The organism is Streptomyces sp. NPDC001970, assembly GCF_053594115.1.
Genome location: NZ_JBSFDW010000032.1, coordinates 1 through 57,671, shown reverse-complemented (window position 1 = coordinate 57,671; position 57,671 = coordinate 1). Strand labels below are relative to the sequence as shown.

The window sequence follows — 57,671 nt, the reverse complement described above, 5'->3', positions numbered from 1 at the left end:
GCGCACCATCGCGGGTCTGGAGGCGTCCAGCGGCGGCACGATCCACATCGGCGACCGGGACGTGACCGTCCTCGCCCCCGGGCGGCGCGACGTCGCGATGGTCTTCCAGGACTACGCGCTGTTCCCGCACATGACGGTCACCGACAACATCGCCTACCCGCTGCGCATCAAGAAGGTGCCCACCGCCGAGCGCGCCGGGAAAGCCGCCGAGACGGCCGCCGAGCTGGGCCTGACGGACTATCTGCTGCGCCGGCCCGGACAGCTGTCCGGCGGCCAGCAGCAGCGCGTGGCGCTGGCCCGCGCGATGGCCTGCCACCCGCAGGTCTTCCTGTTCGACGAGCCGCTGTCCAATCTGGACGCACGGATGCGGCTGGAGGCCCGTACGTTCCTCAAGCGGCTGCAGCGCGAGCTCGGCGTGACGACGGTGTTCGTCACCCACGACCAGGCGGAGGCGCTCGCACTCGCCGACCGGATCGCGGTGATGGAGGGCGGCCGGATCCGCCAGCTCGGCACTCCCAAGGAGGTGTTCCACCGGCCGGCCAACACCTTCGTGGCCTCCTTCATCGGCTCCACCCCGATGAACCTGCTGGACGCGGTGGTGGCGGAGCAGGGCCTGGAGATCGGTGACGCGGTGCTGCCGGTCCCCGCCGGGTTCGCCGGCGCGCTGACCGTCGGGGAGAAGCTGGTCCTCGGCGTCCGGCCGGAGTATCTGGCGTACTCCTCGGAGCCCGCCGAGGGCGCGCTGTCCGGCGAAGTCACCGTGGTCGAGAACCTGGGCAGCGCGCAGCTGGTCACCCTGTCCGGCGAGGGGGGCTACATGCAGGTGGTCGTCGACGAGGACGCCGCGCTGGCCACGGGTGACCGGGGCTGGGCCCTGCCGCGCGCGGACCGCGTGCTGCTCTACCGGAACGGCGACCTGGTCACCGCGGGCGCCGGGGCGGCCGGGTGAGGAGCGCCACCACCGTCCACCGGGGCCGCTGGTCGCTGCAGGACCGGCTCGACGCGATGCTCCGGGAGCTGCCGTTCGAGGTGGCTCCCGGCACCGCGGGCATCACCGTCGAGTTGGAGTTCGACCGCACCCAGGGGGTACTGGACCTCGGCTGTCTGGGCGCGGCGGGCTTCCGCGGCTGGTCGGGCGGCGCGCGGGACACGTACACCGTCACCGCGGGCTGGGCGACGCCGGGTTACCTCCCCGGCGAGCTGGAGCCGGGGGAGTGGAACGTGCTGCTGCGGCTGCACCGCATCCCGCCGGGCGGACTCGACTACGAAGTGCGCGTGAGGCCGCTCGGTGCGCTCCCGGCAGCCCCGCCCGCCCCGGCGGGACCGGATCCGGCGCCGCGGCCCGCCGCGCACGCGCGCCGGGACATCCCGGAACTCGACGGGATGCGCTGGTACGCCGGTGACTTCCACAGCCACACCGTGCACAGCGACGGCGCGCTGAACGTCCCCGAGCTGGCGGCGCTCGCCTGCGGCCAGGGTCTGGACTTCCTCGCCGTCACCGACCACAACACCGTCAGCCACCACCCCGAACTGCCCGCCGCCGGGGCCCGCTACGGCATCAGCCTGCTGCCCGGCCAGGAGGTCACCCGCGACGACGGCCACGCCAATGTCTTCGGCGACACCGGCTGGGTGGACTTCCGGGGGCCCGCCGACTCGTGGTACGAGCACGCCCGCACGCACGGCGGCGTAATGTCCGTCAACCATCCGCTGGGCGGCGACTGCGCCTGGCGGCTGCCCCTCGCCGACCGTCCCCGGCATGCCGAGATCTGGCACTCCGGATGGTTCGACCGTCGCTGGGGCGCGCCGCTGTCCTGGGCACAGGCCTGGCGGCCCGACGTCATCGCCATCGGCGGCAGCGACTTCCACCGCGCGGGCAGCGACGGGGTGCCCGGCTCACCCACCACGTGGCTGCTCGCCGAGGACGACAGCCCCTCCGCTCTGCTGACCGCCCTGGCCGCCGGGCGCACCGCGGTGTCCGCCGGCCCCGACGCCCCGCTGCTGCTGCGGCTCGGGGACGAACTGATGCTGCTCGGCGCCGAGAACACCGTCCTGGTGCGTCCCGACGGGCGGCGCGAGGTCGTGCACGGCGACCGCACCATCCTGCCCGGCGGCGAGGGCTCGTACCGCCTGGAGAGCCACGAGAACGAGGTGATCGCACTGTGCCAGTGACCATCAAGGTGGCGAACGCGCCGGTCAACTTCGGTATCTACCGTGCCGACCGCGCGCCGCTTGCCGCCACCGAGCTGCTGACCGACGTGGCCAAGGCGGGATACGACGGCATCGACTCCGGGCCCATCGGGTATCTCGGCACCGCCGACACGCTGACCGGGCACCTTGCCGACGCCGGTCTCGCACTGGCCGGCGGCTGGATCGATCTCCGCTACGGCGACGAGGACGGCTTCACCATCGACCTGGCCGGCCTCGATGCCGCCCTGGACGTCTTCACCAGCCTCCCCGTCGCCGACCCCCGCTTCGCCCCGCGCCCTACCCTGGCCTGCCCCGACAACCCCGAGCGCTGCGCCCGCCCCGGGCGCGCGCACGGCACCGTCGCGGACTGGGCGGGCTTCGCCGCCCGGGTGCAGCGGGCCGCCGACCGGTGCCGCGAGCGCGGTCTGGAGCCGGTGTTCCACCACCATCTGGGCACCGACGTCGAGAGCGCAGAGGAGGTCGAGCGGCTGCTGGAGGCCACTGACGTCTCGCTGTGCCTGGACACGGGCCACCTCCACCTGGCGGGCGGCGACCCTCTCGCCGCGTTGCGCGACTGGGCGCCGCGGATCAAGCAGGTGCACATCAAGGACGCCTCGCGCGAGCGCCTGGAGAGCACCGTCGCGGCGGGTGGTGACTTCGCCCAGGCGGTGCGCGACGGCGCGTTCCCTTCGCTGGGCGAGGGCGAGATCGACCCCGCCGGCGTGGTGGCCGCCCTGCGCGAGACCGGCTACACCGGCTGGCTCGTCGTCGAGCAGGACGCCCCCGAGTCGGGCCGGGAGCCCGGCGACCTGCTCGCCGACCAGCGGGCCAACCGCGAGGCACTGCGAAGGGCAGGGATCTGAATGTCCACGGTCTCCGTGGCGGTGGCCGGCCTCGGCACCATCGCCCAGACCGTCCATCTGCCGCTGATCGAACGGCTCGCCGGCCGCTTCACCCTGTCCGCCGTCGCCGATGTCTCTCCCGCTCTCACCGCCCGGATCGGGCAACGCTACGGCGTCCCGCCGGAGCGCCGCTTCACCGGCGTCGAGGCCCTGCTGGAGTGGGGCGGGTTCGACGCGCTGCTCCTGCTCACCTCGGGCACCCATGTCCCCGCCGCCGCCGACGCGCTGCGCCGAGGGCACGCCGTACTCGCCGAGAAGCCCCTCGGCTACGCCCTGCGGGAGATCGACGAGCTGGCGGCCCTCGGTGAGGCCGTCACCGACCGGCTCATGGTCGGCTACATGAAGCAGTACGACCCAGCGGTGCAGCGCCTGGCCGCGCTCGTCGAACGGATCGGCGGGCCCGGCGCGATCCACGCGATCGATGTCACCGTGCTCCATCCGTCGTCCGAATCCCAGCTGGCCTTCGCCCACCTGCCGCCGCCCGCGGGCGACGTGCCCGCGGCCGAGCTGGCCGCGCTGCGGGCCGCAGCGGAGAAGCCGCTGCGCACGGCTCTCGGCGACGAGCCGGCCGGGCCGCTGCGGGAGCTGTACGGGATCATCATGAACAGCATCTGCCACGAGCTGTCCCTGATCCGCCTGCTCGCCGGAGCCGCGGCCACGGTCGACCACGCCGCCCTGTGGCCCGCGAAGGGCTCAGGCGAGGGCGACCCGCCGTCCGTCGACCTGTCCGGCGCCCTGCCGGCCGGCGGCCGCTACGGCATCCGGTGGCTCTACCAGCCCGACTACCCGGCGTACCGCGAGACGGTCGCCGTCCATCACGCGACCGGATCCGCCGAGCTGGTCTTCCCGGCCCCGTACCTGCTGGGCGCCCCGACCCTGCTGGCGGAGACCAGCGGCCGGTGCGAGGAGCTGGCCCGTACGGAGTTCCGCTCGCCCCTGGGGGGCTTCGAGGCCCAGCTGACGGCGTTTCACGCGCTCGTCACGCGGGGCAGGCCCCCGCTCTCCGGCCTCCGCGCCGCGGCTGCCGATCTCACCTTCGCCCAGCAGGCCGTGCGGCGACTCGCCGCACAGCACGGCCTCGAACCCGCCGGGGAGGCCGCACATGCCTGAACTCGTGATCGTCCCGCACACCCACTGGGACCGGGAGTGGTATCTGCCCTTCCAGCGCTTCCGGTTGCAGCTGGTGGCGCTCCTGGACGAGCTGCTGGACCGGATGGAGCGCGATCCGCGCCACCGCTTCACCCTCGACGGGCAGCTTGCCGCCGTGGACGACTACCTCGAGGTGCGCCCCGAGGCACGTGAGCGGGTGGTGGCGCTGGTGAAGTCCGGACGGCTGGCCATCGGCCCTTGGGACATCCTGATGGACGAGTTCCTGTGCTCCGGAGAGCAGATCGTCCGCAATCTCGAGCGCGGCATCCGCCGCTCCGGCGAGCTCGGCGGCACCATGCCCGTCGGCTACCTCCCCGACATGTTCGGCCACATCGCGCAGATGCCGCAGATCCTGCGGGGCGCCGGGCTGGACCACGCGTGCGTCTTCCGCGGCGTGCCGAGCGTCGTGACCACCGACACCTTCGCCTGGACGGCCCCCGACGGCACCGCCGTACGCACCCGCTACCTGCCGGCAGGCGGCTACGGCAACGCCGCCGGTCTGCTCGCCGACCGTGGCGCGGTGGCGGAGCGGATGCGGGAACTCGTCGAGCGGATGGGCACCTGGGCGCTGCCCGACGGCGGCCCGCTGCTCGGCATGTACGGCTCCGACCACACCGCGCCGGAAGCGGACGCCCCCGACCTTCTGGCCACGGCCGGTGAGGCGACAGGGACCAGCACGCGCCTGGCCACGCTCGCCGGGTTCTTCGCCGAGCTGCCCACCAGCACCGACGGGCTGCCTGCCGTCCACGGCGAGCTGCGTTCCCACGCCCGCGCGAACATCCTCCCCGGCGTCAACTCCGTGCGCCCGCATCTGAAGCAGGCGATGAGCCGCGCCGAGCGGGCGGTCGAGCGGTACGCGGAGCCGATGGCCGCGCTGTACGGCGACGGCGGCGAGCAGCGCTTCCTCGACATGGCGTGGCAGCGGCTGATCGCCGTCAGCGGCCACGACTCGGTCACCGGATGCGGCTGCGACGAGACCGCCCAGCAGGTCGGTGCCCGGATGGCGGAGGCCGAGCAGCTCGGCCAGGCCGTCTGCGACCTGATCGGCACCCGGCGCGCCGCGGACGTCCCGCAGGACGCGCTGCTCGTCTTCAACCCCTCGCCATGGCGGCGCACCGGCGTCGTCTTCGCCGAGACCGACCGGCCGGGCGTCGAAGTGCTGGCCGACGACGTCGGCGTTCCGGCGGAGGTCGCGCTGACCCGGGTGCACGGCACGGAGCTGTACGGGCGGCACATCACCGGCTGGACGCTGGGCGACGACGACGCGACCCCGACCGACGATGCGAGCCGGGCCGGTGACGTGACGCTGACCTTCGAGGTCGCCCGCCACTCCCGCGGCGCCTTCGACGTCGCCGAGGTGAAGAAGGCGCTGGGCGCGGACGGCACCGACTGGCGCCGGCGCACCCTGCGGGTGCGGATCCTCACCGCCCCCGGCGAGCGCGTCCCGGTCTGGGCGGACCTCCCGCCGCTGGGCTACGCCGCGGTGCGCCCGCCGGCCCCGGGCACCGCCCCGCTGCCGCCGCACGACGTACGGGCGGACGGCCGGGTGCTCGACAACGGCCTGGTCCGCGTCGAGGTCGCCGCAGGCGGCACGTTCAGCCTGACCGGCGCCGACGGCACCACCGTCGCGGGCCTCGGCGCGCTCGTCGACGGCGGCGACCTGGGCGACACGTACAACTACGCGCCGCCTGCCGCAGACGTGCTGGTCACCGACCCGGAGTCGGTGCGGGTGACCCGTACCGCGGCATCCTCGCTGTGCGCGGTGCTCGAGATCGAACGGCGCTATGCCTGGCCCGCCACCGGCGACTTCGCGGTGGACGGCCGCTCGCCGCGCAGCGAGACCGTCACGGTCACGATGCGCGTGGAGCTGCGTGCCGCCGAGCCGTACGCGCGGATCGCCGTCGAGTTCGACAACCGCTGCGACGACCACCGGCTGCGCCTGCATCTGCCGCTGCCGCAGCGGACCGGATCGTCCTTCGCCGAGGGTCAGTTCGCGGTGGTCGAGCGCGGCCTGACCGCCGAGGGCGGGGGCGGCGAGGAGCCGCTGCCGACCTTCCCGGCCGCGGGCTTCGTGGCTGCGGGCGGGCTCGCGGTGCTGCTGGAGGAGTACAGCGAGTACGAACTCGTCGACGGTGGCCGCGAGCTGGCCCTCACCCTGCTGCGTTCCGTCGGGCAGCTGTCCCGCAACCGGCACGTCCACCGTGACGAGCCGGCCGGGCCGCAGCTGCCCACGCCCGAGGCGCAGAGCCGCGGCCGTCGGAGCGTGACGCTGGCGCTGCTGCCGTACGGCGGCTCCTGGCGGTCGGGGTCGGACGCCGTGCTGCGTGCGGCGGAGGAGTACCGGCACGGCCTGTTCGCCGTACCGGGGCGGGCCGAGCCGTCCGCGCCGCTGCCGGACGAGGTGACGGGTCCGGCGGTCGGCGGCTCCGGTGTGGTGCTGACCAGCGTGCGCGAACGCGACGGCTGGACGGAGGTGCGGGTCGTCGCCGAAGGCGGCGAGGCCACCGAGGCCCTGGTTCAAGGCGAGTTCACCCGGGCGCGACGCGCCGACCTGCTGGGCCGGCCGGGCGAGGCGCTGTCCGTGACCGACGGGGCGGTGCGGCTGGCACTGCGGCCGTGGGAGATCGCGACCCTCCAGCTGGGCCGCTGACCGGCCTTGCACTCCCGCCCCGCCCGGGCCGCGCCCCGCGCCGCGGGCCGGGTGGCGCCGGGGTGCCAGCCCGCGCGTGTGCGTCCGTAGGGCCAGGAATGCTCAGATCGCACTCGTGATCAGGCTCCTGACCCGCAAAGGCCCTCAGACCGGCTGGCCGAAGGAGCCCGCCAACGGCAGCTGAAGGAGCCCTCATCGAATATTGCAGTCGGATTGTGAGGCGGGCGCTCCGATCGGGATCCGGGACAGGCGACGGCCTACGTGGGTTGCGGGGTCGCGGCAACTGGCGTGGGCCGGCTCGAGAGTCGGCGGACGGGGCATCCCGAAGGTTCGCCTTCCGACCCCGACTCCAGGCCCCTCGGCCCGGAAGCGGTGGACACCCCCAGTCGGCACCGAGCACGGCGGCCGTCCGGACGATGACCTCGGCGAGAACAGTTGCCGGGGTCAAGATGAGGTGCGGACCGGGCGGTAGCACGAACATCTGCACGGCAGCACCCTCCCGCACCGTCCGCGAACCCACCCCCTCCGCCCTTGGCGCCGGATGGTGGCCCCTATCGGGGGCGCCAACCCGTCGCCACGGTGGGGAGGCGCCATCTGGCGAAGGGGCTCTCGGCCAAGCGAACGCCAGATCTGCGAACCCGGGCACCTCCTGATCGCGCTCTCGGGAGCGTGCGATGCGCACCGCGAACGCAGGCACGGTGCGGGCGAGTGGCGTCTGGTTGCGCTCAGAGCCCGGTTCCGGCGTGGGAAGCGTGGAGCCAGTGGCTGGACGAGGCTCTGCGGAAGATCCGGGCGACCGTCCTGCACCACGATGGAAGCCGCCGCTGTTCGACTGTGATCGTCCTGCTCCCGACGTCGAATCCCAGCTTCCTCCTGCCCGTGCACAAGGGACACGACCTCGTCATCATTGCGGCGCCTTGTTTCCGGTCCGAGCAGCGTGTGATGCGCGTGATGTGCCCCTGCCTCCGTGATCAGCGCTGTCAGTGGTCGCAAGTATGTTCAGCCGTGTACCGCCGCTGTGGCGCGGTAGTCCACTTGACCCTGAGGAGATGGCGCGTTGTCAGATTGGGAGAGGTCGAGCACGGCACGGGTGACAGCACCCGCACGGCCGCGCAAGCTCGCCAAGGTTCCGTTCGTCGAACTGGCCGACGGGCGCTTGCAGGGCGTGGTGTCCAGCGGCTCGGACATCGAGCGGGTCTATGTCTCGTCGGTCGCGGCCGGTACGTATGCGTTCACTTGCAGCACGAACAACAACCGGCCCTGCGGCGGTGCGCGAGGCTCGTTCTGCAATCACATTCGGGCCCTGGTCGATGAGGCGGTGCTGCAGTACGGCGTCGAGCGTGTCGCCCGTTACCTGAGGGTTGAGATCGTGGACGGGGAGTCCGGCGCGCAGACCATCGCTGTCCACATGAGCAACACCCCTCCGCCGAAGGGGGACCCCAAGGCCGCCGCGCCCGTCTTCAGCCGTTTCCTGCGGCACCTGGCCTACCTGGAACTCGCTCCGACCACCGCGCCGTTGCCGGAGATGCAGTGGTTCCCGCCGACCCGGGCGGTGGCGTGATGCGCGCCGACCTGCTCGCCGGAACCATCGACGGGCTCGACGAGACCCTGGCGGCCGTCGAGGCCTTTGACCGGGCTCTCGTCGCCGGACTGCTCCGTCCCCAACCCGCCCAGGCCGCCGGCCTGACCGAGCTCGCTGACGCCGCAGCGGGGACGCCCCTGGCCGCCAGGGTCGCCGAGGCGGCAGAGAAGGCGGCGGCAGGAGCCGCGGGCGAGGACCACTTCGTCGCCCTCGCTGCCGCGCGTACGGCACTGGTCGGCTCCGTCCACGACGCACTCATGAGCCGCGTCGAGGAGGCGACCGGTCGGCCCCGCGGCGAGGAGACCGTACCGGCACCCGGAGGACAGACGGGGGCGAACCTGCTCGCAGCCGCCCGCTCCTGGCTGTCCGATCTCGCGCGCGTCGGGTGGCAGGGCATCGACCACGACGTCGTCTCCGGCTCGGCGCACGTCGTCTCCGCGATGCTTCCGGATCCGAACCTGCGTCGCCTGGCGACCCTCCTTGACGGGTTCTCCGCCGAGCTCGCCGCATGCTGCCCGGGCGCGGCCCTGGAACGCGTCCCGGCACGCCGCTGGGCCGACCTGTGGTCGCGCGCGATGCTGCTGACGCTGCCCGGTGCGGCCGACGTGCCGACGGCCGGTACCGCCACCGGCCGTCTTCTGCCCATCGGCGTCGACCTGCAGGAACACGCGACCGCCGTACAGGCCCAGGTCCACGCGGTGTTCGAGCCCGACGACGGCACCGCGCCCCGCCTGGTGCGCGCAAGTGTCTCGGTGCCGAAGCCCGACACGGTCGTAGGGGCGGGCCTGTGGCAGCTGCTCCGCCCGCACATGCTGCTCCTGACAGCCGTCAGCGAAGGCCGCTCGATGGACCTCTCCGACATGCCGGTCACCGTCGAGGGCGACCTGGTCTGGAGCGACGACCATGCACGCCTTGGTGAGCCCGCCGACGCCTTCGTCACCGCTCGCGTCGCCCTGCCCACCGCATCCGCCCCGGTGACCGCACCGCTGGACCGGCACCCGGCACGCATCGCCGTACCCGTGTTCCTGGAGGGCTACACCGCCCAGCAGGACGACGATGCACTGACGTTCACCGTCGCAGGACACCCTCTCGCCGTCGACACCGACCGCATTCCGATCGCCGGTCCGCTCACCCCCGAGGCCGTCGCGACGTCGGGCGCGTGCATCGGGCTGCTCCGCTGGGACGCCGGGAAATATCGCGTCCAGCCCCTGGCCGTCGAGACGACCGTACGAAAGAAGGCGGTCGCGATCCACGCCGGGGGCTGGGCCGGGGGCACGACCGACAAGGCCGGCGTCAAGGCCGAGAAGGCTGCCACCGACGCCGTGGCCGTGCTGCGGGAGCGTGCTGGGAGGCTGCTGCGGAAATGACGGAGCACACCACCGGGGAAACATCCGGAACCGGGCAATCGGCCCACCGTGAGACCCCGCAGAACCCCGGGGCGGGCCCCCACGACGGCCGCCGTCAGGTCCTGTACTGGCGGCTCCTCGCCCGCCTCTTCGACCACGAGGAGCAGGCCACGCTGGAATCGGCGAGCCTCGCCGTCGTCGAGGACATCGGTCTGCCGTCCGCGCTGCTGGATCCGCAGGCCTCCGTCGACTCGATCGTGCAGCGCCACCCGGAGCTCGCCGCCGAGTTCGACGGTCTGATGACGCCCGACCTCGACCCCGAACCCGACGCCTCCGACGGTGCACGCGACCGGGCCGCCGAAGTACGACGCGCGGCTCTGGTGTCGAAGGTGCTGCTCAACGTCTTCGCCTCCGGCTCCGGCACGGTCACCGCCGGGCAGCTGGCGCGCTGGCAGTCCGACGCGGGCTGGCTGGAGCGCGCGCTCGGCTGCAAGCCCGGCGAGCTGCGCGGCGGCCGCGCCGGGCCAGGCGCCGCGGGAACGGGCGTCAGCCGGACCGGCACCGGAGGCCTGAGCACGACGCCCGATCTCAGCCGGCTGATTCCGGCGATCCGCCCGGAACTCGGCGCGATCGAGGCCGACCTTGTCAAGCGGATGCACCTGCGCGAGGTGCTCGCCGATCCCAAGCTCGCCGCGCAGCTGACCCCGAGCATGTCGTTGATCGAGCAACTGCTACGGGACAAGAACAACCTCTCGGGCGTGGCCCTGGCCAACGCGAAGGCCCTGATCCGCCGCTTCGTCGACGAGGTCGCCGACGTGCTGCGCACGCAGGTGGAGAACGCCACGGCCGGTGCCCTGGACCGCTCCGTCCCGCCCAAGCGGGTGTTCCGCAACCTCGACCTCGACCGCACGATCTGGAAGAACCTCACCAACTGGAGCCCGGAGGAAGAGCGGCTGTACGTCGACCGCCTCTACTACCGGCACACCGCCCGCAAGACGACACCCCAGCGGCTGATCGTCGTCGTGGACCAATCGGGCTCGATGGTCGACTCGATGGTGAACTGCACCATCCTGGCGTCGATCTTCGCCGGACTGCCGAAGGTGGACGTCCACCTGATCGCGTACGACACGCGTGCCCTCGACCTGACCCCCTGGGTGAACGACCCGTTCGAGGCTCTGTTGCGCACCAACCTCGGTGGTGGAAACGACGGTCCCGTCGCGATGGCCATGGCCCGCCCGAAGATCACCGACCCCGCGGACACCGTGATGGTGTGGATCTCCGACTTCTACGAGTTCGACCGCTCCCAGCCGCTGTTCGAGGGCATCGAGGCCGTCCACCGCTCCGGAGTGAAGTTCATCCCGGTCGGATCGGTCACCAGCTCCGGCCGCCAGGAAGTCAACCCCTGGTTCCGTGAACGCTTCAAGGGCCTGGGTACGCCGGTGATCTCCGGCCACATCCGCAAGCTCGTCCACGAACTTACGTCATTTCTCGCTTAAGACCTGTTCAGAAAGGCCCTGGTATGTCCGACCTGTTGCGCGCCCCCGCCGAGCTCAAGTACGCCGAGGAACTGGACTGGCTGGAGTCCGTCGACGACAACCCCAAGCCCTTCTCCTGGCGTCTGTCCCCGAAGATGGTCCGCCTGTTCGTGCTGGGCTCCGAGCGCTCCGACGGCCTGGACCGGGAGATTCCGCAGAAGTGGTTCGGCGACCGCAGTTTCGTCGAGCGTTCCATCGTCACGCTGGCCTCCGACCGAGGCCTGCTGCTCATCGGCGACCCCGGCACCGGCAAGAGCTGGCTGGCCGAGCTCCTGTCCGCCGCAATCAGTCGCAACTCCACGATGGTCGTGCAGGGCACGGCCGGCACCACCGAGGACCACATCAAGTACTCCTGGAACGTGTCCATGGTCATCGCCAAGGGACAGTCGCGGGAGTCGATGATCCCCTCGCCGATCATGACCGCGATGGAGACCGGCGCGATCGGCCGTTTCGAGGAGCTCACCCGCTCCACCAGCGACGTCCAGGACGCTCTTATCTCGATCCTGTCCGAGAAGTACATCTCGGTTCCCGAGCTGGACAGCGACAACATCATCTTTGCCAGGCCCGGCTTCTCGGTCATTGCCACCGCCAACAGCCGTGACCGCGGCGTCAACGACCTGTCCTCGGCGCTCAAGCGCCGCTTCAACTTCGTACGCATTCCGGTGGTGACGAACAAGAAGAGCGAGGCGGAGATCGTCCGCTTCCGCACCGAGGAACTGCTGCGCCGTCACCAGATCGAGCTGGACGTGCCGCCGACGCTGCTCGACGTGCTGCTGCAGAGCTTCGCCGACCTCCGCGCGTCGGCGGCCGCGGCCGGTAGCGACGACGAGAAACTGGAGTCCGCCCTGTCCACCGCCGAACAGATCGGCGTGCTCGAGGACGCGATCCTGCACAGCAACTTCTTCGGTGAGCGTGCCCTGACCGCCCAGACGCTGGCCTCCTCGCTCGTCGGGTCACTGGCCCGGCGCGAGCCCGAAGACCTGGCCATCCTCAACAAGTACCTGCACGGTGTCGTCGAGCCGCGCAGCAAGGAAGAGGGCGGGTCCTGGCCCGAGTTCCTGGAGGGCGGCCGCGACGCGATCGCCACGCTTTCATGAGCAGCACGCATGAGGGGACCTTCGCAGCACTGCGCGGGCAACTACAGGAGGCAGCCGCGGCGTTCGCCGACGGGCCCGACGCCCTGGAGGGCATCCTCCTCGGCATCGTCGACGACGTCGACCGCGCGGTGCGCGAGCCACTGGAGATCTTCCCCGTCTGCCACCACTCGCCTGCCTCGGCGATCGCGATGGCACGCCGCCTGCGGGAGAAGCAACCGAAGGTCGTGTACCTGGAGCTGTGCGAGGACATGGCGCCGCTGGTGACCGAACTGCGCAACTGCAGACTCCCGGTGGCGGTCCAGGCGTTCGCGAGCCAGGTCGACGGCTTTCCGGCCGAGTGGTCTCCGCTGTCGGTGGTCGCACCGATCACCGAGGCCTCGGCCGAGTACCAGGCGATCGCCTACGCACTGGACACGCCGGGCGTCGAACTGGTCCTCGTCGACCGCTCCTCGGACCACGTCTTCCAGTGGGACGCACGCGACACGCACGCCGACGGGCAGGCCGATCCGGACGCACGGCCCGCCGAGGAGGAGGCCGCACTTCATGGCGACGCGGTCGGCGTGGAGATCGGCGACCTGCGGCCGCGGTTCGCCGAACTGGAGGAGCACCTCCTGCGCCACGGCAGGGTGCGGCACTGGTCGGAGTGGTGGCACCAGTACGTCGAACTGCCGCTCGGCGACAGCGACCACGACACCTACCGCCAGGTCATGCTCCTGATCGGGAGCCTCTTCCGGCGCCTCGCACCCGGCGACCCCCATCGGGTGCGCGTGGATGAGGACCGCGAGCGCTACATGTGGACCAGGATGCGCGAGCACCTGGCCGCCACCGGCACCGACCCCGCGGACTGCCTCTACATTTGCGGCGCCTACCACGCGGCCAGTCGCATCCCCGGGTTCGGCGTACACGGCACCGACACCTTCGAGATCAGCCCGCGCAGTGCCACCAAGTGGCAGCACGGCCTGATTCCGTCCAGCCACGCGGCGATCGAGGCCCAGTTCGGCCTCGCCAGCGGCTCGGTGTCGATCGCCGCGACGGTCTGGGCTAAGAACGTCAAGCGCACGCGCGTGAAACCGTACCGCCTGGCGGGACAGGCGGGCGTGAGGAACTCGAACCCCGGGAGGACCGCGGCCGCGACGGCTCCCGTACCGGCGCTCCCGGCTTCGGACAAGCTCACCGGCTTCCTGCGGCGACCGCCTGTCCTGGACCGGCTGGACGAGGCCGAACTGCTCGGCTGGTCGGTGGAGATCGTGCGCGCCGCGCGCCGCAACGGCTACCTCGCCTCCACCGCCGACGCCATCGCGGTGTTCGAGACATCGATCCTGCTGGCCGGGATGCGCGACCGGGCCAAGCCCACGCCGTACGACTTCCAGGACGCGGCCGTCACCTGCATCGAGAAGGACACCGTGCCGGGCCGGCGCGACGTGCGCCGCCTCGTGGAGATCATGATGGGAGGCGACCGGATCGGCCAGGTCGGCTACGACGCGATGCCACCCCTGGCGCGCGACGTGCACGACCGGCTCGCTCCCCTGAACCTGAACCTCCAGCAGCGCGGCGTGCAACGGGCGCTGCTGGACATCGCCTCCCAGCCGGAACTCGAGCGCTGTTCCGACGTGCTGTGGATGCTGCGGTACCTGATGCCACAGGGCGCCGCGCGGCCGATCATGGGCGAGCGCCGGCTGGGGGAGCGGCCGATCCAGGAGTCGTGGGACCTGGCGCTGGGCACCCACCAGCGTGCTCTCATCGAGCTCGGCTACGAGGGCGTCAGCATCGAGCAGGTCCTGGAGCAGCGCCTGCGCCGTACGACGTACGGCCCGCAGGCCACCGCTGCGACCGTCCTGGAAGCCGTCGAGGACGCGACTCTGTACCTGCGCAGCCGCCGTCTCGCCGACGAGCTGGGCACACACGCCCTGGAGGTGCTGTCCGCCGAGCGCAGCGTCGACGGCGCGCCGGAGGTGCTGCGCCGGGTGCGGCTGCTGCTGGCGTACTACCGCACCAGCGAGCCGGCGCTGCCGTCGTGGATCGAATCGTTCGTCAAGACCGGCTACGCGCACTACTGCACCCTGCTGCCGACGGCGTTCACCGACGACGACGCCACTGTCCGCCACGTGGCGGCGATGCTGGGCTTCCTGTTCAGCATGGAGAGCCTGGCCCTGTCCCTGGGCTGCGACCGGACCCAACTGGAGTTGGCCGTTGCCCAGTCGCATCCGCAGGACCCGTCGAAGACCGCGCTGCTGTGGGCGGCCCAGACACAGCTCGGACACCTCTCCCGCGCGGACCTTCGAACGAGGTGCGACGACCTGCTCGGCAACCCTTTGGTGGTGCCTGCCTATCCGCGCTACCTCAGCGGCTTCGTACACGCCCTGGAGCCCGTCCCGGGCCTCACCGACTTCGTCGTGGAGGCAGTGTCGAACGCGTTCGGACGGCTGCCGGATCCGGTGCTCCTGCCGTGGCTGCCGACCCTGATCAGCACCCTTCGATCGGGCGGCGCCGAGCTGGCCCCGGTGCTGATGCGTGAGGCCGGGCGGATCTTCCCCGGCCGGCTGACAGCGCTGGACGAGTGGGTGCCACCGTGGCTGGCGCATCCGGAGCCGGAAGCCGCGCGTCCGGTGCGGCGCGCGCGCGGCGGCCACGCCGGCGTGCTGCTCGCAGCCCATCCCGAGACGTGCGAGGCGGTGGCGAGTCTGCTGGGCTGCGAGGGAACCTGGGAGAAGGCGGATCCCGACGCGCAGGGCGCGGTGCTCGCCGGTCGCTATCCGGATACGGCGGTGGCGCTGGAGGTGCTGCTGGCCGGCCCATGACTTCGGAGGGGTGGAAGCCTGTGCAACGGAGCTCTCGTCGGCGGCCTCCCGTGGAAGCCTCGTGGCGAACGAGACCTTGGCCGCGGCCGGGTCGACTGCCGACGGCGGTCGACCCGGCCGGCTCGGGCTGCGGATCCCGCCGTCGCGGGCCGAGGCGCCAAGCACACCTCCGACCCGGTCCGGCCGGTGACACGGAGAGGCACGTCACGGTCATCATGAAGCGTTGACGGCTGATTGTTGAAGCAACGGTTACCTTCCGTTGCTCAGGAGGGGATGGCACGCGACGGTCCGGGTAGAGCAAGGTGATGCCACTGCTACCGCCACTGCGTGCGGCCATGATCAAGACGTGGACGGCTGCCGAGGAGTCAGCGTGAGTCGGAACGCCGGATGGACGGCCCCCTTGGCGGCTCTTGCACTGCTGACCGCGTGCGGGGGATCCGCGGGAGCCACCCATCTCTGCACCCTGATTGACGCCCCCGCAGGGATCCGGGTCGAGGTCCACCCGGACCTGGCGAACACGGTGGCCGACGCGATCCTCACGGCCTGCTGGGACGGCACCTGCCGGACCCGCACGCTGCAGCTGCGGGAGACCCGGCCGGAAGAACCGGCAAGCCCGGGCAACCCCGTGATGACCACACAGTCCGCCATCGCTACGGAAAGCCCGCCAACGCGGACTCCCCGCACACCCAACCCCTCTGTCTGGCCCGGTTTCGCGGTCATACGTGACCTGCCAGGAAGGCCGGTGGACGTCACGCTGGTGCTCAAGAGCCAGCGGGACGCCACCGTGCTCAACCGACAGATCAGTATCACCCCGAAGCCCACCTATCCCAACGGCCGCAACTGCTCACCCGGCGGGCATCAGGCGCGCCTGACGGTCACGGGCAAGGGCTCGCTGATCCCACGCTGATCCTCCGCTCCACAACCGGGCTCGGGCCGGCGATGCGCGGGTGGCCCCAGCGCTCCGGCGTCCAGCTTCTGTGCCGGCGACGTTTCCGTGTACCTGGCTGGGTAGTTGCACACGAACGCCGACACCACAACGCGACGGGTCGACCAGTACGGCGATCCGTCCGTTCGTCCGGCCGGCACGTCGAGGTCGGGGCCGCCGACGGCGATGGTGCCGTCAGAGTGTCGCTCGGCTGCGGATGCGGGACCCGCCGCTCGAGGGGCCGGGTTTGAGGTCGGCCGGTTCTCGGTTGGGTCAGACGGCAGTGGCGTTGATGGTGACGGGGATGTTGCCGCGCGTGGCCTTCGAGTAGGGGCAGAGCTGGTGGGCAGCGTTGGCGAGCTCGGTGGCCTTGTCCTGGTCGACGCCGCCGAGTTCGAGGCTGAGGACGGCCGCGAGGGAGTACTCGCCGTCGCTGTGGTTCAGGGTCATCTCAACGTTGATTTCGGTGCTGGTCAGCTTGACCTTGCGGTCGGCGGCGGCCCGCCGGACGGCGCCGAGGAAGCAGGAGCCCCAGCCCGCAGCGAAGAGCTGTTCGGGATTGGTGGCAGTGCCGGCCCCACCGAGCTCCTTGGGGAGGGACAGAGTGGTCTCCAGCAGGCGGTCGTCGGACTGGACGCGGCCACCGTTGCGGCCTTCGCCGGTGACGTTCACAACGGCGGTGTAGCTGTTCGGCATTACATGTCCTCATCGGAAAGTACGAACGTGGCGAGTCTCGTAGGTCGAGAAAGCTCCTTGGTGGGGACCTTCATCGTGCGTCACCGGTTCAGGAGGTGACTAGATGGTCGCAATACAGTCGTCACCTGTCAAGGCGGTGATGTCGGGATGGGAGTGGCCGGCAGGGGGCTGGGTGACGCACGGCCAGCCGCCCCGAGCTCCTCGCACTTCCCCACTTGTCGGCTCACCCGACGCGCCCTCCCCGGACGGGCGATTCCTGCGTGGCCCAGCATCCAGGTCTTCCGGACTCCGGCCTCGCGGTGGCGAAGCGATCGGGGTCGGGGTCATGGGTCAGGCGGGGGCTGCGGTGCGCCGCCGCATCAGGCGGGGGCGCAGGCCGAGCAGGAGGGCGGCGATGGCGGCCCAGAGGGTGAGTGTGATCACGGGGCCTGCTGCGTGTGCGCTGTTGAAGTAGCTCAGGTCGGTGATGGCGCGGACGGCTGCTCCGGGTGGCAGGAGTGCGGAGATGGCTCGGGCCGCGGTGGGCAGCAGGTCGGCGCCAATGGTGGCGCCGCTGGTGGCGTTGCCGACGGTGAGGAGTACCAGGGTGGCGACCGGGATGCCGATGGGGCCGAGATAGGTACCGAGGAGTTTGGTCGTGAATGCGGCCGCTGCTGCGAGGAGGGTGAGAGTCAGGGCGAGTGGGATGACCGGGGCCGGGACCGCCCCCATGGCGGGGCCGGCGATGATCGCTGCGACGGTGCCGATGGCCAGGGAGGCGCCGGCCAGTAGCCGGAATCGGTGGCGCAGGTGCAGGACGGTGGCCAGGCCGAGAGCGTTCGTGCCGAGGACGAATCCGGCCAGGGTCACGCCGAAGGCCATGTAGAAGCCGGCCAGTCCCCGGGCGTCGAAGTGAGTCAGGGGGACGACGTCTTCGGTGGTGACGTGCTTGCCTGCACCGTGGGCGTAGGCGTCGACGAGGCTTTTCACGACCGACGTGGTGGACGTGCCGGCTGCTCCTGCGATCTCCAGGCGCAGCCGGCCCTGGCTGTCGGTGCTGAGCGCGGCCACGACGTCGTGGTGTTCCAGTGCGTGGCGAGCTGCCTCGGCATCAGCGGCGGGGTGGACCTCGACGGCGTCGCCGAGAGCCTGGCGCATCTCGCCCGGCAGGTCCGGACCGGTGACGGCGATGGGCACCTGGTGGGGCTGGGGGTCGCGCTGCAGGCCGACGTAGCAGGCGATGAAGGCCGCCACGACGACCAGGGCGATCACTGTCGGCTGGAGCCAGGCCCTCACCGGCGGCCGGCGGGCGGCGTGGCTGAGCCTGGAGGATGGCTCGGCCGCCGCGGAGGGCGACTGCTCGCGCTCGGAGGTGGATCCGATGGGGGTTGTCATTGACAGGGCTTTCTGATGGGGGGATGTGGCGCACGGAGGGCCTGGAGAGGGGCAACGTGCCACTGCTCTCCAATAGGAGCATATGCTCATATATTCCGGACGGCAAGGCGGGTCGCGGTCTTCGCCTCCAGTCCCGCCGCTCCTCGCTGGGGGTGGGGTGCCCCCTCCGCGTTTAGGTGCATATACTCTTATTGCATCCGGGACGTTCTGGAGGAGAGCATGACCCCTACGCCGACGGACCTCGCCGACACCTGCAACAACCTTGCATTGCGCAAGGCGGCCCGGTACCTCAGTGCGACGTACGACAAGGCCCTGGCCCCGGTCGGTCTTCGGGCGACGCAGTTCAGCATCCTGCAGAAGCTCAGCGGTCACGACGAAATAACGATCACCGGTCTCGCCGACATGATTGCCATGGACCGCACGACGTTGGCGTCGAACCTCAAGCCGCTTGCGCGCGAGGGCCTGGTGACCGTCGAGCCTTCGGCGGCCGACCGCCGCGCACGGATCGTTACGATCACGCCGGACGGCCTTGCCCGGATGAAGGCGGCGCTGCCGCTGTGGAAAGCCGTGCAAGCCCGGTTCGAGGAGAACTTCGGGACTGGAGAGGCAGCTCAACTGCGCACATCCCTGGTAGCCGTCCTCGAGACCGGCTTCGAGCCCTGGGCCGAGTAGCGCGGTTGCCGGTCGGCCGGTCGAATCCACATCGCATCAATGGTTCTGGGGCTGCCGATTGCCGACCCCTCGGGCGAGGCCGCCGTGCCCGATGCAAGAGTTGGCCGCCCTTTCAGCGCCCTGCTCGTGTCACGGTCGGGCTCGTGTCCGATAGCGGCCATCGGGGAACTGCGCAGTCACCCCGCTGAGTAAGATCTCAAACGCGATGCGAAGCGTACGTCCCCCCGGCGGCCGTGTTGCATCCCAAATCGTCACCTGTCAGAATGGTGACATGGAGCATGCCTTTCCCGCCGGACGCCCGGCGCTCGACTTCGCTGGAACGCTGCGCGTACGGCGCGGCCCCAGTCCCCGGGAGATGCTCCACTCGCCGACGAGTCTCAACTCATGGTTCCGCGAATGCGGAATCACAGAGAGTGACATCGCCTGTCGGTCTGTCGATGTCCGCAAGGCGGTGACTCTGCGGGAAGCGATCTATCAGCTGGTCGTCGCGAGAATTGCCGGTGAGAGCTATGACCAGGATGCGTTGACCCTGGTGAATGACGTGGCACGCCAACCGCCTCCTGTTCCGCGGCTCACCGCGGCCGGACGCAGCGTTGAAGCCACTATTCAGCAGGCGTTTTCTTACGTTGCCCGGGACGCCATTGCAGTCCTCAGTGGACCAGAGGTCCCGCTGCTCAAGGAATGCGCGAATCCCGACTGCACCCAGATCTACATCGATCATTCCCGAGGGGCGCGTCGGGAGTGGTGCAAGATGGATCCGTGCGGCAACAGGATCAAGGCTGCGGCCTACCGGGCACGCAAGCGCGCGAGTGAGTAGGCGGGGATCGCCATGAGCTCACAGCCGCAAGGCTGTAGGGCCGCACCCCTGCTCGAGGCGCCGCCGTAGGGCCGTCGAGCGCGTCGCCACCCTTGCTGCACCGGAAGGTGCGGCACCAGCGCCTGGATCACGCGCAGCGCGTGCCGCACGCCGGAGGACGGTGTCGCTTCCAACGGGACCTGCTCACCCGTCTGTTCGAGTTGGAGAGGAATCAGTACGAGCTCGAGTGCACGGTCGTCAGGATGCACAGGCAAAGCGTCGCCCCGGCCCCATGCCCCGGAGCCGCAGTCCGGTGGCGACCTCACCGGTATCGCCGCCTTGGAGTTCGAACACGAACGAAGAGGGAGGAGCCACGTGCGGGAACTGGCCTTCGCCGCCGCGAAGGTGGGCCTGTTCCCGGACGAGGACCCGTTGTACCGGGTCGACCGATAGCCAGACCTTCCGCCCGGGGCCACCGGAGGGCGCGTACGTCCACGTACACAGCGCGGCCCGGCCAGGGCCGGGCCCTTCCGGCACCCGGCACAGGTAGCTGCCGACTCATGTCCGAGGGGCGGTGCGCGGCGGGGTGCGAGGGGGGAGTACCGTGCGCTCGCATCAACCCCCCCGATGTACGGATGTGCGTGGAGGACAGATGAAGGTACCCACCCGTGCGTGGAAGCGCTCGGGCGCTCTGATAGCGGGCGTGGCCGTTGGGTTCGTCGGAGTGGGCCTGTGTGCCACTCCGGTGTCGGCCCACACGCCCGTGTGGACGGTGACCTGCTCCGAGGTCACCGTCGATCTCAAGGCATACAACGACGACGTCACCAACACGGTGACCATCACCGTCGACGGCAAGGACCTGCTGCCCGCCAAGGAGTTCGGGCGCGAGTTCCACGACACGCTGAAGCTGCCCGAGCACAAGACCGAGGTTCCCGTGCGCCTCGTCGTGAAGGCGGGCGACGGGGAGAGGTTCTCGCGCGACGAGACCAAGACCTCTCCGGTCTGCGAATCCACGCCGCCCTCGGAGACGCCGAAGCCGTCGGAGACGCCTGAGCCGTCGAAGACGCCCGAGCCGTCCAAGACGCCGGAGCCCTCGGACACCCCGAGCTCCGAGCAGCCCAGCTCCGATGCTCCCGTACCGTCGACCAGCGCCCCGGCGCCGGGTGACCTCGCGGAGACCGGTGGATCCAGCGCCACCCCGGTGATCGCCGGTGCCGCAGTCGCCGCGGTCCTGGCCGGTGGTGGCATCCTGGTCGCGACCCGCAGGCGTCGCGCGGCCGCTCGCGGCTGACCTCGCCCAGGCATCACGTGCCCTGCGGCCGAACAGGCCGCAGGGCACGTCCATGTGCAGCTTGGGCGAACCGACGGAAGCCATTCACCTGCGACCCGGTGGCCCGGCCAGTGCGGATCCGTCCATCGGTCGTGGCCGGTCAGCCCGAGCAGCCAAATCCGGTGCAGAAGAGGGTGCAGCGCTCACGCGCCGGCGTGGCGCAACGTACCGAGAAGCCGGCCGGTCAGCTCATCGCGCAGCGCCGAGACCGAGGGCACCACGGTGACCGCGCTCATCACCGAGGCCGCGCGCAACGCTGTTCGCGACCCCCGCCTCGAAGGCGCCGCAGAGGTCTTCCGCACATTCGTCGCCGAGAACGCGGACGCGTTCGACGTGGCCTTCCCGGACGATGCCCCGGCTCGACTGGATGCGTCCCGGGCGGCCTGTGGTGGAGCTCCACAGCGACATCCGCCGGCTTCTGGAGCGCCAGGCGGAGGTGTTGCCCAAAAGCGCCCCTCGGTCCACGAGTTCTCGAACCTCGTGGCCGCTGTGGCCCGTCACCGCGTCAACACCCCACAGGTCGGCGTCACCGTCGACAACGCCTGGCGCGCAGCCGCCCTCATGCACGCCATCATCCGGCTGCGCCCCTCCCGGCCCGCAACGCCTTGTACGGGGCCGCGATCGTCATGTCGTACATGGACGCCGTGAGCGAGGCCATCGACCCGCCGTACGGCGCGCTGATCGACCTCGCCCGTGACATCGACGCCGGACGCGCCGACGGATACGACGCGGCCGACCGCATCCGCTCCTGGCGGGTCTGACCTGCCCAACCCGTCACGGGTCGTCTGTGGCGTCGGACCCAGGGACCCAGCTACGCCCTCGAAGCCGTGCCCTGGGCCCAGCCCTCCTGTCCAGGAACATGTCCCAGCAGCACCTGTGGTGTGTACTGCCGGCCTTGTCTTCCCTGGATTCCGCTGCAGCAGCAGGACCGGCGCCACCTCAGCCCGGGAGGTGACGCTCGTGGCCGAGCCGCCGCAGCGGGGAGTCAAGTCGCCCGATGAGGTGGCCGGGGACACATCACAGCGTGGGTGGGTGCCGCGGCTGAGCGGGTGCGGACGGCGGGGCGCTGTCGCTGTTGGCGGGGGTGCCGGCGGGGGTGAGAGCGGCGGTGTCGGCCGGGCTGTGGTCAGTGGTGTCGGGCGGGCTGTGGTCCGCACGCGGTGTGGAGATGCGGGCTCGGTGGCCGTGCAGGCGGGAGGTCGCGCCCTGGAGGAGACGGGCGAGCAGGTGGGCGCGCCCGGCGACGATGGGGCTGAGTACGGCGAGGACCAGGACGTAGCTGGCGATGAAGGGGGCGAGGCGGCCGTCGAGGCCGGCGGTGGCGGCCATGGCGGCCAGAACGAGTGCGAACTCGCCACGTCCCAGAAGAGTAGTGGCGATGTTCGCGGCAGCCTGGGGGCCGTAGTGGTAAAGGCGGGCGGTGAACAGTCCTGCGGCCACGTTCATGGCGATGGTCAGTGCTGCTGCGATGGTGACCGGAACGGCGACGGATCCGCCCAGCACCTACCGGCGCCACGCGGCGCGCGACGGTGGGGATGCCGTCGTGCGTGCGAAACAGGTGACCAGACCGATCAGGAATCGAGAAGCACCGGCGTCGAGCCGCAGCTAGCGTGACCGCCATGGACATCACCATTCGCGGGACCCACCTGCCGGCAACTCCCCGCGACGCATCCAGGCTTGGCGCGAATTGAACGAGATGCCCGACCGCGAGCTGATGCGCGACGGCCGCTGGTTAGTCTGACACTCGGCCCGGCGCACCGAGTGGCCGGGGCCCAGAGGCTCCACGGGCCGAAGCGAAGGAGAAGCAGACGTACTGCTCGAGCTGGTTAGATCGAGCCAGGCGACGCCGACGGAGACCGCAGAGGCGGCCCCGCCCAACAGATGGAGACACGAAGAGCATGGCCACGAGGACCGACACGCAGTCGCCTGCGCTGCACGCTGCCGACAGCCACGAACTGATCCGCGTGCACGGCGCGCGCGAGAACAACCTCAAGGACGTCAGCATCGAGATCCCGAAGCGCCGGCTCACGGTCTTCACCGGAGTCTCCGGCTCGGGCAAGAGCTCGTTGGTGTTCGACACGATCGCCGCGGAGTCGCAGCGGCTGATCAACGAGACCTACAGCGCCTTCGTGCAGGGCTTCATGCCGACGCTGGCGCGGCCCGAGGTCGACGTGCTCGACGGGCTGACGACCGCGATCATCGTCGACCAGCAGCGCATGGGTGCCGACCCTCGTTCGACGGTCGGCACTGCCACCGACGCCAACGCGATGCTGCGCATCCTCTTCAGCCGGCTCGGGAAGCCGCACATCGGCCCGCCCAGCGCGTACTCCTTCAACACCGCCTCGGTCCGGGCGAGCGGTGCGATCACCGTCGAGCGCGGAAACCAGAAGACGGTGAAGGCGACCTTCAACCGCACCGGCGGCATGTGTACGCACTGCGAAGGCCGGGGCAAGGTCTCCGACATCGACCTCACCCAGCTCTACGACGACTCCAAGTCCATCGCAGAGGGCGCGTTCACCATCCCCGGCTGGAAGTCGGACAACGTGTGGACCGTGGGGATCTACGCCGAGTCGGGCTTCCTCGACCCGAACAAGCCGATCCGCAGGTTCACCCAGAAGGAGATGCGGGACTTCCTCTACCGCGAACCGACCAAGGTGAAGGTCAACGGCGTCAACCTCACCTACGAGGGGCTGATCCCCAAGATCCAGAAGTCGTTCCTGTCCAAGGACAAGGAGGCGATGCAGCCGCACATCCGGGCGTTCGTGGAGCGGGCGGTCACCTTCACCACGTGCCCCGAGTGCGACGGCACCCGGCTCAGCGAGGGGGCGCGGGCGTCGAAGATCAAGGGGATCAGCATCGCCGACGCCTGCGCGATGGAGATCCGCGACCTGGCCGCATGGGTCCGCGCCCTCAAGGAGCCGTCGGTGGCGCCGCTGCTCACGGCACTGCAGCACACCCTCGAGTCGTTCGTGGAGATCGGCCTCGGCTACCTTGGGCTCGACCGGCCGGCGGGCACACTGTCGGGCGGCGAGGCGCAGCGTGTCAAGATGATCCGCCACCTCGGCTCCTCGCTCACCGACGTCACCTACGTCTTCGACGAGCCGACGATCGGGCTGCACCCCCATGACATCCAGCGGATGAACGACCTGCTGCTGCGGCTGCGGGACAAGGGCAACACGGTGCTCGTCGTGGAGCACAAGCCCGAGGCGATCGCGATCGCCGACCACGTCGTCGACCTCGGTCCCGGCGCCGGTACGGAGGGCGGCACCGTCTGCTTCGAGGGCACCATCGAGGGGCTGCGGGCCAGCGGCACCGTCACCGGCCGCCATCTCGACGACCGGGCTGCCGTCAAGGAGACGGTGCGCAAGCCCACCGGCACGCTGGAGATCCGTGGAGCGACGGCGAACAACCTGCAGAACGTCGACGTCGACATCCCGCTCGGTGTGCTGACGGTCGTCACCGGCGTCGCCGGCTCCGGCAAGAGCTCGCTCGTGCACGGGTCGATCCCGGCCGGCGAGGGTGTGGTGTCGGTCGACCAGAGCGCGATCAAGGGCTCGCGGCGGAGCAACCCGGCGACGTACACCGGACTCCTCGACCCGATCCGTAAGGCGTTCGCGAAGGTCAACGGTGTGAAGCCGGCTCTGTTCAGCGCCAACTCCGAGGGCGCCTGCCCCACATGCAACGGCGCCGGCGTCATCTACACCGACCTGGCGATGATGGCCGGCGTCGCCTCCCCCTGCGAGGATTGCGAGGGGAAGCGGTTCCAGGCATCGGTGCTCGAATACCACCTCGGTGGCCGCGACATCAGCGAGGTGCTCGCGATGTCGGTGACCGAGGCGGAGGAGTTCTTCGGCGCCGGCGAGGCGCGGACGCCGGCCGCGCACAAGATCCTGGAGCGCCTCGCCGACGTCGGGCTCGGCTACCTCAGCCTCGGCCAGCCCCTCACCACGCTGTCCGGTGGCGAGCGGCAGCGGCTCAAGCTGGCCACGCACATGTCCGAGAAGGGCGGCGTCTACGTCCTCGACGAGCCGACCACCGGCCTCCACCTGGCCGATGTCGAGCATCTGCTCGGCCTGCTCGACCGACTCGTCGACACCGGCAAGTCGGTCATCGTCATCGAGCACCACCAGGCGGTCATGGCGCACGCCGACTGGATCATCGACCTAGGCCCCGGCGCCGGCCACGACGGCGGCCGGATCGTCTTCGAGGGCACACCTGCCGACCTCGTCGCCGCCCGCTCCACCCTCACCGGCGAGCACCTCGCGGCGTACGTCGGCACCTGACCGACGCCCTCGTGGTCCGGGGCCGGTCCGGTCCCGGACCACGAGACGCGGATCTTGCCGGTGACGGCCTCGGCGTGGGTGCGGTCGTTGCGGGCGCCCGGGGTGACAAGGAACGCCGGCGGCCGGCCTTGCCGGTCGCAAGCGAGGTGAATCTTGCTGGTCGGCCCGCCGCGGGAGCGTCCGAGTCCGCGTTCGTCGAGCCCCCTTGCCGCGGTGTGCAGGTGAGCCCGCGCGATCGAGGAGTCGATCGCGACCGGCTGGTCGACCTCCGCCCGGGTTTGGGCCGCGGGTCGGCGGCGGCGCGGGTGGCGTCGACGCGCGGGCGAAGCCCCGCATGCCGGGGCGCCGGCGCGTACGGAGCCGGCGACCGCGAGCAGCGGCTCATCAAGCCCCGTCCGGTGTCACCCCGCCTCTCGGGCCTACGCCGCGCGCGAAGCAGCTAACCATTGATACGGTTTTGCGCCCCTGCCCCGCCATTTCCACCGGACTTCGCGGGATGCACGTGCATCCCCAGCCTTCCGAGCACCCTCGCCGCCAACTCACGGGCCTGTTCGGCTCGTTGTCCGGTCGGCGAAAGGACTACGAAATCGTCGCAGTAGGCGGCAGCGACGGCGCGATCACCGCCCCCGCGGCATCAGAAATCTCCCCGTCCCTCACGACCGGACCGACAGTCCGATGATCGGAAAGACACCCCTACGGGAGGATGGAGTCGACGTACCCTCCATCGACCCGCAGTGCGCCGCCCGTGGTGGCGGACGCCAGGTCGGAGCTCAGGTACACCACCATGTTGGCGATTTCTTCGGGTTCGATCAGACGCTCCAACAGCGACTGTGGCCGGTGCTCTCGCATGAAGGCTCGCTGCGCCTCGTCCCATGGAAGGTCGCGGTCGACGAGTTGGTACACGAAGTCCTCGACGCCGGCGGTGTGGGTGGGGCCGGCGATGACGGAATTCACCGTGACACCGGTACCTGAGGCCTGCTTGGCGAAGCCGCGGCCGACCGCGAGCAGGGCGGTCTTCGACACGCCGTAATGGATCATCTCGGCGGGGATCACCACTGCAGAGTCGCTGGCGATGTACTGGATCCGGCCCCACCCCCGTCGGATCATCTGCGGCAGGTACGACCGGGTGAGACGGACGGCGGCCAGCACGTTCACCTCGAAGTAGCGACGCCATTCGTCGTCCGTGATGTCCAACGGGTCCTTGGCGCCGAAGATGCCGAGATTGTTGATGAGGATGTCGACGTCCGGCAGGGCTTCCCGGGCGTCGACGGCGCCTTTCTCGGACGCGACGTCAGCAGCCACCGGAACGAAGTCGCCGTCCGGCACTTCGGCCTTGAGGTGTTTGATGGACTCCTCGACCCTGCCCTGGTCGCGTCCGTTGACTCCAACCCGGGCGCCGGCTCGCGCGAGTCCGGCCGCGATCGCGGCTCCGATGCCTTGGGTGGATCCCGTCACCAACGCGGTCCGTCCCGTGAGGTCCAGGCGCATGTCTTTTCCTTTCCCGACGTGGGTTCGGCGGCCAACAGGTCGTCACGGCACTTCTTCTCCTCGGAGTCCCCGATCATGTCCGGAAACCCGGGGGTGGGGCAGTTCGGGTGACTCCCGGCGTCCGGCTCAACGGGCGTGGTCGAAGAGCTGGGGGAGGGCCCGGGCCCGGTCGTGGAGGGGAACGGGGGGGAACACTTCCTCGGGGGGTTCTTGGAGGGGGACTGCCTCGACGGGGGTCTGCGACGGCGATGGGGATCGCCCAGGCCGCACGCATGACGCCCCGGTCGTTGTCGAGTGGCAGTTCGGGGCCGATCGTGGGGGCCATCATGGTCGACCAGTCGTCCAAGGCCGTGGGCAAGGGGCATGGCCGGGGACAGCTTTCGGATCCGAAGGGGAGAGGGCTCGCGCGGGCCGCAAGGACGTCACCATCCCCGCACGAGAGGTGTGCCGCAGCGCGGCGACCTGTCAGTTGAGTGTGTCGGGGCCGGTCCGGCCGGGCCAGGCCGACTACCTCGGATCGTGCCTGCGGCAGTTGCCCTGTTCGCTGTGGTCACGGGCCCGGTGAGGCAGCACCCGGGCGGTCGGCGCCGCGCCCTGTCGTGGTCTCACAGTCCAGGATCCGTCCGTCCACCGTGCCGATCAGGAGTCTGCCGGCACGGGGAACCGTGAGCGACAGGGGCACGACGGGCCGGCTCGAGACATGAAGAGCCCGTTGCCAGAGCGGGCTGCCGTTCCGGGCGTCGAGTGCCACGATCTCCCCGGATCGGTAGGCGGCGAAGACGGTGTCCTCGTCGGCGTCCAGCGCCGTGACCGGATGGTCGGTTCCGTACACCCACTGCGGTGCGCCGTCCGGAAGACGGCGCCGAACGATGAACGAGGTCTGTGGGAGCAGGCCGCGGTGATCGTGGAGGGTGGCCGCGTATACCAGTGCGTCGCTGCTCACCTGGGTGCCCGGGCCGGCGAACAGGTGCATGGTGCGATCGCCGTCCCAGTCCAGCGGGAAGAGCCGGCGGACTGACGGGCTGCCATCCGTCTCCTCCAAGGCGATGGCGACGACCCGTTGACGCTCCGCGGACGGTCCCTCGGCACGCTGGACGAACAGAGGTTCGCTGCCGCGTCGGACGGCGAAGAAGTCGTGGTTCGGCAGAATGAAATGTGCCGCCTCCGTGTTGTCGGGCGTGAGGAGAATCGTCTGCCCCTGGTCTCGCGCGGGCCAGGCCGCCCGGACAGCCAGCCAGCCGTCGCGGCCGGAGGTGAATGTCACGGCGTGGCCGGGATCGAACTCTTCGAGGGAACGCCCGCTGTCCAGGGATATGCGCTGGACCAGGTTGCCGGCTCGCCGCCAGCCAGATTCCGTGAGGCGCCCGGTGTGCCGCACGTGCACCCAGGCCGAGCGCTGGTCGGTGCAGACATGGATCTGCTGCCCGCCGTCGAGATCCGGAACCGCCCACTGCAGCTCGCCGGAGGTCAGCCAGCATTCCAGTCGCGCACCCTGGAGCGCGGCCAGCACCCGCCCGTCGTCCAGCATCTGCGTCGCCCGCACCTGCCGGCGCATCGTCCAGCCGGCCGCCGCGCCGACGCTGCGATCCCTCAGGAGGTCGCGGGCCTGATCCGCATCCGGGGGGTGCACCCGCCGCACCTTCGGACCGGTCAACTCGCGGTACCCGACCGTGCGGTCCGCCACCGCGGACCAGTCCTCACGCTCGATCACGGTCTCGAAGGCATGGGTGAAGGCATGGTCGGAGTCGCGGTCCTCCGGGGACACCAGGAGCCGCAGCCTCCGGTCGTCCAGCCACTCGGCGGCCAGCACCTCGCGGCGTTCTTCGAGCGCCGTCGTCACCATCCCCGACTCCAGGTTTACCAGGAGCAGTTCACCGTCGAAATCCCAGCTCCCGTCGTAACGGCCGGTTCCGGCGGCCACCAGGGGAAGAGACGGATGGAAGTCGATCGAGTTCACCGGCCAGTAGGAGTGGTACAGGTGGCGGCAACTCAGGTCGTCGGCCCGGTACACGCCGATCCGGTAGTGAGGCCACCGATCGACAGCAGCTCTCCCCGACGACGGCCACCGGATCAACCCGATGTCCCCGCCCACGACGATGTGGCCGTGGCGAGAATCTTCTGCGGCGGTTCGCGGCTCGCCGACCTCGGCGAACGGGCGGTCACCGAGTACACGGCGAACGATCAACGGCTGAGTCATTCGTGCCCCCTGGCCCGGTCAGTGGGCCCATCCTTCCACCAGGCGGGACTGGAGTGGGGCGGGACCAGAGCGAGAAGACAACCTGGGCTCGACGAGCAGCGGGCAGCATTGATCAGTGCGCCGGCCGGGCGCGGCGACGCCAGGCCGGCCGTTCCTCGAAATGGCCGCTGACGTCGAAGGATGCGATCACCAAACACCTTGCGCCGGGTGAGCGCGAGTACGAGTACCGTGCCGGGCAGTATCTCGTGACGTCGGTAGACCTACCGGTCACCGGCCAATTCACCGAGGCAAGCCGGGAGCGGCCGGCGTTGGGTTTCGGCCTGATGCTGCAATCGTCGGCCATCGCTGAGACGCTGCTGCAGGCGGCTCCCGGCGCTGTACCGCGGAGTGTCACCGCGCCACCTGGCATGGTCGTGGGCGACGCCCCGGACGAACTTCTCGACGCCGTGGTGCGGCTCCTGCGCTTGCTGGATCATCCTCGCGACATCGACGTGCTGGCACCGCTCGTCAAGCGGGAGATTCTCCGGCGGCTGATCACGGGTGACCACGGCGCGACCATCCGGCAGTTCGGTCTTGCCGAAGTAACCTCTCCCACATCGCCCGGGCCGTGCGGTGGATCCGCGAGAACTATGCGAAGTCATTACGGGTGGAGGACCTGGCGCAACTGATCGGCATGAGTACGTCTGCCTTCTACCGCCATTTCCAGGCCGTCACGACCATGAGTCCCATCCAGTTCCAGAAGCAGATCCGGCTCCAGGAGGCACGGCTCCCGCTGGCCACGCATCCCAAAGACGTCACGGGGGCCTGTTGGAGCGTGGGCTACGACAGCCAGTCCCAGTTCAGCCGCGAGTACCGTCGGCTCTTCGGCACTTCACCCAGCGAGGACGCCACTCGCTTGCACACATCGGACGTGTTCTGAAGTGTTCACCACGGCAATCAATGTGTTTCGACAGACCACCCCGCTACTGCTGCGCGCCGCTTCCGGCGGATCAATCTCCGGTGGACTGCCGAAGACTTTCACCCGCCCGGCAGCGAAAAGACCGTTGGTCAGGCCTGCGCACCCATGCTGAGGAGCAGGAACGCGGTGTCGTCGGTGCGGTCGCCTGACGGCTGAGCGTGGTCGAGCAGCGTAGCCGCGAGGTCTTCGAGGGAATCGGTGGGGCGGGAGAGCACAGCGGCGAGTTCGGTGAGATTGACGTCGTAGTCGGTGCCGGGGACTTCGACGAGTCCGTCGGTGTACAGGGCCAGGAGACTGCCGGGGGGCAGGGCCACCTGGGCGGTGGGGTAGGTGGCATGGGGATCGGCCCCAAGCAGCGGCCCCGGGGGCACGTCGAGGACGCGGGTGTGGAGATCGGGACAGCGCAGGAGTGGTTGGCAGTGGCCGGCGGTGGCCAGTTGGGCGCCGTGGTCGGTGAGGTCGATGTGTGCGTACAGGCAGCTGGTGAGGAGGTCGGGGTCGAGGTCGGCGATGAGGAGGTTGGTGTGGCGGAGAACTTCTCCGGGAGGTGCGCCGGCAACGGCATAGGCGTGGATGGCCGTACGGACCTGGCCCATGAAGCCGGCAGCGGTCACGTTGTGGCCTTGAACGTCTCCGATGACGGCAGCGACCTCGTTCTCCGACAGGCGTATCAAGTCGTAGAAGTCGCCGCCGATGTCCATGCCGTGACTGCCGGGCAGGTAGCGGGCGGCCACGTCCAGGGAGGGGAGTCGGGGCAGGGTGCGAGGCAGCAGGGCGGTTTGAAGGCCTTCGGCGATGTGCTGATTGACGTCGTACTGCCGTGCTCGGTCCAGGGCTTGGGCAAGCACGGCGCCGAGGGAGGTGAGGCCCGTGCGTTCCTCCAAGGTGAAGGTGTGGGGCCGGGCGTAGCCGATCACGCAGAGGCCGATGTGCTTTCCGGAGACGACGAGCGGAAGCCACGCCCACGCGCCCAAGCCGTCGTCGATGCCGGCCCCTTCGGGATAGACGGCGCGCAGCTCTTCCCGGTCGGCGAAGAACGACGGCATCCCCTCCGTCAGAGGCCAGGTCCGTACTTCTGCAGCCAGGCCTGGGACGGCGCGCTCGGTCGCAGTGAGCGGGACCCGGTCGATGGCGCTGATCTGCTCGGGCGGGAATCCGTGGTGGCCGACGATCCGCACTCGTCCGGCTTCCGCGAGGACGAGCGCGAAGGCCTGCGCCTGCAGGGCCGGCAGGAGGTGCTCGGCGACGTGGTCCACCACTTCCTGGACGGAGGCGGCTTCGGCCAGGGCGCTGGACAGGTGCATCAGGTGGTAGAGGGCGTCGAGCCGGGCGGGGCCGGCCCCCGCGTCGACACCGACGAGGCTCAGTTCCCCCGGGCGCCGGATGCTGGCGGTGGAAGTGATGCGCACGCTCACCCCGGTGCGGTCGGGGTAGAGGCTGAACATCAGCTGCCGGCTGTCGGGGGGCTGCTCGGCTGTGTAGGAGATCGGCTCCTGGCCGGCGAGGGCGGCCTGATGCCGGTGCGCGCAGACCAGATCATCCAGCCACGGGACTGCCTCCCACAGTGTGACGCCCACCAGGCGCGGAATGCTGTCGCCCAGGAGGTCGGCCGCGGTGGGGTCGAGGAAGGTGATCCGCCCGCGCGGGTCGAGCCGACAGCCCCCTTCGGGCAGAGGAGCGACAAAGTCCACCGCGGCCTGGGCCTGGGCCGGCACCGCGGGCTCGGCAGGCGTGAGCGGCAGGAAGCGCGGCTCTGAGCCGGGGAGCAGGCGTTGTCCGGCGTCTGCTGCGCCCTGCAGGATCCAGGCGATGCAGCGTGCCGTGGTGGCCAGCCGTCGGCGTTGGCGGACGTCGAGACCTGGTGACGTCTCGCACGACAGGGTCAGCACCAGGGCGCCCCACACAGTGGAGCCGTCAGCAATGGGAGCGATGGCCGCAGCACGTGGGTAGGGGAAGACCAAGGCGCGGTGGGGGTAACGGCGGGCGAGGTCTTCGCCAGAGGTGATCCACACCAGGTGCTGCTCGTGGATCGCCTCCATCACCGGATCCGAGGCTCCCGCCGCCACGCGTACGCGGTGATGCGGCCCGACGTACTCCGGGGGCATCCCCACGCTCGTGTCCAGGGTCAGGACCTCGCCGCCGGGCTCGAGGAGTATGAGCGCCGCCGCGTGCGCGCCCAGATCTACTGCCATCCCGGCCAGCGTCTGATCCAGCAGGCTGCGGACGGCAGCCGGGTCCAGATCGCTGTCACTGGCCATCGACTGCACCGATTCGCTGACACATATCCGATACCAGCATCGTAGGCGGATGGCGAAATACGAGCACGTCAGGCGGGATGGCGGGGCGCTGTGCCTGCGTGCATCGCCCGGTGCTGCGGATCCGCATCATCCATGCCGACGCGTCCGACTGCGGGGTCTCAGCTCCGCCGCCCCTTCGCCTGTCCGGCCTTCACGTCGGCCGCGTACCGGTCGACGTACTCCTGCCCGGACAGCCCCAGGATTGCGTACATGATCTCGTCGGTGACGGCCCGCAGGATCGTCCTGTCGGGCTCCATCCCCGCGAAGCGTGAGAAGTCCAGCGGTTCCCCGAAACGGATCGCGACCGGCCGGATCCTCGGCAGGACCCGGCCCGGAGGCCTGATCTCGAACGTCCCCACCATCGCGCACGGAATCACCGGCACCTGCGCGGCCAGTGCCATCACCGCGACCCCGACCTTGCCCTTGTACAGCCGGCCGTCGGGGGAGCGCGTGCCCTCCGGGTAGATGGCGAGCAGCTTTCCCTGCGCCAGTATCCCCAGCCCCTCCTGGATCGCCGCCTGCCCCGCGGCCCTGCCCGACCTGTCCACCGGAATCTGCCCGGCACTGCGGAGGAACGACGCGGTCAACCGGCCTGTGAGGCCCGGTGCCGTGAAGTACTCCATCTTGGCCAGGAACGTGACGCGTCGTTTCAGGACTGCGGGCATGAAAAGGGGGTCCGCCAACGACAGGTGATTCCCGGCGACGATCGCCGCGCCCTCCGCCGGAACGTGCTCGAGTCCCTCGGTCCGCGGCCGGAACAGCAGCCTCAGCAGCGGCCCCAGAAGGACGTACCTGAGCACGTAGTAGATCACGGGCCGGCTCCCCACTGCCGAATCGGCTGCCGATATGTCTGCGCCGGGCTGTCAGGTCAGATCCTCCCCTCCCCGGGCCCGGTACTCGGTCACCGGCGCGTGGTGCCTTTTACGAGGCGTCTTCACGAACCACGGTTCCCGCCCAGAGTCCGGCCACCGGCCACTGGCCACGCGCGTGCCGCGGACCGTACGCGCCGGCGCCGGCCAAGGGCCCGCCACCACCAAATCGGACCTCGACGCCGACCCGCCGCTGCTCCTGGCCCTGGCGGACGCCCAGGTCCGCCCGGTTGGCGGCTGCGTCGGGAGGCTCGGCTCTGCGGCAGCGTCGTCCCTTGTTTGACGGCGGGACGGGAGCGAGGTGTACGCACGGTTCTTCAGTGATCTTGCATGTGTGGGGTGGGGACCATGGGGTGGCGGCAGAGAGGTCCGTTGTACGGACGTGGAGCGGCAGTGGCGGCGGTCGTGTTGTTCGCGGTCGGCTGTGCAGGTGAGGGTGGGAAGCCGCGGGGGACTGAGGGGCCCGAGCGCTCGGCTTCGCCGGCTGTGGGCGGCAAGGCGCTGGAGCAGCAGGCTCTGGAGCGGGCGATGGTCACGCGGAAGGATCTTCCCGGGCGTACGTTTGATGCGCTGCCCGGGCCGGTATCGGCCGTCAGCGCGCCGGTCACTCCGGCGGTGTGCCAGCCGGTCGATGCCGCGGTCGGTCTGGCCGGCCCGGGTGCGCCCAAGGCCCGTGTCAGGCAGGTGGTGAGCGCTGTCGAGGGCGACCACGGAGGGGCTGTGGCGCTGGCTTCGTACGCGTCGGACCAGGCCGCCGGGATGGTCACCACGGTGCGGACTGCGCTGCGTACCTGCACGGCATTCACCCCGGCGTACGGCTTCGCCTACGAGGACGTCACTGCGTTGCCGGACCCTGGGCTCGGCAGTGAGTCCGTGTCCTTCCGGCTGCTTCAGCTGGTCTCCGTGGACGGTGAGGAACCGCTGAAGGTACCGATGACCGTCACCATGGTGCGGATGGGCGCGACCATCGCGACCTTCCAGTCGGCGAACATCAAGCGCGACGGGCAGGCCGTTGTCCCGCCTGACGTCGTCTCCGAGCAGCTCACCAAACTCGCTGACGCGACCCCTTGACCGACCGCCGTCGTCGCCCCCTTGGTGCGCGCAGGCACGTCGGGAGATTGCTGACATACCGGTGAGAGCGCTGTCCAGGCGCTCCAGGCGCGGATCAGCTGCGTCGGCCCAGGGTGAGAAGCCTGCCCGGAACCGTATGGACGCTGCGTCCTCGCGTGGCCTTCCTGCGTGCACGGTCGCGGTGGCGCGGCGTGGGCAGCACCGCCGCTTGGTCAGGCTCTTCCAGGTCTTGAGGGTGGCGATCGCGCTCACCGAGGGCACGGATCCGGGCGTGCGACCGGTGCTTTCTGACGTCGGGATGGCCGCGGCCGGTGGCGGTGCCGTTGGAAGGGGGTGCGGACCGTGCCGCCGGCGCGCTGGTGGCCCCCGTTCTGCGGGAGCCCGGGGTGGGGTTGCCCCGCCACTCGCCCCCTCGTGGCACGAAGGACCCGCCCGTTGAGTGCCTAAGGAGCTGCAGGCCCGTTGACTGCTCGCGCTCGCGGCTCAGCTCCGGCGCTCCGAGCGACGGGGTCTTCCTACCCGACCGGCCGCTCGTTCGGTGGTGGCTTTGGACCCGCGAATGGTCACCGAGTAGGCCGACGTTGGCGCGTCGGTCGGGAAGGCACGCCCGTGCTCAGCGTAGTCACTGCCGAGGGCACGACCCCGAAACGGCTCCCTGATAGACGAGATCGTCCGTGAGGGCGCACGGCGGATGCTCGCCGCCGCGCTGGAGGTCGAAGCCAACTCCTACATAGCCGAGTTGGCGGACCAGCGCGACAAGGACGGCCGCCGTCCGGTGGTGCGCAACGGCTACCACCAGCCACGGAGGGTCACCACCGCCGCCGGGACGGTCGAGGTGAAGGCCCCGCGTGTGAATGACCGCCGAATCGACGAGGTGACCGGGGAGCGCAAGCGGTTCTCCTCGGCGATCCTGCCGCCCTGGTGCCGCAGGTCCCCGAAGATCTGGGAGGTGCTGCCACTGCTCTATCTCCATGGCCTGTCCTCCGGCGACTTCGTCCCCGCGCTCGAGCAATTCCTCGGCAGCTCGGCCGGCCTCTCCCCGGCCACCGTCACCCGCCTCACCATGCAGTGGCAGGCCGACCACAAAGCCTGCGGCGAACGCGACCTGTCGTCCACCGACTACGTCTACCTCTGGGCCGACGGTATCCACCTGCGCATACGCCTCTAGGAGGCCAAATTCTGCGTCCTGGTCCTCATGGGCGTGCGCGCCGACGGCACCAAGGAACTGATCACGATGGCTGACGGCTACCTCGAGCCCGCCGAGTCCTGGGCCGACCTGCTGCGCGATGCCGCCCGACGCGGAGTGCGTGCCCCGTACTCCCGGTCGGCGTCGGCGCCCTCGGCTTCTGGAAAGCGCTGGCCGAGGTGTTTCCCGAGGCCCGCCACCAGCGGTGCTGGGTTCCCAAAACGGCCAATGTCCTCAACACGCTGCCGAAGTCAGCACACCCCGGCGCAGGCAAGGTCCTGCAGGACATCTACAACGCCGAGGACCGCGAGCACGCGCTCAAGGCCATCACCGCGCTCGACAACGCCTACGGCACGAAGTGGCCCAAGGCCGTCAAGAAGATCAATGCCGACATCGACGAGCTGCTGGCGTTCCACGACTTCCCCGCCGAGCACTGGATACATCTGCGGACGACCAACCCGATCGAGTCGACGTTCGCGACCGTGCGGCTGCGGACGAAGATGACCAAGGGTGCCGGCAGCCGGGCCGCCGGGCCGGCCATGGTCTTCGAGCTGGTGGAGTCCGCCCAGGCCCGCTGGCGGGCCGTGAACGCACCCCACCTCGTCGCTCTGGTCCGTGCCGGCGCCGGCTTCGAACGCGGCCACCTCGTCGAACGCCCCGAGACCCTCGCGGCGTGAGCAGCCTCAGCCGATCCGCGGAAGACGCGGGGACTTCAGGCACTCGTGCGCCGTATGTGCAGATGGCCATCGCGGGGGAAGGAGGGCGGCGCCGCAGGCAGGACGCTGTCGAAGTCGTACCGACTCTTCTGCGCAACCCGGCACGATGCCAGGTTGTCCACCTGGTGCAGGAGTTCGAGACGCTCCAGCCCGTCGGCTTCGAAGGTGTCGAAGGCCCACCTGGTGAGCGCCTCCAGAGCGCGGGGGGCCACTCCCCGCCCGCGAGCGTGCGCCGCCGTCCAGTAGCCCACCTCGGCCGCCGGTTTGCCGGAGGTGACTTCCTTGAGGACCACGTTGCCCACCAACTGTTCGCGAACTGAACCGGGTTGTGCCTCAAGGACGGCGAAGCTGAACCGGTCCCCCGCTGCCCAGCTCCGCTGCTGGGCCTGCACCCACCGTGCCCCGTCAGCATCGTTGTCCACGGCATGGCTCGTCCAGCGGCGCAATCCGGGATCCCGGCACGCCTCGACCAATGCGGCAACGTCCTCCATGCACCAGGGGCGAAGAACGAGAGCGGGAGAGGCGGGCGTCGCGGCCACCTGAAGTACGACGGGGGCATTCACCAACCGATCATATGCGGCGGCGTTCTCGCCCCACGCCACCCGTGTCCGGCCCATGTCGCCTTGCGACCGCCCTGTCATCGCTGCGTCCGGACGCGCAGAGCCTGGACGGACCAGTCGAACACCGGCGCCAGACTCTCCGGGACTGGCCAGCCGTTGACCACTGCGAGCAGTTGAAAGTACCGCTCCCTGCGGGGGTCGTTCACGCTCTCCAGTCGAGTCGACAGTCGGCGGCGAAGCTCGACGTCGTCGGGGCGGCCGAGGAGGTGCGCGTAGTGCGCCGTGAACGCCGCGACGATCGGATCTGCTTGGGGTGAGGCTGGGTCGATGCCAGCCGTCAGGGCCGGGCCGACCTGGTCACGGACGGCTGCGGCAATGTCGCGGCGCGGGCCCATTGTGTCGTTTTGGGCCTGCTCGGCTGCCTGGTCCTCGGCCATCCGCCGCACGCTGGCGCGGAAATCCGGGTCCAGGGAGAGTTCGGCCAACTCGACCCATGCCCGGACTTGTTCCGCCTCGGGGTTGTCGGGCAGCTCGGGGGTCATCGTGCGGATGACCCCCGCGAATGCGGGGGTGGCGTCAAGACTGCCGAAGACGGCGTCGAGGAAATCGCCGATCAGACGTCGGCGTTCGTCCTCGGAGAGCTGGGCCAGCTGGTGCATGAGTTCCGTCTCCTCAAGGGTGGACCCGCGCTCGGCCACCGCTGTCAGCACCGCGCGCCGCAGGCGCAGGACGCGGATCTGCACTGCCAGTGCTTCGGCGCGCCGCGGCGACCTCGGGAAGCGAGAGCTCCCGGTCCACAATCTTGCGGATCGTTTCAAGGTCCAGTCCCAGCTCGCGCAGGGTCCGCACGAGGTCCAGGCGTGCGACGGCGTCGATGTTGTAGAGGCGGTAGCCGGCCGGGCTGCGATCCGTCGGCGCCACGATTCCGCGATCGGAGTAGAACCGAATGGTCTTGACCGTGAGACCGGTCCGCCGAGCGAGCTCGCCGATCGAGTAGAGCGTGTCGCCGTCCATGCCCCCACCTTTGCGTCTCCCCCTACTGGAGACTCAAGCTCCCATGCCTCCCAGCAGCCAACCACTCCTCATCCACAAGTCTTGACGATTCCTCGGCCTGCGGTCGTTCGGCAGGTTCATCGACGGCTTGAAGAGCAGGGGGCCAGCGGGACCACCGCCGATGAAGCTGCCGCCGAGATGATGGAACTCATGGAGCAGGTGCCTGCCCAGGGTCGGGCGCCGGTGGCTGAGGAGGCGAGGGAGACCATCCGCCTCGTGTGGGAAATCCCCGAAGCGGAGCTCGGTACTCTGTGCATGAGTTGGTCGGCATGAGTAACGGCCAACGGCGTGATGCGCGACGAGGACTGCTCGCGAGTGACGGTGACTGAAGCTTGCTGCGCACGTCGTCACAGCGGCCCACTGACATAATCCGGCCGTGGATGCGAGTACCAAGGCGGACGAGATACAGGCGGGCCAGATGGTGCCCGGCATCACGTCGGACCGGCCCATGGAATGGGCCATGCGCCCCGCGGAGCCGGCAGATGTCGAGGCGATAGCGGAGCTGCGGGCCGTAGTGATGCGCCCGGACCTGGAGAGGTTGGGCCGGTTCGACGAGCATCGGGTCCGGCAGCGGCTGAGGGATTCCTTCTCCCTGCAGCACACGTCGGTCGTCTTGGCCGGTGGCGCCTTCGCGGGCTGCGTCACATTGCGGCCGGCCGAGGACGGGCAGTGGCTGGAGCATTTCTATCTCGCCCCAGGCATCCAGGGCCGGGGGCTCGGTTCGGCGGTCCTGCGAACACTGCTGAACCGGACCGATGCCGACGGTCTGCCCGTCCGCCTGAACGTCCTGCAGGGCAGCGCCGCCCGGCGGCTGTACGAGCGCCACGGGTTCACCGGGGAGGTTCAGGATCCGATCGACATCTACATGGTGCGACTACCCGGCGCGGGCGTCCTCGGAACGTAAGAGGACAACAGGCGTTCATGGGCGTGCATCCGCATGGGTCCGTGTGGAGATGTCACAGGCGGGGGTTGCTGTCTCGTCGTATGAGGTGCAGGCAATCCTCGATCAAGGAGTAGACGATGGACCTCGCGCTGTGGATCGCTGCCGGACTGCTGGCCGCAGTAGCCCTGGCCGGCGGCATCAGCAAGGCGTTCGTGCCCAAGGAGAAACTGGCTGCGGCCAATGGTGGGGGATGGACCGAACACGCCGGCGTCGGCTTCGTCAAGACCCTCGGCGTCCTTGAGCTCCTGGCCGCGGCGGGCCTGATTCTGCCCGCCGTGCTCGCCATCGCACCGGCTCTGGTGCCGGTGACTGCCGTCTGCTGGGTCTTGCTCATGGTCGGCGCCATGATCACTCATGGCCGACGCGGCGAATCCCCGTTCGTGGTGCTGAACCTGATCTATCTCGCGCTTGCAGCATTCATCGCGTGGGGCCGCTTCGGCCCCGAGTCCTTCACCGGCTGACCATTCAGGTCGGTTGAATCGGTTGCCCGCGTCACTTCGATCCCTCTTTGCGCCGTGGCAGAGGTCGTCGGCGGCACAGTCGACGGCCGCCTCCCTTGCCCGGCGCGACGGCGCCATTACGGCGCAGCACGGTCCACCATTTTGCCGAAGGCGTGCGGGCTCAGTCACTTTCGGTTTCAGCTCCCTCACGCCGCGCTTGCCGAGCTCTACGGTCTGGAGAGGTCCACCGTCACCCGGGCGATCGGGGACATCCCTCCCGTGCCGGCCGGGCGGGGGTACGCCATCCCCGACCGGCCTGACATCCGGCTGCGGACTCTGGCGTAGGTATCGCCTACGCGCAGGCCGACGGCGTGCGCCTTCGGATCGACGGCACTGAAACCCAGGTGCGCCGACCGCGGGCAGGGCGGCCCGGGCGGCGGGCCTTTGTCTCTGGCAAGAAGCAGCAGAACATCATCAAGCTGACCACGATCAGTGACGGCCGGGCCGCACGCTGTGGTCCCGGGGCCGACCGGCCCGGCCGGATGCACGATCAGACCGCGGTGCGCTCCGAGGGCATCGTTGAATACTCCCGCCTCTACCCGGCGGTGAAAAGCTGAAGTCGACGAGGGATACGGGGGTCTGGCCGACGAGTTCCCAGGCCAGGTCAGCGCCCCGCCCCGCAAGCCGAAGGACGACGCGCCACTCGGCGAGCAATGCGCCTGGCGTGAGAAGCGCCGGCGGCAGTCCGCGACGCGGATCTGTGTGGAGCCACAACGTCGAGCACAAGCAGTGCCCCCTCCAGCGGTACATCGGCCGCCGCGAGATTGTGCCGAGACCCATGAGGCCGTTGCCGGCGTGGTCTCCGATCGCGTCTCCCGTCGGGCCACAGGCTTGCTGTGATGCGGACACGGCGGGTTCGTCTGCGTTCAGCGAGCAGCCTGAGGGCATTGGGTGCGGTCAGGAAGCGTGTGGTGGCGGCCATGGGCTGGAGCCATTCGAGGGCCTTGGCAAGGTCCTCAGGCGCCCATGGCTCGCGCAGCGTGATCGATCCGAGCAGGCTCCACTCGCGTAGCCGGCGAGTGAGGACGTCGCGCTCGGGCGATCACGGCGGCCATGGTCTGGGCCCAGGTGGTGAACCGGGGGAGTTGCACTGCTCGACCCACGCTGACGTGCACTTTGTCCGATGCGCGCCACCGGATCGGTCGCTGGAGCGGGTTCACGCTTGCCAGCATCCAGATACGAGCATATGCTCTTATCTGACGATGGAGCCCATCGAGACCGCTGTCAACCGGCGGAGCGGAGGCCGCGTGGGTCGCCGTGGCGTAGACGACCGGTAGTAAGGCATCGAGGGCGTCTTGCCGGGGTCTGTTCCCCGGGGCGGCCCCGGCTTTTCCGTCCGTTTGTGCCTGCCTCCGGTCAGACACAGCACCACGAGCTCGCATTCATCATCCATTTTGAGAAGGAGCCACATCATGACCGTCGTCAAGGCCGCTGCAGTCCAGATCAGCCCTGTGCTATACAGCCGCGCAGGGACCGTCGAAAAGATCGTGAAAAAGATCCGCGAATTGGGAAAGAAGGGCGTCCAGTTCGCCGTCTTCCCCGAGACCGTCGTTCCCTACTACCCCTACTTCTCCTTCGTGCAGCCGCCCTACACCATGGCCAAAGAACACCTGCGCCTGCTCGAGGAGGCGGTGACCGTACCGTCCGCCGAGACCGACGCGATCGCCGAAGCCGCCCGGGAAGCTCACATGGTCGTCTCGATCGGCGTCAACGAGCGTGACGGCGGCACCATCTACAACACGCAGCTGCTGTTCGATGCGGACGGCACGCTGATCCAGCGTCGCCGCAAGATCACGCCGACCTATCACGAGCGGATGATCTGGGGCCAGGGCGACGGTTCGGGCTTGCGCGCGGTGGACAGCGCCGTCGGCCGCATCGGCCAGCTCGCATGCTGGGAGCACTACCTGCCGCTTGCGCGCTATGCCTTGATCGCCGACGGCGAGCAGATCCACGCCGCGATGTATCCCGGCGCCTTCGGCGGCCCGCTGTTCGCCGAGCAGATCGAGGTCAACATCCGCCAGCATGCGCTGGAATCGGCCTGCTTCGTGGTCAACGCCACCGCCTGGCTCGACGCCGACCAGCAGGCACAGATCGCCAAGGACACCGGCGGCCCCGTCGGCGCGATTTCCGGCGGCTTCTTCACTGCCATCGTCGATCCCGAAGGCCGCATCATCGGCGAGCCGCTCACGTCCGGCGAAGGCGAAGTGATCGCCGACCTGGACTTCGCGCGGATCGACCTGCGCAAGCGCCTGATGGATGCGCGCGGCCACTACAGCCGCCCGGAGCTGCTCAGCCTGCAGATCGAACGCACGCCGACGGCCAACCTCCATGAGAGCGGCACCCCTGCGCCGGTCCAGACCGCTCGGGCGGGTGAAGAAGACCGCGGCGTCGAGGCCCAGTGAGATGTCCTCAACCTGCACGGCGATCAGCTGACGTGGGCGGCGATGGTTCGCGCACACACCAGGGACTCGGTATGCGTCGTGTCCACCTCCAGGTCGTAGAACACCCCCTCGTGCACCACATCCGCCTGCAACGCGGCCATCCCCTGGATGCGATCTCCTCGTGCGACCTCACGGCCGGCGGCGACCGCACTCTCACACCTGACGCCGACCCACAACACGGCCAGTCCGCCCAGAGCCTTCTGCCACCGCTGCTGGGACGCCGCTCCGCCGAGGAAGACGTCATCGATGATGATCCTGGCGCCTGCACGGGCCATCGCCACGACGCCGTCCGTCCAGGCCGCCTCCAGCGCCCGGAAATCCGCCCCGACGCTCACCTCGCCATCCGCCGCGAACACGATCCCGTCGTCCGACGCCTGCATCCTCGCGGGCATGGCGTCGACGAACGAGTCGCACCCGAACGCCAGCCACGGATCCGGCAGTACGGCCTGTAGACACCGTATGATCCCGGACTTCCCCGAGCTGGAACCACCGTTGAGAATGACCATCCGAGTCGTCACCGCGCCACAGTAGGCGCTTCCCACACGGCACGAAAACGAATATCGGCACGCACTGCTCTGCTGGTACAACCCGGTGAACGTTCCCGGTCATGGCACCGGCGATGATGCCAGGTCATCCCGCGCTCACCGGATGGGCGTGTTCGGGTTGCTTGTCGCCGAGGCGCATGTCTTGCCGGGTAGTTCGCGTGTGGATACTCGTACGGTCCCGCGTGTACGGGGAGTCACGTCGAAGGCGTAACAGCCTGACACGGTTGCCTCATAGACGAATATGAACGTTCGTGGGGGCCCATGTCCTAGGACGCCTGCGATGATGGTGGTGACGTCGCCCCGTCGCTTGATGTCGACCGGTCCCGCCGGCTTCTCGGGCGGGAACAGTTGGACAATCCCTTCGTCCTGCAGGATGCCGTCGGCTGCAGCGTCCTCCAGGCCGTCCCTGAGTGCGTCGACAGACACCCGCATGTCATCACGCGCTGCGGCTTCGTCGCGGGCCGGCTGCGTGCCCATCCAGATCCAGATGCCTGCGACGGCCAGGGTGAACAGGACGCAGAGCATCACGCACCCGTTGAAGAGGCATCCTCCCGCGCCACCGGGCTGGGGCTGTGGCTGTCTTTCCATCACCAGTACAACGTGTACTGGCGGCGCCCACGGCGCCGTCTGCGACGTCAAGTCGTAACCATAATGCTGCCCCGGCAATGCCTCCCCGCTTCAGCACCGTGCGCTCTGTGTCCAGCGCATTCCGATGGCCGACAGTTGCTCGACCTGTTCCGGTGTCGGCGTGCCCGCACGCCCGTGAGCGCTGGTTGCTGACCCGGGCCCCGAGCTTGACGTGGTCCTCCTCGCCGACCTCGTCGATGACCGACTCGATGTGTTTGCGCAGGACGCGCAGGTGTTGCTCGCGATTCGTAGAACTGGTGGGCGGCGGCAAGGTTTGTGGCCCCGTGTCGGCGTGGGTGCGCCGGCGCGTCGAGCACCCTCGCGCCATGCGGCCGCGGTCTGCGTCAAAAGGTCCAGCGACGGTGCCGACACCAGCACCCGCGCCGCCCGCAGTTCCTCCGCTGAGCGCTGCGCGACCAGGTCTTGGCGCTGCCGGTGGAAATTGCGGGACCAGGCAGTGCCAAGCTCGACGGTGTGTGATGCCGACGGTGGTCTGTCGTCCGCGGCTGCGCGGCTGATGTGGCTGATGCGGCATCGGGGGAGGTGGGTGCGCTGAGGGGATTCTCGTCGTTGACGGCGACGGCGAAGGCGATCGAGTTGTCCGGCACGGCCCCTGTGACGGGGACGGGACTGGTGGCACGATGGACGGACGGGCCGGTCAGCGGTCGATTCCATCTTGTCTGGGGCGTCTATGAACATCTGGCTCCCGTTCCGGTTCTTTGCTGCATTGACCGTGGCCGGCCTGATGCTCACCGCATGCAGCAGTTCTGGCGGGTCCCCGAGTGCATCGGGACCGCCACCTGCCGTAGCGGGGACGCCTGCGCCGTCGCAGTCGCAGACGGCGCCTCGATCCCAGGAACCGTCGACACCCATCCCGGTGGCCACGCAGACACCGGCCACGCCCACGCCCACCCCTCAGGGGACACCGCCGCTCGGCTCCTGGAGCCTGCAGGCGGTGTGGCCGTTCTCGACGCTCGCCCAAGCGCAGGCGTGGGAGCGTGCCTACCGCTCCAGCGGCCACCAGCCCTGGCATCTCGACCCAGACCGGACCGCGCTGTCCTTCACCCGTGACTACCTGGGCTTCAAGGAGATCGACCGGGTCTCCTCGAAAAGGCTCAGCGGCCGGCACGCCCGCATCGGCGTCGCGCCGACGGGGCCTGAGAGCGGCACCGCAGCGGTGATCCACCTGGTGCGGTTCGGCGCCGGCCCGGATGCCCCGTGGGAGGTCGTGGGCACCGACGACACGACGTTCTCCCTGACCACGCCCGCGTACGGGTCGCTCGTACGCTCCCCGCTGGTCACCGGGGGCCGGATCTCCGGAGTGGACGAGACCATCCGCGTCGAGGTGCGCCAGCCGTCGTCCGCAACGCCATTGGGCACCTCCCCGTGCTGCACTCCCGCCGGCGGCAACGACCAGCCCTGGAACGTCACGGTGTCCTTCTCCGGCGCCCGTGACCCGGTGCTCACGGTCGTCGCATCCACCGGCGGGCACGTCGCCGAGGTCGAACGCTTCACCGTGACGGCGGTACGCACCGGTTGACTGTCTCTCGGCGGGATGACTGCACACGTTCGCCTGGGAGCAGCCCCGGCCGGGCCCGCCGGTCACCGAACCTGGATGGTCGGTTCGAGGGCGTCATCTTCTCCACCTCCACGCCCTGTAGAGCCCGGTCGTCGGACGCTGCGTCGTCATGAGCCCGCGCACGGTCAGACAGCTTCCGGCGTCGACGTACGGGCGAGCCTGAACGTGCCTTTCTCCGCGCTCACGTCTCTCCGGGATCACGTCGTACGGCCCCTTTGGGGCCGGCGCTGTTGAAGCCGGCCCGCCCGCTCTTCGGCGTGCCCGGGATCTCATCGGGCCGCTGCCCGGGTTCGCAAGCAGATGAGCCGGACAGGACTGTCGGCAGCCATGACCCGGGCCTGCGCGCCAGGGGCGCCGCACGGTGAGGTGCGCGCGTTGCGGTGCCGGCCGATGACGGCTTCCCGGAATGTTTGGTGACGGCTTCCCAGGGAGTGTCGTGGTGGGGCTGGTCGGGTGGGTGTCCTGCGGGCAGGCGGCAGCTGCCGCATCGCGCTCGGTGCCACCGCCGAAGGGCCTCTCCGAAGGGCCCGGCCTCGAACACGGCCGGGGTGCGGCCCGGGCAGCGGCCGCACGGCGTGGGTCAGGCGGGGCTGCGGCTGGTGCGCAGAACGGTGGTGCGGAACGATGCCACCACGGGCCGCAGATCGATGCACGACCTTCTTCACCACCCGCACAGCCGGTTGAGCAGCGAGCCCGAACTCCGCCTTGAGGCGAGCGTAGACCAGCTTTTGCAACTCGTTACGGGACGTGGCGCCGCTCTCGTACGCCACCACCGATACCGCGTCAGCCGCCCGGTTGCACGATGGCAGGGTCACGGCCAAAGCCGCCGCCACCTCAGGCGACGGCAGCAGCTTCACCTGCACCACGACCTTCACGCGAACACACTGCCACATCGGCCGCCCCGCCGCCTGAACCTCACCGACCCCCCTGAGTCCACCTGACCTGCGACGCGCTGGCCAGGATCGGCCGGGGCTGTTCACGCCGTGATGCGGGCAGGGGTCAGCGCGCGGGTCCGGCTGGGGCGAGGCGGCGTCCGATCCCTGTCTCGGCAGGGAATCCCGGCTGGTACTCCAGCCACATTTCGTGATCACGAGTCCGGTATGCGCTGCCGTACGAGAAGGTCGTCAGCAGCCGGACGGTGGTGATCCGGTTGAGGTCGAGGGACCGTTCACCGGTCAAGGTGTGCGCAGTCAGACGCGACGATGAGTGCCTGAACGGGTTCGCTCCTCGCACAGTGCGGGCAGGAGGGCGAAGCCGGCGATCGCGGACAGCAGGCCGAGCGCGATCGGTGTGCCTTCGGGGACTACTCCTGCCCTGGCCAGCCCGTAGCCGCCGAAAAGCAGCAGAAGGACCGTCGCCGCCAGGCCCGATCCCATGCGTGCACGTGTCACGCCGCGGGTTGTGGTTGCTTCCACTGACGCCCCCGTTGCTGCCGCCAGACATCAGCATGCATGCGCGGGGGACCTTTGCGCATTGCGGTGTCCGGCAATCTTCGGCTCGGGATCCGTCGGGGCCAGGGCCCCCGATCCAGCAGGACTTCATGATCTCGTCGTTCGTCGCGGGAACAGGACGGCCACTGCGTCATCTTGGTGAGGTGTCCGGACCCTTCAAGACACAAGGTGCCGCCACTCCTGACTCGGACGGCGCAGCCCGATCAATGACGAGACGGCACCCGAAACCCATCAACTACCTGGCCCAGCCGCAGAGTCCGTGGCCAAGATCAGAGGTCCAGGCACCGCCTGTCACACCACCACGCTCTGTCTTGTCTATCTGCTGACAGACAAGAAACAGAGGGAATCATGCGTGAGATCCTGATCGTCGGTGGTGGCCACGCGGGCTTCTACACTGCGTGGGGCCTCGAGAAGACCTTGCGGACGGACGAGGCGAGGGTCACGATCGTGGACCCGCGTCCGTACATGACCTACCAGCCTTTCCTGCCAGAGGTGACAGCCGGATCGATCGAGGCACGCCACGCCGCGGTGTCGATGCGGCGGCACCTGCGCAGTACCCGACTGATCGCGGGGACCGTGACCGAGATCCGCAACGCAGACCGGACGGTCACCGTCCGACCTGTGAACGGAGCCGACTACGAACTCCGCTACGACATCCTCGTAGTCACCGCCGGTGCTGTGACCCGTACCTTCCCCATACCGGGCCTGGCGCAGCAGGCGATCGGCCTGAAGCACGTGGAGGAGGCGGTGGCCATCCGTGACCGGCTTCTGACCGCGTTCGACCAGGCGGCGTCACTGCCACCTGGTGCCGAGCGGCAAAAGCTGCTCACCGTCACGTTCGTGGGCGGCGGGTTCTCCGGTGTCGAGGGCTTCGGCGAACTGCTGTCGCTGGCGACCGCGATGCTGAAGTCCTATCCGGAACTGAAGTTGGAGGACTTGTCCCTCCACCTGGTGGAGGCTCGGGACCACATTCTTCCCGAGGTGAGCGACAAGCCCGGTGCCTGGGTGGTGCGATCCCTCGAACGCCGTGGCGCGCACGTGCACCTCAACAGTCAACTCATCTCCGCCGAGGACGGGCACGTCGTGCTTTCCGGCGGAGAGGAGTTCGATTCGGCCCTGATCGTCTGGACCGCCGGCAACGCCTCGAACCCTGTCGTGCACAACCACACAGATCTGCCGGTCGACGAGCGGGGCCTGCTCGTGGCCCGGGCCGATCTCCGGGTGGGCACTGACAGTGATCCGGTTCCGGATGTGTGGGCGGCTGGAGACGACGCGGCTGTGCCTGACCTGGCTTCGCCTCTAGCGAGTGCGCGTACGGTGCCGAACGCTCAGCACGCGGTACGGCAGGGCAAGCGCCTGGCGAAGAACATCACCGCCAGCCTGCGTGGAGGCAAGATCCGAGATTACCGTCACAGCAGTCTCGGGGTGGTGGCCACGTTGGGCCTCGGGCGAGGCATCTTCCAGTACAAGGGAGTGGTCATCAAGGGCTTCCCCGCCTGGCTGATGCACAGGGGTTATCACGTACTGGCCGTGCCCACCTGGGAGCGGAAGGTTCGCGTGCTCACCGTCTGGCTCACCGCCGCGATGTTCGGTCGGGACCTGGTCTCGCTCGCCTCCGTGCAGCACCCGAGGGACGCATTTGTCACCAGCGGCAATCCGCGGCGCCCCGAATTGAGCCGGGCGAACGATCACACGGCCGCATGAAAGCCAGGTAGAGGCACAGCCTCAGTTGACGTCTGGCACTTCGCGCAAGAGTCGCCCCGTCGGCCCGCGTGCGAGCAGTCGGCGTGGAAACCGGCGGCACTCAGGCCGGTGCCGTGGCCAACGATTCCTCATGCCGTTTGTCAAGCTGCGAGAGCTCGTAGCACCGGCCGTCTCGTAGAAGGGCCCAGAGGACGTTGACGCGGCGGCGGGCGAGGGCGAGGACGGCCTGGGTGTGGCGCTTGCCCTCGGCTCGTTTGCGTCGTAGAACCGGCGGCACTCGTCGCACCTACGGATGCTGAACAGTGCGGAGGTGGAGAAGGCGCGCTGGAGCCTGCGGCCTTATCACTGAGGGCGCCGCAGGTTTCCGCTGATCTTGCTGGAGTCACGCGGGACTGGCGCGACGCCGCCGAAGCCGGCGAGGCGGTCGGGGGTGACGGATACGGTCATGTCTCCGCCGGTGGCGGCCAGGAACTCGGCGCCGAGGATGGTGCCCATGCCGGGCATGCTGGTGATTACGTCGAAGGTGTGGTGGTCGCGAAACCGGGCCTCGATCAGCTTGTCGAGTTCGTTGACCTGCTGGCTGAGGGCGACCACCTCCTTCGCCGGCGTGTGCACCATCTGGCCGGTCAGCTTCTCGCCAGGGAGGCTGGTGCGCTGGCGTTCGGCAGCCTGGACGGCCGTCTCGGCGAGCTGATTGGCGTTACGGACGCTGCGGTTGCGGAGCCAGGTCTCCAGCCGCTTGGTGCCGAGTCGGCGAAGGGCAGCAGGGGTCTGGTAGCCGGTCAACAGGATGAGGGGCCCGGTGTTGGTGAGATCCAGTATCCGCTCCAGGCCGGGGAAGATGCCAGACAGCTGGGTCCGGAGCTGGTTGACGGTGCGGGTGCGGTCGGCGACCAGGTCCATGCGGCGGCCGGTGAGGATCTTGAGGTCGGTGACGGTTTCGTCGCCGGTGCGTAAGGAGTTCAGGTCGTGCCGGCTGCGGCCCTGGTCGGCGATGACGGCGGCGTCCTTGGCGTCGGTCTTGCCCTCGCCGCGGTAGCTCTCGGAGGCGCGGTGGACAGCCCGGCCGGAGACAGAGCGGACCGGCTGGTCGTGGTTGAGCAGGATCGCGATGGCCAGGGCGGCCCCGCCGTCGGCCAAGTCGATGCCCCACGTCACGTCGTCGCCCAGTGCCAGTACGTCGGTGAGGAGTTCGAGGAGTTCGGGCTCGTCGTTGGCGACGCGTCGCGACAGCAGCCGGCGGCCGCTTGCGTCGATCGCGACGCAATGGTGGTGGGTCTTGCCCGCGTCGATGCCGGCCCAGATCGTGGCCATGCTGCCTCCGTGCGGTGCGGTGTTCTGATGCCTCCCGACGGACGACCTCGCTGTCGATTCCCTACTATGGAGCGATCACTCGCAATTCCTCATGGGCAGCCGAGTCGCCGTGGGGTGTCGGGCGCCCAATCGTTGGAAGCCACAAGCGGCAGAAGACTGAAAGCCACACCCGACGCCCCTGGGTGGGCCAACCATACGAAGGGCTCGCCCTGTCCCGGAAAGACCGTAGGGAAGACCGATGCTGATCTCGAATCCTCCCCAGTGCTGCTCCTCGCCCCAGTTGGTTCACTCCGTGAGCCAACTGGGCGTGTGTGTGGGGGAATGCAGAAGGACTCACCGAACTCGCGGTCGGTGAGACCTTCGGCGCGGGGCGAGTCAGTGGGAGGAGACGAAGCCCTCCGACTGGTCGAGATGGAATGGCGAGCCGGAGCTCTCGGGAGTCCATCCGTTGGCACGAGCGGTGCGAATGCTGTCAGCAACGTCGGAGGGCAGGACGGGGTTGGCCTGCGTGCCGAGCCAGTTGCTCGGGTGTGGCTCGTTGGTCGTGATCACCAGTGTGGTGCCGGGAGTCTCGGCGTGTTCAACTGCATAGGTGAGGGGAGACCGGACCAGCCCCTGGTCGTAGGTCGGCCTGCCGCGAAGCCTCCAGCGGTAGGTGGTGCCGTCGACGGTGATGCGCCGCGACCCCTTCTTCACCAGTGCCATGCCCACCTTCTTTCCCGGGGCGAGGGTAGTGAACGGACACTGGCCATGTCGCACGGGTTTCCCTCACCCGAGTACAGCAAAGAAGGTCGCCGTGGTGGAGGCGGGCGCCGAAGTAGGGACTGCGATGGTCGGTGAACACGCGGCGGAAGTCGCTGGTGGCGGTGAAGGTGGCGCGGATGAATGGGTCGAGCCGGAACTGATCGGGGCAGCCGCCGTTCTGCAGGCGTTCGACGCTGACGACGGACAGGGCGGCGCCGCGGCGTGCGACGCGGACGCCTGCCTCTGCGGTGAGCCGGTGAACGTGGCCCGGCACAGGGTGTCCATGACCGCCTCGTCGTCGATCACCAGCCCGTCGTCTTCCGTGCCATCCCGTCCTGGAGGGACAGCAGGGCCGGTGAGGTCGATACGGCAAAGGCTCCTTCGAGGGCCGCGCCCAGGCCTCACCACTGAGAACGTCGACTTCGGTGGAGGCAGAGACCAGGACGGCCTCGTGGCCGTGCTTCGCTGACCCGGGTGGCGGTCTCGACGCCGACGGGTTCGCTGCCGTCGATCACAACGACCTTCATGGGAAACCCGTGTGCCCGACGTTGAGGCGGCCCTGGGGAGAAGAGCCGCACGGCCCCATCTGCCGCAAGGGCAGGATGCGGGCTTCGCGACGACGACCGGGCAGCCGGCATACGTATGACCACGGCACCGAGACCGGTGCCCTCATGCTGCGGTCCAGGTGGCACCGGGACCGCACCTCACACGGTGCCACGGTGGCAGTGGTAGATGCGCGCCCCGCGATGCCACTGTCAGCAGTGTCCTGTCAGCAGGCAGTGATTCCGCGCCGACGCGGACCGGTGACATGCATGCGGTGGGATGCCGCACGACAACCGATCAATGCAGGAGCGTCGGGCACGCGGCCGCGCCTGGCCGGAGATGCGCCAGTGTGCGGGCGGCGGGTCAGGCGGATCGTGACCCTGGCCGGCCTCCCCCAGGTGGGTCCCACCCATGCTCTACTTCTCTCGCGAGCGAGATATGCTGAATTCTGGAGTTGATCCGGTGCTCCGCGAAGGGAGGATGCCGACGCGGTAACGCCACGCATTGTTCATGCGTGGGCGTCCCTGGCTGGTCACAACGAGTGCCTTGCCGGGTTGCTGTCGTGCCCGAGTGGCCCCCGACACGGCTGCCAACGCCGCCCACCCGTCCTGATGCGCCTTGCACCGCGGTGCACATAGGCGATTCTTTTCCTGCCTGGAGGACCCCTGTGGACGCCAGTGACGAGGCCGCACGCGGCCTGACCGACATTGAAGGATTCCTGTACTGGGAAGCCCACCGCTGTACCGCTCACTGCCGTGCGGCCGCGCTCACCGCACGCGTGACCGGGCTGAGTGAGGGGCAGAAAGCGGAGATCGAGTGGTGGTACGTAGAAGAGCAGATGCGGGTTTCCCGGAAGATGAAGCAGCACATCACCGACCACTTCACAGCGGTGGAGGGAAACTTTGCCAAGCGCTATGCACAGCTGCGCCGGGGTGCGTGCGTCGCGACGACTTTTGTCACCATGGTGATGCTCGGCCTGTGTATCTCGGTGATCCTCGGCACCACCGGCTGATCGAGCAGACCGACGCGGGGCAGCACCCGAGCGGCGCGGCACTCCGGGCCACCCTTCACGGCCGCAGGCAGATGGGCGCAGCAGGAAGGCGTGCAGCGGAATCGGCTACGGCGATTGCCCTGGGTCGGCTCACGGCGCCTTTTCCAGGCTGAGCAGCAGCTTACGCAGGGCGCGGGCAACGGTGTCCCGTTCCTCGGGCTCCAGCACGGACAGCAGTTTCTGTTCCAGGGCGACCTGGCCCTCGATACAACGGTCGAAGTCCTTCCGCCCCTGCTCCGTCAGGCTGACCAGTGAACTGCGTCGATCGTCGGGCGATGTTGTGCGGTTGATCCAGCCTTCACGCTCCAGCCGGTTGAGGCGACCACTGAGTCCGGCCGAGGAGACGATCAGGGACTGCTTGAGCTGTCCGGGCGTCAGCCCATAGGGAGGCCCTGTCCGGCGCAGTGTCTGCAGCAGATCGAAGTCCCCCACGTTGGCGATGGCCCTGCCCTCATGGCGCCGCAGTTGGTCCTCGAGCAGCTCCTCGGTCAGCCGTGCCGCACGAAGCAGTCGTCCGATCACGGCACTTGACGAGACATCCAGCTCGGGCCACAGACGCCTCCATCGCTCCAGCATGGCATCCACGCTGTCGCTGCCGCCCGGATCAGGATCGAAATCTGTACCCATAGTTTGATCAGTGTAGAGCGCAGCGCCGTCGAAAACAGGGCTGCTTCCCGTGTGAGCCACCAGGACGGCATGGAGGATGTGGGGACCCGCACTACTGACAAGTGACACTGTTGCACTCTTCGTGAACGGGCAGACGACTCAGTGTGGTCGCTTGTCCGTCGCCCGGGAAGGCACCTGATGGCCGGCCGCGCCAAGCGATTCACCGCATCCACGGGCCTCGTGGGCCTCATACGATCAGCGCTTGCGCACAGCACTCGCGCCGCCGCACCAGCAGATGCGGACCGGCTGTTCGTGGCGGGTCCCATTCTGAACCGCGCTCAGTGTGCAGCCGCCGCTTCGGCATACCAAGCCCACGACCGCGTACTCGTATACCGCTGTGCTCCAGGCACGGACGGTTTGCGGAGGGTGTACCGCACTGCCTGACCGCCGCGGCAGACAGCGGCTTCGGGGCCGAACGCACCCGAGGCGAGGGACTTCCCGCGACGGCGGTCCGGCCGGCCCCGAAGCAGGACGATCGACGTCCGCCGACTGCCGGTCGGGGCACGGCGTGGCTCGCCCCCGTACGGAGCACGATGACCGGCGTTGTCCGGGCATGCTGCGCACCGGCTGACAGGGCCAGGCACCTGCCGGTCGGTGGCGCCCCTGACGGCCGAGGCCGGCAAGCAAGCTCCACCGGGCGGCTGTGCCCAGCCGCGGTTACCGCCGCCCCGGTTCAGCGACGGCGACCCTGAGGTCGGCGGCTCCCCTCCGAGCTCACTGGGTGTCCTCCCGCCTCTGCGCGAGGAACCCGGTCACCGTGGCGCTGAATTCCTCCGGGCGCTCCACCCCTGGTGGATCATCCGTGCCCAATGCGGACCGTAGATGAAGTCATCCTTGAACCCTCCGTGCGAGTGGCCGAGCAGCACGGTGTCCGGCAGCGCGAGGGGCTCGATCACAGCGTGCAGGAAATGGGTGTAGGTGGCCAAGGTGTATTCGCGAGGATCGGCCAGGAGGCCGGATGCGCCAGTGCCGACTGGCTCGGCATAGACCATGGTCAGACTGCGTTCGAGCAGAGGCATGCGCAGATATTCCCAGCTGGTGCCGGGTCCACCCGAGTGGGCAATGCACACCGGGCCGGTGCCGGCGACGTGGTATCGATGCTCGATGAGCGACGATCCGTGCCGGACGGCGATCGTGTGAGTGCCGAGGGAGAGCGGCGACGCAGGGTCTTCGGCGGGGTAGGGGAGAGCCACGGGCACGGGGGTGGCGTTCACACCTCCCAGATGCTGTACCAAGAACAGTGACCACTCAAGACATGGTGATGCTTGTCATGACAATGCCTGCCCGACCTGTGGGAGCCGGGCGATCACACTCAAGCAACTGGCGCCCGTTTCTTTCGGTTTCGCGGCATACGGAGATCGAGTTACGGCAGGCAGCAGGCCGACGGTCGGGGGAAGCACACCGCGGTCAGCGGAAGAGACAACACTGTTTTGACACCATGCTCACCGGAGGCTGTGGGCGTGTGCGAGGTGGAGAAAAGCTTTGATAGGCTGACTCACAGCGTTTCGGACGCTGTACGACACGATCCCCCGTGAAGGCATCCGAAACGCGTTGACACCTGCTTGCCTAGAGCCGAGCAGGTGGAGTGTTCTGGGCGCCACCGGATCCCCCGCCAGTGGCGCCCGGAGCCCGGCACGGAGCGCCTCGCCCCTTGCTTGAGGCGGCTGGAGTGTTTCACAGCGTTGCGGGGCATCGGCTGCTCTGGCCAGAACCTGCGCGGCGGCGCACGGACGTCCGCCGGCCCGACTCGCTCCGCACATGCCCGGCGAACGAGCGTCGGATCCAGCGAAGACGGCTCCCAGCCGCTCTGTGAGGTTCCGGGCGGCGGCCCAGGGGCGGCCACCTCTCGATGACACGGCTGGGCACATCCCACGGTGCAGGCAGCAGGGACTCCATCACACCGTCCGCGCGTCTGCATATGAGGGCTGAGCGGTCGCCCTCCTCGCGGCGTGGTTCCACCCACCACACGTCAGGTCCGACCAGGCCGACGTACGGCGGCGCCGAGATCTGGCCGGGGGCGATGCCTGCCGTGGCCGTCTGGCTGCTGATGGGGGGAGTGCCATGAGCCGAAGAAGGCCAGGGTAATCACAGCACGGCCGCTCGGCGGCGCATTGCGGCACCGAGGGCGATCATGCTCGTGGGAGTCCAGCTCGATCGTGCCTGCCGGGGGACAGCGTGTTCACAAGGGGCATCGCCGACGCTGTGCGGCGCATGCGTATTCGGCCAGAGATAAGGGTCGCTTTCCCGCTGCTAGGGCAGGACGAACCCGAGGGAGGCTAGGAGCGCTGGGCGCGGTAGAGGCCCCGGCCGGTTCGGCGGATACGAGAAGTGCTGACCAGACGATCGAGCGTGCTCCGGACCGCGTTGATGCTCCCACTGTCGGTGTCGCGGCCGAGAGATGCGGCCACATCGCGGGCACGCACATCCGCATCGCCGACCGCGGCGAAGTACTTCAGGATCTGCTCGGTGAGCTTGCCGTACTCCCTCTGCCGGTCAGCGTCGGTGGAGGCTCCGGAGGCAGCAGGCTTCTTGGTGTCCTGCCGGCTCTCGGGCCGCTGAACCTGTGGTTTGGTCTTCGACGCGACGTCTGCGGACGCGGAGGAGGACATGTCCGGCTGCAGTTGCGCGGGCGCCGGTGCCTGGTCCGGTCCTGCAGCCGCAGCACGGGGGGTGTCCGCCGCGGCCGCGCCGGCTGTGTTGAGCATCAGGACCTCGAGGGCACTGAGGGCCCGCTGGACGGAACCGAGATGGGCTACGACTGCAGCCAGTTCCCTCTCCAGCGCCAGCTTCTGGACCTCCAGGCGGGCCAGGTCCTCCTGGAGACTTTCAGCGGTGATCTCAATGTTATGCGCCGCGCGGGTTACAGAGACCATGTGTTCCTCTCATCCTCAACCCTTCTTCTTGCGTCCCCTGTCGGCTCACCTGTGCCGCTCGGCCCGGGCGCCGGGATGGGTACCCCGGGACATCATATGCAGTAGCGCACTCCGGAATACAGATGAAGCAGGCGGATCACATGTGTGCCGAAGAGACCGGGTGCACTGAATGATGGAACCCGGAACACGGTGCTGTCGCCGGGGAGCCGGGAGAACGCCCGATCTGCCGAGCACATGGAGGACACGTCGGTGGATGTGGTGAGACAACAAAGTGTATCTCCAATTGTTGCCACCGTCCGAGGGAAACGCAACGGGTATGAGCGACCTGCTGACGCGAACACCAGGGGCGAACGAGAGGGATGCCCGCTGCCTCCCGACCAGGCGTGCCGCGGCGGCCCCTGCCCGGTGCACTGAAGCCCCGACCGGTGGGCGGCTGACACCGCCCACCGGTCGCGCAGCGCCGAGCCGCGTCACCCGCAGAGGGCGGGGCGCGGTCCCGTCAGGGCCGACACGGCAGCGAGTGTTTCAACCACTCTCGGCATGCGTCGTGTGGGGGAGGGAGGGGTCGTCCCGGCCGGACGACCCGCCGTGGTCCTCATGGTCCGCGGCGTTGGCGGCGGATGCCGAGCGGTGCAGTTGGTACAGGGTGTCGGAGACCGCCTTGATGCACGCGTTGACAGTGTCGAGTGCCTCGTGAAGCATGCGCATACGAGCCTCGAGGAGGGCAGCCTCGGCTGCCAGAGACACACTGGCGGTGGCAGGATCGGGGTGCTTGTCAGGGTCTCGGGGCATTGTGCGTCCTTCTTCGGCTCAAGCCGGAAGTCGTGCGAAACCGGAGTGTGTGCGGATCGGCAGGGGGAAACCGCGGAGCCTGGCCGTACCCGACTGCGAACGGCGCCGCGGTCGGTGCCGCAAGCGAGCTGTGGGACATCGCATCAACACGGGCCGCTCCGCGGGAGCCGGTACCCGCGCCGCCGGACGGCACATGGAGGCGGCAGTCTTCGGGCGGCTGTGGCCGACGCCTGGGATCGAGAGATGCGGACGCCGGGCCTGCCCGGCCGCCCGTGAGCAGGTACCGCACGGATGCATCGGTGGTCCCGGGCCCTTGACATGCTTGCTCCCTTCCTCTCGGCGGGGTTTGTTCGGACATCTCGCAAGCCCCACACGAATTGACCGAACAGCTGAGGGAGCTGTGACAGCCGCGCATCGGGCGCAGCGTCTGCGTATGCGCCGAACGCGATGGAAGGAAGACCTCATCGAAAGGGCGCCGCGGCGGCCGGTCCGCTGCCGTCCTATGCGGCGGTGCCTCGGCGCTGGTCAGGGCAGCGGCCGGTAGCTCAGCCGGTACTGTTCCCGCGGCGGGAAGCGCCGTCCTCGCGGAACTGCCGCTGGGAAGTCACTTGACCTTCCCCGGCGGACACTTGTGCCCGCCGCAGTGGACGTCGGCCTGTACGCGAACGCGGCTTCGCTGACGGCTCTCACGCGCTGCGCAGAACCAGGAGCGGTGAGGGTTCTGGACCAAAGACGTGACGATGGGGGACTTGGCCGATCCTGCGGGCAACAGGCACGCACAAGCCGCCGTCTTCCGCGCCTGGTCCCAGCCCGAGCGCACGTCGAGTGGCAATGCCGTCCGACGCCTCGCCAGCTGCCAACACGACGGGGCCGAGGAGCAGGGACGGATTGTGATCGGTCCCGCCTGGAGCGGGACTGCTGAATCTACCCCATGGCACGGTCAGGCGACTTCACTGATGCGCTGTCTGGCGGGGACCTGTCAGGGCGGGATGGTCCGGACTCCTCCCCGGCCTCGGCTGGCCCGGCGATACCCGGAAGGCGATGTCACAACATCTGCGCCTGTCGGGTCTAGCTGTTGAGCCGACAGGAAAGGAGGATACCGTGCGCGAGATCCCGCGTTGTCGGATGCTGCTGCCAGGCAGAAGAGTCCGAGTAGAGGCACCGCGCCGGGAACATACACGCCGCAACCGTCGTTCCGCGCACCGGCAAACGACATGGATGCCCTCTCTTCCACGCTCTCGGTCGATGACCACTGGCTTGCCAGGAGCTTGTTTTCTTCGCGGTGCTGCGGCCTGCCGGCCGGCGTGGTCGTTGCCGGTGCGTCATATCGTTCCAACTCTTGCGGGAAGGCCGCTGTCCGGGCCGGCCCCGGACAGCGCCGGGGCTTGTTGGACCCCATCCTCACCCGTCGAACCAGTGGGCTGGAACCCGCCCAGGGGGAACGTGGTCAGCCGGCCCTACGGCCGGATACGTAGCCGAAACCCGGCTGCGGTCATGGCCACTTGGTGATGCCGACACCGTGCGGAGAGGACTGCCGCCGTACCCGCTCCAGCATTCGGAAGCTGTAAACGGGGAACGTTTATGGCGTCTTCGAACACTGGATGGAGCGTTGCGACACATGCCCCCGCACTGTCGAAGAGTAACGCCGCCAACCGTCCTGCACAGACCGGTCATCTGGATGACTGCGGGGCGGCTGCGTTGTGTGGTGCCGTGCCAGAGGGAGGATGCCGTATGGAACAGACCGATGACGGGGTACCGATCGCGGAGCTGCTCGATGAGCGGCGGCATCTGCTGGATGTCGCCTGCTGGCTGCTGGGCAGCAGCAGTGAGGCCGAGGGCGTCATTGATGAGACCTACCGGCGGTGGTACGAGCTGTCCGAGCCGGTGCGGGCGCAGATCGCGGCGCCCCGTTCCTGGCTTGCGAAGGTCGCCGGCGGCATCTGTCTGGCCCGGCTGGCCCTGCCCGGCCGGGGGGAGGCCCGTGCGGTCGCGGAAGAGGCGGGTGAGACGGAGGCGGAGCATCACAAGGCGATGGAGGCGGGTGAGACGGAGGCGGAGCATCACAAGGCGATGGAGGCGGAGTTCGGTGAGGTTCTGCTGAGTGCGGTGGATTCTCTGTCTCCGGCCGAGCGGGCGGCGTTCGTGCTCAATGATGTCTTCGGGGTGGGACCGGGTGGGGTC

At 69.3% G+C, this 57,671-nt stretch carries 39 protein-coding genes and 10 pseudogenes (1 of these 49 running past the window's edge); 28 read left to right on the top strand and 21 right to left on the bottom strand.

Annotated elements, in window-relative coordinates:
- From ACWCP0_RS31130 to ACWCP0_RS31080, 11 genes are all read left to right on the top strand, one after another.
- Nucleotides 1–949: the 3' portion of an ABC transporter ATP-binding protein gene (locus tag ACWCP0_RS31130; RefSeq protein WP_451082096.1), read on the top strand. 140 nt of this gene lie to the left of the window's left edge; the window shows 949 of its 1,089 coding nt (coding positions 141–1,089); the start codon falls outside the window, past its left edge; the stop codon is at nt 947–949.
- A complete protein-coding gene (locus ACWCP0_RS31125; RefSeq protein WP_451082095.1) occupies nt 946–2,169 on the top strand; it encodes a CehA/McbA family metallohydrolase in 1,224 nt (407 codons plus the stop codon). The genes ACWCP0_RS31130 and ACWCP0_RS31125 overlap by 4 nt, the downstream gene beginning before the upstream one ends.
- Complete coding sequence (locus ACWCP0_RS31120) at nt 2,160–3,050, top strand: sugar phosphate isomerase/epimerase family protein (RefSeq protein ID WP_451082094.1); 891 nt, start codon at nt 2,160–2,162, stop codon at nt 3,048–3,050. Before ACWCP0_RS31125 ends, ACWCP0_RS31120 begins: the two co-directional genes overlap by 10 nt.
- On the top strand, nt 3,051–4,199 hold the full coding sequence (locus tag ACWCP0_RS31115; RefSeq protein ID WP_451082093.1) for a Gfo/Idh/MocA family protein: 1,149 nt from the start codon (nt 3,051–3,053) through the stop codon (nt 4,197–4,199).
- Nucleotides 4,192–6,888 (top strand): glycoside hydrolase family 38 N-terminal domain-containing protein, encoded by a 2,697-nt coding sequence (locus ACWCP0_RS31110; RefSeq protein ID WP_451082092.1) that lies wholly within the window; start codon nt 4,192–4,194, stop codon nt 6,886–6,888. Before ACWCP0_RS31115 ends, ACWCP0_RS31110 begins: the two co-directional genes overlap by 8 nt.
- A 1,090-nt stretch (nt 6,889–7,978) precedes the next feature.
- Nucleotides 7,979–8,449, top strand: coding sequence for a hypothetical protein (locus ACWCP0_RS31105; protein WP_451082091.1), 471 nt, complete (start codon nt 7,979–7,981; stop codon nt 8,447–8,449).
- A complete protein-coding gene (locus tag ACWCP0_RS31100) occupies nt 8,419–9,837 on the top strand; it encodes a hypothetical protein (RefSeq protein ID WP_451082090.1) in 1,419 nt (472 codons plus the stop codon). The genes ACWCP0_RS31105 and ACWCP0_RS31100 overlap by 31 nt, the downstream gene beginning before the upstream one ends.
- Nucleotides 9,834–11,312, top strand: coding sequence for a VWA domain-containing protein (locus tag ACWCP0_RS31095; RefSeq protein ID WP_451082089.1), 1,479 nt, complete (start codon nt 9,834–9,836; stop codon nt 11,310–11,312). Before ACWCP0_RS31100 ends, ACWCP0_RS31095 begins: the two co-directional genes overlap by 4 nt.
- A 23-nt stretch (nt 11,313–11,335) precedes the next feature.
- Nucleotides 11,336–12,448, top strand: a complete 1,113-nt coding sequence (locus ACWCP0_RS31090) for an ATP-binding protein (RefSeq protein ID WP_451082088.1) — start codon at nt 11,336–11,338, stop codon at nt 12,446–12,448.
- A complete protein-coding gene (locus ACWCP0_RS31085) occupies nt 12,445–15,246 on the top strand; it encodes a hypothetical protein (RefSeq protein ID WP_451082087.1) in 2,802 nt (933 codons plus the stop codon). Before ACWCP0_RS31090 ends, ACWCP0_RS31085 begins: the two co-directional genes overlap by 4 nt.
- Before the next feature lie 370 nt (nt 15,247–15,616).
- Nucleotides 15,617–16,153, top strand: coding sequence for a hypothetical protein (locus ACWCP0_RS31080; RefSeq protein ID WP_451082086.1), 537 nt, complete (start codon nt 15,617–15,619; stop codon nt 16,151–16,153).
- A gap of 291 nt (nt 16,154–16,444) precedes the next feature.
- On the opposite strand, the gene ACWCP0_RS31075 is transcribed toward ACWCP0_RS31080, so the two are convergent.
- Together ACWCP0_RS31075 and ACWCP0_RS31070 are read right to left on the bottom strand one after the other, a co-directional pair.
- A complete protein-coding gene (locus ACWCP0_RS31075) occupies nt 16,445–16,867 on the bottom strand; it encodes an Ohr family peroxiredoxin (protein ID WP_451082085.1) in 423 nt (140 codons plus the stop codon).
- Nucleotides 16,868–17,197: 330 nt separating this feature from the next.
- A complete protein-coding gene (locus tag ACWCP0_RS31070) occupies nt 17,198–18,241 on the bottom strand; it encodes a hypothetical protein (RefSeq protein WP_451082084.1) in 1,044 nt (347 codons plus the stop codon).
- Nucleotides 18,242–18,460: 219 nt separating this feature from the next.
- Here ACWCP0_RS31070 and ACWCP0_RS31065 point away from each other — a divergent pair, with 219 nt between their 5' ends.
- The 4 genes and pseudogenes from ACWCP0_RS31065 to ACWCP0_RS31050 all read left to right on the top strand — a co-directional run bounded on the left by ACWCP0_RS31065 (nt 18,461) and on the right by ACWCP0_RS31050 (nt 21,800).
- A complete protein-coding gene (locus ACWCP0_RS31065; RefSeq protein ID WP_451082083.1) occupies nt 18,461–18,913 on the top strand; it encodes a MarR family winged helix-turn-helix transcriptional regulator in 453 nt (150 codons plus the stop codon).
- Between the two features lie 271 nt (nt 18,914–19,184).
- Nucleotides 19,185–19,730 carry a CGNR zinc finger domain-containing protein gene (locus ACWCP0_RS31060; RefSeq protein ID WP_451082082.1) on the top strand — a complete coding sequence of 182 codons (546 nt, stop codon included), beginning with the start codon at nt 19,185–19,187 and terminating at the stop codon, nt 19,728–19,730.
- Nucleotides 19,731–20,361: 631 nt separating this feature from the next.
- A complete protein-coding gene (locus tag ACWCP0_RS31055; RefSeq protein WP_451082081.1) occupies nt 20,362–21,000 on the top strand; it encodes an LAETG motif-containing sortase-dependent surface protein in 639 nt (212 codons plus the stop codon).
- Between the two features lie 406 nt (nt 21,001–21,406).
- Nucleotides 21,407–21,800 (top strand): annotated as a pseudogene (locus ACWCP0_RS31050) (toxin Doc).
- Between the two features lie 256 nt (nt 21,801–22,056).
- Here the strand turns inward: ACWCP0_RS31050 and ACWCP0_RS31045 are convergent.
- Nucleotides 22,057–22,530: pseudogene (locus ACWCP0_RS31045) on the bottom strand (cation:proton antiporter domain-containing protein); the annotation flags it as partial.
- 1 nt (nt 22,531) lies between these two features.
- Here ACWCP0_RS31045 and ACWCP0_RS31040 point away from each other — a divergent pair.
- Nucleotides 22,532–22,648: pseudogene (locus ACWCP0_RS31040) on the top strand (AraC family transcriptional regulator); the annotation flags it as partial.
- A 289-nt stretch (nt 22,649–22,937) separates the two neighbouring features.
- A complete protein-coding gene (locus ACWCP0_RS31035) occupies nt 22,938–25,322 on the top strand; it encodes an ATP-binding cassette domain-containing protein (protein ID WP_451082080.1) in 2,385 nt (794 codons plus the stop codon).
- 109 nt (nt 25,323–25,431) lie between these two features.
- On the opposite strand, the pseudogene ACWCP0_RS31030 reads toward ACWCP0_RS31035, so the two are convergent.
- The 3 genes and pseudogenes from ACWCP0_RS31030 to ACWCP0_RS31020 form a co-directional block, all read right to left on the bottom strand.
- Nucleotides 25,432–25,522, bottom strand: a pseudogene (locus tag ACWCP0_RS31030) (IS5/IS1182 family transposase); the annotation flags it as partial.
- A 493-nt stretch (nt 25,523–26,015) separates the two neighbouring features.
- Entirely contained in the window at nt 26,016–26,810 is a 795-nt protein-coding gene (locus ACWCP0_RS31025; protein ID WP_451082079.1) for an SDR family NAD(P)-dependent oxidoreductase, read from the bottom strand.
- A 550-nt stretch (nt 26,811–27,360) separates the two neighbouring features.
- A complete protein-coding gene (locus ACWCP0_RS31020) occupies nt 27,361–28,821 on the bottom strand; it encodes an outer membrane protein assembly factor BamB family protein (protein ID WP_451082078.1) in 1,461 nt (486 codons plus the stop codon).
- Between the two features lie 377 nt (nt 28,822–29,198).
- Here ACWCP0_RS31020 and ACWCP0_RS31015 point away from each other — a divergent pair.
- Nucleotides 29,199–29,926: pseudogene (locus ACWCP0_RS31015) on the top strand (AraC family transcriptional regulator); the annotation flags it as partial.
- Between the two features lie 128 nt (nt 29,927–30,054).
- Here ACWCP0_RS31015 and ACWCP0_RS31010 read toward each other — a convergent pair.
- Together ACWCP0_RS31010 and ACWCP0_RS31005 are read right to left on the bottom strand one after the other, a co-directional pair.
- A complete protein-coding gene (locus ACWCP0_RS31010) occupies nt 30,055–32,223 on the bottom strand; it encodes a SpoIIE family protein phosphatase (RefSeq protein ID WP_451082077.1) in 2,169 nt (722 codons plus the stop codon).
- A 158-nt stretch (nt 32,224–32,381) separates the two neighbouring features.
- Complete coding sequence (locus tag ACWCP0_RS31005; protein WP_451082076.1) at nt 32,382–33,074, bottom strand: lysophospholipid acyltransferase family protein; 693 nt, start codon at nt 33,072–33,074, stop codon at nt 32,382–32,384.
- Nucleotides 33,075–33,659: 585 nt separating this feature from the next.
- Between ACWCP0_RS31005 and ACWCP0_RS31000 the strand changes: the two genes are divergently transcribed.
- Complete coding sequence (locus tag ACWCP0_RS31000) at nt 33,660–34,202, top strand: hypothetical protein (RefSeq protein ID WP_451082147.1); 543 nt, start codon at nt 33,660–33,662, stop codon at nt 34,200–34,202.
- 165 nt (nt 34,203–34,367) lie between these two features.
- Here the strand turns inward: ACWCP0_RS31000 and ACWCP0_RS30995 are convergent.
- Nucleotides 34,368–34,567: pseudogene (locus tag ACWCP0_RS30995) on the bottom strand (IS5/IS1182 family transposase); the annotation flags it as partial.
- A gap of 260 nt (nt 34,568–34,827) precedes the next feature.
- Between ACWCP0_RS30995 and ACWCP0_RS30990 the strand changes: the two are divergent.
- A pseudogene (locus tag ACWCP0_RS30990) lies at nt 34,828–36,065 on the top strand (IS256 family transposase).
- Between the two features lie 35 nt (nt 36,066–36,100).
- Here the strand turns inward: ACWCP0_RS30990 and ACWCP0_RS30985 are convergent.
- Both ACWCP0_RS30985 and ACWCP0_RS30980 read right to left on the bottom strand, forming a co-directional pair.
- Complete coding sequence (locus ACWCP0_RS30985) at nt 36,101–36,667, bottom strand: GNAT family N-acetyltransferase (RefSeq protein ID WP_451082075.1); 567 nt, start codon at nt 36,665–36,667, stop codon at nt 36,101–36,103.
- A 74-nt stretch (nt 36,668–36,741) separates the two neighbouring features.
- Nucleotides 36,742–37,678: pseudogene (locus ACWCP0_RS30980) on the bottom strand (MerR family transcriptional regulator).
- Nucleotides 37,679–38,177: 499 nt separating this feature from the next.
- Here ACWCP0_RS30980 and ACWCP0_RS30975 point away from each other — a divergent pair.
- The 4 genes from ACWCP0_RS30975 to ACWCP0_RS30960 all read left to right on the top strand — a co-directional run bounded on the left by ACWCP0_RS30975 (nt 38,178) and on the right by ACWCP0_RS30960 (nt 41,562).
- The gene (locus tag ACWCP0_RS30975) at nt 38,178–38,621 is read left to right on the top strand and encodes an N-acetyltransferase family protein (RefSeq protein ID WP_451082143.1); all 444 of its coding nucleotides are present in this window, start codon (nt 38,178–38,180) and stop codon (nt 38,619–38,621) included.
- 116 nt (nt 38,622–38,737) lie between these two features.
- Nucleotides 38,738–39,121, top strand: a complete 384-nt coding sequence (locus ACWCP0_RS30970; RefSeq protein ID WP_451082074.1) for a DoxX family protein — start codon at nt 38,738–38,740, stop codon at nt 39,119–39,121.
- A gap of 350 nt (nt 39,122–39,471) precedes the next feature.
- A complete protein-coding gene (locus ACWCP0_RS30965) occupies nt 39,472–39,717 on the top strand; it encodes a transposase family protein (RefSeq protein WP_451082073.1) in 246 nt (81 codons plus the stop codon).
- Nucleotides 39,718–40,572: 855 nt separating this feature from the next.
- The gene (locus ACWCP0_RS30960; protein WP_451082072.1) at nt 40,573–41,562 is read left to right on the top strand and encodes a nitrilase-related carbon-nitrogen hydrolase; all 990 of its coding nucleotides are present in this window, start codon (nt 40,573–40,575) and stop codon (nt 41,560–41,562) included.
- A 23-nt stretch (nt 41,563–41,585) separates the two neighbouring features.
- Here ACWCP0_RS30960 and cpt read toward each other — a convergent pair whose 3' ends face one another.
- Both cpt and ACWCP0_RS30950 read right to left on the bottom strand, forming a co-directional pair.
- A complete protein-coding gene (cpt, locus tag ACWCP0_RS30955) occupies nt 41,586–42,107 on the bottom strand; it encodes a chloramphenicol phosphotransferase CPT (RefSeq protein ID WP_451082142.1) in 522 nt (173 codons plus the stop codon).
- A 135-nt stretch (nt 42,108–42,242) separates the two neighbouring features.
- Complete coding sequence (locus tag ACWCP0_RS30950; protein WP_451082071.1) at nt 42,243–42,674, bottom strand: hypothetical protein; 432 nt, start codon at nt 42,672–42,674, stop codon at nt 42,243–42,245.
- Nucleotides 42,675–43,650: 976 nt separating this feature from the next.
- On the opposite strand from ACWCP0_RS30950, the gene ACWCP0_RS30945 reads away from it, so the two are divergent.
- On the top strand, nt 43,651–44,313 hold the full coding sequence (locus ACWCP0_RS30945; RefSeq protein WP_451082070.1) for a hypothetical protein: 663 nt from the start codon (nt 43,651–43,653) through the stop codon (nt 44,311–44,313).
- Nucleotides 44,314–45,351: 1,038 nt separating this feature from the next.
- On the opposite strand, the gene ACWCP0_RS30940 is transcribed toward ACWCP0_RS30945, so the two are convergent.
- Both ACWCP0_RS30940 and ACWCP0_RS30935 read right to left on the bottom strand, forming a co-directional pair.
- Nucleotides 45,352–45,531 (bottom strand): hypothetical protein, encoded by a 180-nt coding sequence (locus tag ACWCP0_RS30940; RefSeq protein WP_451082069.1) that lies wholly within the window; start codon nt 45,529–45,531, stop codon nt 45,352–45,354.
- 11 nt (nt 45,532–45,542) lie between these two features.
- Entirely contained in the window at nt 45,543–45,743 is a 201-nt protein-coding gene (locus tag ACWCP0_RS30935; protein WP_451082068.1) for a hypothetical protein, read from the bottom strand.
- A 408-nt stretch (nt 45,744–46,151) separates the two neighbouring features.
- Here ACWCP0_RS30935 and ACWCP0_RS30930 point away from each other — a divergent pair, with 408 nt between their 5' ends.
- Nucleotides 46,152–47,507, top strand: coding sequence for an NAD(P)/FAD-dependent oxidoreductase (locus ACWCP0_RS30930; RefSeq protein ID WP_451082067.1), 1,356 nt, complete (start codon nt 46,152–46,154; stop codon nt 47,505–47,507).
- 100 nt (nt 47,508–47,607) lie between these two features.
- On the opposite strand, the pseudogene ACWCP0_RS30925 reads toward ACWCP0_RS30930, so the two are convergent.
- A pseudogene (locus ACWCP0_RS30925) lies at nt 47,608–48,821 on the bottom strand (IS110 family transposase).
- A 375-nt stretch (nt 48,822–49,196) separates the two neighbouring features.
- Complete coding sequence (locus ACWCP0_RS30920) at nt 49,197–49,526, bottom strand: hypothetical protein (protein WP_451082066.1); 330 nt, start codon at nt 49,524–49,526, stop codon at nt 49,197–49,199.
- Nucleotides 49,527–50,775: 1,249 nt separating this feature from the next.
- Here ACWCP0_RS30920 and ACWCP0_RS30915 point away from each other — a divergent pair.
- A complete protein-coding gene (locus ACWCP0_RS30915) occupies nt 50,776–51,120 on the top strand; it encodes a hypothetical protein (protein WP_451082065.1) in 345 nt (114 codons plus the stop codon).
- 129 nt (nt 51,121–51,249) lie between these two features.
- On the opposite strand, the gene ACWCP0_RS30910 is transcribed toward ACWCP0_RS30915, so the two are convergent.
- The 4 genes from ACWCP0_RS30910 to ACWCP0_RS30895 form a co-directional block, all read right to left on the bottom strand.
- Nucleotides 51,250–51,846, bottom strand: coding sequence for a MarR family winged helix-turn-helix transcriptional regulator (locus ACWCP0_RS30910; RefSeq protein ID WP_451082064.1), 597 nt, complete (start codon nt 51,844–51,846; stop codon nt 51,250–51,252).
- A 731-nt stretch (nt 51,847–52,577) separates the two neighbouring features.
- Nucleotides 52,578–53,039, bottom strand: coding sequence for an alpha/beta fold hydrolase (locus ACWCP0_RS30905; protein ID WP_451082063.1), 462 nt, complete (start codon nt 53,037–53,039; stop codon nt 52,578–52,580).
- A gap of 1,062 nt (nt 53,040–54,101) precedes the next feature.
- The gene (locus ACWCP0_RS30900) at nt 54,102–54,698 is read right to left on the bottom strand and encodes a hypothetical protein (RefSeq protein WP_451082062.1); all 597 of its coding nucleotides are present in this window, start codon (nt 54,696–54,698) and stop codon (nt 54,102–54,104) included.
- Between the two features lie 525 nt (nt 54,699–55,223).
- Nucleotides 55,224–55,490 (bottom strand): hypothetical protein, encoded by a 267-nt coding sequence (locus tag ACWCP0_RS30895; protein WP_451082061.1) that lies wholly within the window; start codon nt 55,488–55,490, stop codon nt 55,224–55,226.
- 1,731 nt (nt 55,491–57,221) lie between these two features.
- Between ACWCP0_RS30895 and ACWCP0_RS30890 the strand changes: the two are divergent.
- A pseudogene (locus tag ACWCP0_RS30890) lies at nt 57,222–57,671 on the top strand (RNA polymerase subunit sigma); the annotation flags it as partial.

Bases quoted from the DNA above. Each gene is read 5' to 3' on its own strand.
- ACWCP0_RS31115 (WP_451082093.1), top strand. From the start codon at position 3,051: ATGTCCACGGTCTCCGTGGCGGTGGCCGGCCTCGGCACCATCGCCCAG.
- ACWCP0_RS31110 (WP_451082092.1), top strand. From the start codon at position 4,192: ATGCCTGAACTCGTGATCGTCCCGCACACCCACTGGGACCGGGAGTGG.
- ACWCP0_RS31095 (WP_451082089.1), top strand. From the start codon at position 9,834: ATGACGGAGCACACCACCGGGGAAACATCCGGAACCGGGCAATCGGCC.
- ACWCP0_RS31090 (WP_451082088.1), top strand. From the start codon at position 11,336: ATGTCCGACCTGTTGCGCGCCCCCGCCGAGCTCAAGTACGCCGAGGAA.
- ACWCP0_RS31085 (WP_451082087.1), top strand. From the start codon at position 12,445: ATGAGCAGCACGCATGAGGGGACCTTCGCAGCACTGCGCGGGCAACTA.
- ACWCP0_RS31075 (WP_451082085.1), bottom strand. From the start codon at position 16,867: ATGCCGAACAGCTACACCGCCGTTGTGAACGTCACCGGCGAAGGCCGC.
- ACWCP0_RS31070 (WP_451082084.1), bottom strand. From the start codon at position 18,241: ATGACAACCCCCATCGGATCCACCTCCGAGCGCGAGCAGTCGCCCTCC.
- ACWCP0_RS31065 (WP_451082083.1), top strand. From the start codon at position 18,461: ATGACCCCTACGCCGACGGACCTCGCCGACACCTGCAACAACCTTGCA.
- ACWCP0_RS31060 (WP_451082082.1), top strand. From the start codon at position 19,185: ATGGAGCATGCCTTTCCCGCCGGACGCCCGGCGCTCGACTTCGCTGGA.
- ACWCP0_RS31055 (WP_451082081.1), top strand. From the start codon at position 20,362: ATGAAGGTACCCACCCGTGCGTGGAAGCGCTCGGGCGCTCTGATAGCG.
- ACWCP0_RS31035 (WP_451082080.1), top strand. From the start codon at position 22,938: ATGGCCACGAGGACCGACACGCAGTCGCCTGCGCTGCACGCTGCCGAC.
- ACWCP0_RS31025 (WP_451082079.1), bottom strand. From the start codon at position 26,810: ATGCGCCTGGACCTCACGGGACGGACCGCGTTGGTGACGGGATCCACC.
- ACWCP0_RS31010 (WP_451082077.1), bottom strand. From the start codon at position 32,223: ATGGCCAGTGACAGCGATCTGGACCCGGCTGCCGTCCGCAGCCTGCTG.
- ACWCP0_RS31000 (WP_451082147.1), top strand. From the start codon at position 33,660: ATGGTCACGCGGAAGGATCTTCCCGGGCGTACGTTTGATGCGCTGCCC.
- ACWCP0_RS30975 (WP_451082143.1), top strand. From the start codon at position 38,178: ATGCGCCCCGCGGAGCCGGCAGATGTCGAGGCGATAGCGGAGCTGCGG.
- ACWCP0_RS30970 (WP_451082074.1), top strand. From the start codon at position 38,738: ATGGACCTCGCGCTGTGGATCGCTGCCGGACTGCTGGCCGCAGTAGCC.
- ACWCP0_RS30960 (WP_451082072.1), top strand. From the start codon at position 40,573: ATGACCGTCGTCAAGGCCGCTGCAGTCCAGATCAGCCCTGTGCTATAC.
- cpt (WP_451082142.1), bottom strand. From the start codon at position 42,107: ATGGTCATTCTCAACGGTGGTTCCAGCTCGGGGAAGTCCGGGATCATA.
- ACWCP0_RS30930 (WP_451082067.1), top strand. From the start codon at position 46,152: ATGCGTGAGATCCTGATCGTCGGTGGTGGCCACGCGGGCTTCTACACT.
- ACWCP0_RS30920 (WP_451082066.1), bottom strand. From the start codon at position 49,526: ATGGCACTGGTGAAGAAGGGGTCGCGGCGCATCACCGTCGACGGCACC.
- ACWCP0_RS30900 (WP_451082062.1), bottom strand. From the start codon at position 54,698: ATGGTCTCTGTAACCCGCGCGGCGCATAACATTGAGATCACCGCTGAA.
- ACWCP0_RS30895 (WP_451082061.1), bottom strand. From the start codon at position 55,490: ATGCCCCGAGACCCTGACAAGCACCCCGATCCTGCCACCGCCAGTGTG.